General features: G+C 65.6%; 49 protein-coding genes and 1 tRNA gene (2 of these 50 running past the window's edge). 37 read left to right on the forward strand and 13 right to left on the reverse strand.

What is annotated here, in order from left to right; all coding sequences use genetic code 11:
• The 4 genes in view from IPM49_13020 to nadD are tightly spaced (at most 32 nt apart) and all read left to right on the forward strand, a layout consistent with a single transcriptional unit that may run on beyond the window.
• On the forward strand, nt 1–712 hold the 3' portion of the coding sequence (locus IPM49_13020) for a DMT family transporter (GenBank protein MBK9275441.1). Its footprint begins 206 nt before the window's first position; the window shows 712 of its 918 coding nt (coding positions 207–918); its start codon lies off the left edge, out of view; its stop codon occupies nt 710–712.
• Nucleotides 713–744: 32 nt separating this feature from the next.
• Nucleotides 745–1,614 carry a YicC family protein gene (locus IPM49_13025; GenBank protein ID MBK9275442.1) on the forward strand — a complete coding sequence of 290 codons (870 nt, stop codon included), beginning with the start codon at nt 745–747 and terminating at the stop codon, nt 1,612–1,614.
• The gene (gmk, locus tag IPM49_13030) at nt 1,611–2,183 is read left to right on the forward strand and encodes a guanylate kinase (GenBank protein MBK9275443.1); all 573 of its coding nucleotides are present in this window, start codon (nt 1,611–1,613) and stop codon (nt 2,181–2,183) included. The genes IPM49_13025 and gmk overlap by 4 nt, the downstream gene beginning before the upstream one ends.
• Complete coding sequence (nadD, locus tag IPM49_13035; protein MBK9275444.1) at nt 2,180–2,767, forward strand: nicotinate (nicotinamide) nucleotide adenylyltransferase; 588 nt, start codon at nt 2,180–2,182, stop codon at nt 2,765–2,767. The genes gmk and nadD overlap by 4 nt, the downstream gene beginning before the upstream one ends.
• On the opposite strand, the gene IPM49_13040 is transcribed toward nadD, so the two are convergent.
• Nucleotides 2,755–3,405: a uridine kinase gene (locus tag IPM49_13040; GenBank protein ID MBK9275445.1), complete on the reverse strand. Its 651-nt coding sequence runs from the start codon at nt 3,403–3,405 to the stop codon at nt 2,755–2,757. The two genes, nadD and IPM49_13040, sit on opposite strands and share 13 nt — an antisense overlap.
• Before the next feature lie 134 nt (nt 3,406–3,539).
• On the opposite strand from IPM49_13040, the gene IPM49_13045 reads away from it, so the two are divergent.
• The 13 genes from IPM49_13045 to IPM49_13105 all read left to right on the forward strand — a co-directional run bounded on the left by IPM49_13045 (nt 3,540) and on the right by IPM49_13105 (nt 19,728).
• Complete coding sequence (locus IPM49_13045; protein ID MBK9275446.1) at nt 3,540–3,683, forward strand: hypothetical protein; 144 nt, start codon at nt 3,540–3,542, stop codon at nt 3,681–3,683.
• A 158-nt stretch (nt 3,684–3,841) separates the two neighbouring features.
• Nucleotides 3,842–4,018, forward strand: coding sequence for a hypothetical protein (locus IPM49_13050; protein MBK9275447.1), 177 nt, complete (start codon nt 3,842–3,844; stop codon nt 4,016–4,018).
• A 174-nt stretch (nt 4,019–4,192) separates the two neighbouring features.
• Nucleotides 4,193–6,244: an Omp28-related outer membrane protein gene (locus tag IPM49_13055; protein ID MBK9275448.1), complete on the forward strand. Its 2,052-nt coding sequence runs from the start codon at nt 4,193–4,195 to the stop codon at nt 6,242–6,244.
• Nucleotides 6,245–6,336: 92 nt separating this feature from the next.
• Nucleotides 6,337–8,106 carry a single-stranded-DNA-specific exonuclease RecJ gene (gene recJ, locus IPM49_13060; protein MBK9275449.1) on the forward strand — a complete coding sequence of 590 codons (1,770 nt, stop codon included), beginning with the start codon at nt 6,337–6,339 and terminating at the stop codon, nt 8,104–8,106.
• 35 nt (nt 8,107–8,141) lie between these two features.
• Nucleotides 8,142–9,713: a hypothetical protein gene (locus IPM49_13065; protein ID MBK9275450.1), complete on the forward strand. Its 1,572-nt coding sequence runs from the start codon at nt 8,142–8,144 to the stop codon at nt 9,711–9,713.
• Complete coding sequence (locus IPM49_13070) at nt 9,710–10,159, forward strand: nucleoside deaminase (protein ID MBK9275451.1); 450 nt, start codon at nt 9,710–9,712, stop codon at nt 10,157–10,159. Before IPM49_13065 ends, IPM49_13070 begins: the two co-directional genes overlap by 4 nt.
• 753 nt (nt 10,160–10,912) lie before the next feature.
• Complete coding sequence (locus IPM49_13075; protein ID MBK9275452.1) at nt 10,913–11,938, forward strand: hypothetical protein; 1,026 nt, start codon at nt 10,913–10,915, stop codon at nt 11,936–11,938.
• Nucleotides 11,939–11,950: 12 nt separating this feature from the next.
• On the forward strand, nt 11,951–12,421 hold the full coding sequence (locus tag IPM49_13080) for a hypothetical protein (GenBank protein ID MBK9275453.1): 471 nt from the start codon (nt 11,951–11,953) through the stop codon (nt 12,419–12,421).
• Between the two features lie 287 nt (nt 12,422–12,708).
• A complete protein-coding gene (locus IPM49_13085; protein MBK9275454.1) occupies nt 12,709–13,683 on the forward strand; it encodes a hypothetical protein in 975 nt (324 codons plus the stop codon).
• A 67-nt stretch (nt 13,684–13,750) separates the two neighbouring features.
• The gene (locus IPM49_13090; protein MBK9275455.1) at nt 13,751–14,620 is read left to right on the forward strand and encodes a hypothetical protein; all 870 of its coding nucleotides are present in this window, start codon (nt 13,751–13,753) and stop codon (nt 14,618–14,620) included.
• Nucleotides 14,621–15,275: 655 nt separating this feature from the next.
• On the forward strand, nt 15,276–16,301 hold the full coding sequence (locus IPM49_13095; GenBank protein MBK9275456.1) for a T9SS type A sorting domain-containing protein: 1,026 nt from the start codon (nt 15,276–15,278) through the stop codon (nt 16,299–16,301).
• Nucleotides 16,302–16,481: 180 nt separating this feature from the next.
• Nucleotides 16,482–17,456 (forward strand): hypothetical protein, encoded by a 975-nt coding sequence (locus IPM49_13100; protein MBK9275457.1) that lies wholly within the window; start codon nt 16,482–16,484, stop codon nt 17,454–17,456.
• 235 nt (nt 17,457–17,691) lie between these two features.
• Entirely contained in the window at nt 17,692–19,728 is a 2,037-nt protein-coding gene (locus IPM49_13105) for a tail fiber domain-containing protein (protein MBK9275458.1), read from the forward strand.
• A gap of 109 nt (nt 19,729–19,837) precedes the next feature.
• Here IPM49_13105 and IPM49_13110 read toward each other — a convergent pair whose 3' ends face one another.
• Nucleotides 19,838–20,269, reverse strand: coding sequence for a DUF1801 domain-containing protein (locus tag IPM49_13110; protein ID MBK9275459.1), 432 nt, complete (start codon nt 20,267–20,269; stop codon nt 19,838–19,840).
• An 87-nt stretch (nt 20,270–20,356) separates the two neighbouring features.
• Between IPM49_13110 and IPM49_13115 the strand changes: the two genes are divergently transcribed.
• Entirely contained in the window at nt 20,357–20,767 is a 411-nt protein-coding gene (locus IPM49_13115; protein ID MBK9275460.1) for a BrxA/BrxB family bacilliredoxin, read from the forward strand.
• A 13-nt stretch (nt 20,768–20,780) separates the two neighbouring features.
• Here IPM49_13115 and IPM49_13120 read toward each other — a convergent pair whose 3' ends face one another.
• The 3 genes from IPM49_13120 to dprA all read right to left on the reverse strand — a co-directional run bounded on the left by IPM49_13120 (nt 20,781) and on the right by dprA (nt 27,442).
• The gene (locus IPM49_13120; GenBank protein ID MBK9275461.1) at nt 20,781–24,722 is read right to left on the reverse strand and encodes a PKD domain-containing protein; all 3,942 of its coding nucleotides are present in this window, start codon (nt 24,720–24,722) and stop codon (nt 20,781–20,783) included.
• A 145-nt stretch (nt 24,723–24,867) separates the two neighbouring features.
• Nucleotides 24,868–26,223: an NADP-specific glutamate dehydrogenase gene (gdhA, locus tag IPM49_13125; protein MBK9275462.1), complete on the reverse strand. Its 1,356-nt coding sequence runs from the start codon at nt 26,221–26,223 to the stop codon at nt 24,868–24,870.
• A gap of 79 nt (nt 26,224–26,302) precedes the next feature.
• Nucleotides 26,303–27,442: a DNA-protecting protein DprA gene (gene dprA / locus IPM49_13130; GenBank protein ID MBK9275463.1), complete on the reverse strand. Its 1,140-nt coding sequence runs from the start codon at nt 27,440–27,442 to the stop codon at nt 26,303–26,305.
• 105 nt (nt 27,443–27,547) lie between these two features.
• On the opposite strand from dprA, the gene IPM49_13135 reads away from it, so the two are divergent.
• From IPM49_13135 to IPM49_13165, 7 genes are all read left to right on the forward strand, one after another.
• On the forward strand, nt 27,548–29,947 hold the full coding sequence (locus IPM49_13135; protein MBK9275464.1) for a TonB-dependent receptor: 2,400 nt from the start codon (nt 27,548–27,550) through the stop codon (nt 29,945–29,947).
• Between the two features lie 3 nt (nt 29,948–29,950).
• Nucleotides 29,951–30,700, forward strand: coding sequence for a 3-deoxy-manno-octulosonate cytidylyltransferase (gene kdsB, locus IPM49_13140; GenBank protein ID MBK9275465.1), 750 nt, complete (start codon nt 29,951–29,953; stop codon nt 30,698–30,700).
• A gap of 14 nt (nt 30,701–30,714) precedes the next feature.
• Nucleotides 30,715–31,755 carry an SPOR domain-containing protein gene (locus tag IPM49_13145; protein ID MBK9275466.1) on the forward strand — a complete coding sequence of 347 codons (1,041 nt, stop codon included), beginning with the start codon at nt 30,715–30,717 and terminating at the stop codon, nt 31,753–31,755.
• Nucleotides 31,756–31,810: 55 nt separating this feature from the next.
• Nucleotides 31,811–32,206: a hypothetical protein gene (locus IPM49_13150; GenBank protein MBK9275467.1), complete on the forward strand. Its 396-nt coding sequence runs from the start codon at nt 31,811–31,813 to the stop codon at nt 32,204–32,206.
• Entirely contained in the window at nt 32,206–32,844 is a 639-nt protein-coding gene (locus tag IPM49_13155) for a hypothetical protein (GenBank protein MBK9275468.1), read from the forward strand. Before IPM49_13150 ends, IPM49_13155 begins: the two co-directional genes overlap by 1 nt.
• Nucleotides 32,841–33,359 (forward strand): acyl-CoA thioesterase, encoded by a 519-nt coding sequence (locus IPM49_13160; protein ID MBK9275469.1) that lies wholly within the window; start codon nt 32,841–32,843, stop codon nt 33,357–33,359. Before IPM49_13155 ends, IPM49_13160 begins: the two co-directional genes overlap by 4 nt.
• 98 nt (nt 33,360–33,457) lie before the next feature.
• Entirely contained in the window at nt 33,458–34,063 is a 606-nt protein-coding gene (locus IPM49_13165; protein ID MBK9275470.1) for a c-type cytochrome, read from the forward strand.
• A gap of 77 nt (nt 34,064–34,140) precedes the next feature.
• On the opposite strand, the gene IPM49_13170 is transcribed toward IPM49_13165, so the two are convergent.
• Together IPM49_13170 and IPM49_13175 are read right to left on the reverse strand one after the other, a co-directional pair.
• Complete coding sequence (locus tag IPM49_13170; GenBank protein MBK9275471.1) at nt 34,141–34,503, reverse strand: hypothetical protein; 363 nt, start codon at nt 34,501–34,503, stop codon at nt 34,141–34,143.
• On the reverse strand, nt 34,500–35,477 hold the full coding sequence (locus tag IPM49_13175) for a glycosyltransferase family 9 protein (GenBank protein ID MBK9275472.1): 978 nt from the start codon (nt 35,475–35,477) through the stop codon (nt 34,500–34,502). The genes IPM49_13170 and IPM49_13175 overlap by 4 nt, the downstream gene beginning before the upstream one ends.
• A 133-nt stretch (nt 35,478–35,610) precedes the next feature.
• Between IPM49_13175 and IPM49_13180 the strand changes: the two genes are divergently transcribed.
• Nucleotides 35,611–36,384, forward strand: a complete 774-nt coding sequence (locus IPM49_13180; GenBank protein MBK9275473.1) for a TatD family hydrolase — start codon at nt 35,611–35,613, stop codon at nt 36,382–36,384.
• A gap of 124 nt (nt 36,385–36,508) precedes the next feature.
• Nucleotides 36,509–37,537 (forward strand): type I asparaginase, encoded by a 1,029-nt coding sequence (locus IPM49_13185; GenBank protein ID MBK9275474.1) that lies wholly within the window; start codon nt 36,509–36,511, stop codon nt 37,535–37,537.
• A gap of 544 nt (nt 37,538–38,081) precedes the next feature.
• Here the strand turns inward: IPM49_13185 and IPM49_13190 are convergent.
• Nucleotides 38,082–38,172, reverse strand: a tRNA-Ser gene (locus IPM49_13190).
• A 70-nt stretch (nt 38,173–38,242) separates the two neighbouring features.
• On the opposite strand from IPM49_13190, the gene dusB reads away from it, so the two are divergent.
• A complete protein-coding gene (gene dusB / locus IPM49_13195; protein ID MBK9275475.1) occupies nt 38,243–39,235 on the forward strand; it encodes a tRNA dihydrouridine synthase DusB in 993 nt (330 codons plus the stop codon).
• On the opposite strand, the gene IPM49_13200 is transcribed toward dusB, so the two are convergent.
• Nucleotides 39,211–40,455, reverse strand: a complete 1,245-nt coding sequence (locus tag IPM49_13200) for an ABC transporter permease (protein MBK9275476.1) — start codon at nt 40,453–40,455, stop codon at nt 39,211–39,213. The two genes, dusB and IPM49_13200, sit on opposite strands and share 25 nt — an antisense overlap.
• Nucleotides 40,456–40,507: 52 nt before the next feature.
• Here IPM49_13200 and IPM49_13205 point away from each other — a divergent pair, with 52 nt between their 5' ends.
• Nucleotides 40,508–41,203: a PorT family protein gene (locus IPM49_13205; protein ID MBK9275477.1), complete on the forward strand. Its 696-nt coding sequence runs from the start codon at nt 40,508–40,510 to the stop codon at nt 41,201–41,203.
• Nucleotides 41,204–41,212: 9 nt separating this feature from the next.
• On the opposite strand, the gene IPM49_13210 is transcribed toward IPM49_13205, so the two are convergent.
• Nucleotides 41,213–42,022 (reverse strand): class I SAM-dependent methyltransferase, encoded by an 810-nt coding sequence (locus tag IPM49_13210; GenBank protein ID MBK9275478.1) that lies wholly within the window; start codon nt 42,020–42,022, stop codon nt 41,213–41,215.
• 112 nt (nt 42,023–42,134) lie between these two features.
• On the reverse strand, nt 42,135–42,473 hold the full coding sequence (gene rbfA / locus IPM49_13215) for a 30S ribosome-binding factor RbfA (protein MBK9275479.1): 339 nt from the start codon (nt 42,471–42,473) through the stop codon (nt 42,135–42,137).
• Nucleotides 42,474–42,529: 56 nt separating this feature from the next.
• On the opposite strand from rbfA, the gene IPM49_13220 reads away from it, so the two are divergent.
• The 4 genes from IPM49_13220 (at nt 42,530) to infB (ending at nt 48,902) form a co-directional block, all read left to right on the forward strand.
• A complete protein-coding gene (locus IPM49_13220; GenBank protein MBK9275480.1) occupies nt 42,530–44,380 on the forward strand; it encodes an ABC transporter ATP-binding protein in 1,851 nt (616 codons plus the stop codon).
• Nucleotides 44,381–44,501: 121 nt separating this feature from the next.
• Nucleotides 44,502–44,948, forward strand: a complete 447-nt coding sequence (locus tag IPM49_13225) for a ribosome assembly cofactor RimP (protein ID MBK9275481.1) — start codon at nt 44,502–44,504, stop codon at nt 44,946–44,948.
• A gap of 7 nt (nt 44,949–44,955) precedes the next feature.
• A complete protein-coding gene (gene nusA / locus IPM49_13230; protein MBK9275482.1) occupies nt 44,956–46,194 on the forward strand; it encodes a transcription termination/antitermination protein NusA in 1,239 nt (412 codons plus the stop codon).
• Nucleotides 46,195–46,232: 38 nt separating this feature from the next.
• The gene (infB, locus tag IPM49_13235; GenBank protein ID MBK9275483.1) at nt 46,233–48,902 is read left to right on the forward strand and encodes a translation initiation factor IF-2; all 2,670 of its coding nucleotides are present in this window, start codon (nt 46,233–46,235) and stop codon (nt 48,900–48,902) included.
• A 713-nt stretch (nt 48,903–49,615) separates the two neighbouring features.
• On the opposite strand, the gene IPM49_13240 is transcribed toward infB, so the two are convergent.
• Both IPM49_13240 and IPM49_13245 read right to left on the reverse strand, forming a co-directional pair.
• Nucleotides 49,616–50,590 carry a hypothetical protein gene (locus IPM49_13240; GenBank protein ID MBK9275484.1) on the reverse strand — a complete coding sequence of 325 codons (975 nt, stop codon included), beginning with the start codon at nt 50,588–50,590 and terminating at the stop codon, nt 49,616–49,618.
• Between the two features lie 123 nt (nt 50,591–50,713).
• Nucleotides 50,714–51,133, reverse strand: a complete 420-nt coding sequence (locus IPM49_13245; protein ID MBK9275485.1) for an SPOR domain-containing protein — start codon at nt 51,131–51,133, stop codon at nt 50,714–50,716.
• Nucleotides 51,134–51,389: 256 nt separating this feature from the next.
• Here IPM49_13245 and IPM49_13250 point away from each other — a divergent pair, with 256 nt between their 5' ends.
• The 4 genes in view from IPM49_13250 to IPM49_13265 are tightly spaced (at most 19 nt apart) and all read left to right on the forward strand, a layout consistent with a single transcriptional unit that may run on beyond the window.
• Entirely contained in the window at nt 51,390–52,625 is a 1,236-nt protein-coding gene (locus IPM49_13250; GenBank protein ID MBK9275486.1) for a c-type cytochrome, read from the forward strand.
• A 17-nt stretch (nt 52,626–52,642) separates the two neighbouring features.
• Nucleotides 52,643–55,927 (forward strand): TAT-variant-translocated molybdopterin oxidoreductase, encoded by a 3,285-nt coding sequence (locus IPM49_13255; protein ID MBK9275487.1) that lies wholly within the window; start codon nt 52,643–52,645, stop codon nt 55,925–55,927.
• A gap of 19 nt (nt 55,928–55,946) precedes the next feature.
• A complete protein-coding gene (nrfD, locus tag IPM49_13260; protein ID MBK9275488.1) occupies nt 55,947–57,332 on the forward strand; it encodes a polysulfide reductase NrfD in 1,386 nt (461 codons plus the stop codon).
• A 4-nt stretch (nt 57,333–57,336) separates the two neighbouring features.
• Nucleotides 57,337–57,671, forward strand: partial view of a DUF3341 domain-containing protein gene (locus IPM49_13265; protein MBK9275489.1) — the 5' portion only. Its footprint extends 196 nt past the window's final position; only the first 335 of its 531 coding nucleotides appear in the window; the start codon lies at nt 57,337–57,339; its stop codon lies off the right edge, out of view.

Below are 57,671 nucleotides of genomic sequence, written 5' to 3' on the forward strand. Positions count from 1 at the left end.
GGTGCTGTGCGCGGTCTTCGGTGTGGCGCTCAATCAGCTCTGCTTCTTCCATGGCCTGATGCGCACAAGCCCGCTGCACGCCAGCCTCATCATGGTGGCCGCGCCCATCCTGGTGCTGGTGTTCGCCGCGGTGCTCATCGGCGAACGGGTCACCTGGGGCAAGGCCGTGGGCATCGCCCTGGGCGCCACTGGGGCCACCGTGCTGCTGGTGCTGGGGGCCGGGGGCGCCGATGTGGGGGCCACGCTGGCGGGCGACGGCTTCATCCTGGTGAACGCGGCCTCCTTCGCGCTGTACCTCGTGCTGGTGAAGCCGCTGATGCGCACCTACACCGCCGTCACGGTCATGGCCTGGAGCTTCGCCATCGGCACGGTGCTGGTGCTGCCCTTCGGCGTGGCAGATGTGGCCACCGTGCTCTGGACGACGTTGGGTGCCGGCATCTGGTGGGCCATCGCTTTCGTGGTGGTGGGCGTCACCTTCGTGGCCTACCTGCTGAACACCTGGGCCCTGCGCGTGGTGGACCCCGGCGTGGTGGGCACCTACATCTACCTGCAGCCCGTGATGGCGGTGGCCTTCGCGTGGGTGTACGCGGTGGGCGGCATCGCTCCGGCGGGTGCGCTCGCGCCACCGGAGATCCGGCCCGTGCACGGGCTCTGCGCGGCGCTCATCTTCCTGGGCGTGCACCTGGTGAACCGCGCGGACCGTCGCGCGTGAGGGCGGCCGATACCTTTGGCGAAAACCAGGGGATGCTGCGATCGATGACCGGCTTCGGCCGGGCGGAAGGCCCGGTGGGCGAACGCAAGGCGAGCGTGGAGCTGCGGTCGCTCAACAGCAAGCAGCTGGACCTGCTGATGAAGCTGCCCGCCGCGCACCGCGAACGGGAGGCCGAGCTGCGCGCGTGGCTCGCCGAGCGGGTGGTGCGGGGCAAGGTGGAGCTCTTCGTGAACATCGACGCCGTGCGCGCGGTCGACCGGTCGGCGCTGGACGCCCCGACGATCAAGGCGCAATACGAACAGCTGAAGGCCCTGGCCGATGCGGTGGCCCCGGGGCACACGACCGACCTCCTGGGCATCGTGCTCCGGCAGGCCGAACAGCAGAAGCCCACGGAAGAGCCCACGGACCCGGCCGAGTGGGAGGCCCTGCTGGCCCTGGTCCAGCAGGCCACGGCGGCCTTCACCACCTACCGCACCGAGGAAGGCGCCCGCCTGATGGACGACCTGCGGTCCACCGTGGCGCGCGTGGAAGCGCTGCTGGCCGAGGTGGAGGCCTTGGACGCGGGACGAACCGACCGCGTGCGCGACCGGTTGCGGAGCAAGGTGGAGGAGCTGGGCACCACGGTGGACCGGAACCGCTTCGAGCAGGAGCTGGTCTACTACCTGGAGAAGTTCGACATCAACGAGGAGAAGGTGCGCCTGAAGGCCCACTGCGCCTACTTCCTGGAGACCCTTGCCGCCCCGGACCAGCAGGGGCGCAAGCTGGGCTTCATCGCCCAGGAGATGGGCCGCGAGATGAACACCATCGGCTCCAAGGCCAACGATGCGGCCATGCAGAAGCTGGTGGTGCGCATGAAGGACGACCTGGAGAAGATCAAGGAGCAACTCCTGAACGTGCTGTGAAGGCGGAAGGCAAATGCGTGATCTGCTCGGCGCCCTCTGGCGCTGGCAAGACCACCCTGGTGCGTCATCTGCTGGATCGGGTGCCCACGCTGGCCTTCTCCATCTCGGCCACGAGCCGACCGCGCCGCGCCAACGAGGTGGACGGGGTGGACTACCACTTCCTGAGCCCGGAGGCCTTCCGTGAGCGCATCGCGCAGGACGCCTTCGTGGAGTGGGAGGAGGTGTATCCGGGCCGGTACTACGGCACGTTGCGCAGCGAGGTGGAACGGCTGTGGGCGGAAGGACGGCACATCGTCTTCGACGTGGACGTGGTGGGCGGGCTGAACCTCAAGGCGCGGTTCGGCGAACGCGCGCTGGCCCTCTTCATCCAGCCGCCATCGCTTGAGGTGCTCGCGGAGCGCCTGGCCCGGCGTGGCACGGAGACGGCGGAGACCTTGAAGGTGCGGGTGGACAAGGCCGCCGAAGAGCTCAAGGCCGCTCCGCGGTTCGATGCCGTGGTGGTGAACGACGACCTGGACCGGGCCTGCAGGGAGGCGGTGGACCGGGTCCGCAGCTTTCTGGAGCGATGACCATCGCCTGCCTCTTCGGCACCTTCGATCCGCCGCACCGGGGCCACGTGCACATCGCCCGGCGCGTGCTGCAGGTGCCGGGGATCGATCGCGTGTGGCTGGTGGTGACCCCGCGCAACCCCTTCAAACTGGACCGCGTCATCAGTGCCGATGCGGACCGCATGGCCATGGTGCGCCTGGCGGTTCAGGGGCTGCGCGGCGTGGAGGCCAGCGATGCCGAGCTGGGGCTGCCCCCGCCCAACTACACCGCGGATACGCTGCAGGTGTTCCGAACCCGCTGGCCGGAACATCGGTTCGCGCTGGTGATCGGCAGCGACAACCTCGCGCAGTTGCATCGGTGGAAGGCCCCGGAGACCATTCTGGCGAACCACCCTGTGCTGGTGTACCCGCGGCCCGGTGTCGAGCTTCAACAGGGGCTGTCGGGCCTGGCCGATCACGCTCGCATCACGCTGCTGGAGGGGCCGGTGATGGAGGTGAGCAGCACGCGCATCCGAACGGCCATCCGGGAAGGCCGCGATCCGGGACCTGACCTGGACCCGGCGGTGTACGCTCACATCGCCGAACGGAAGCTCTACAGGGACTGAAGCGTCAGCGGGGCCACGCGCTCGGCGGCCTTGTGCAGGTGGTCGCCCAGGACCTCCAAGGAGCGGGTCAACGCTTGTTCGTTCACCACGTGCAGGTCGCAGTGGTGGCGGTAGGGCTCCAGGTAGTTGCGGTAGGCGGGCAGCACATGGTGCTCCCATTGGTAGAGCACCTCCTCGGCGCCATAGCCACGTTCCACGCGGTCGCGCTCCAAACGCCGTCGCAGCTGGGTGTCCAGGCGGGCCTCCACGAACACGCGCAGGTCGAACAGCTCACGGAGCGGTTCATGGTGGAGCACGAAAAGGCCTTCCACCACGATCACCGGGGCCGGAGCGATCTCGATGCGTCGGGGTTCGCGGCCCTCCTGGTTGAAGGTGTACTCCGTCCGGACCAGGGTGTCGCCGGCCACCAGCAGTTGGACATCGCGCACCAGCGCATCCAGGTCGATGGCGGTGGGCAGGTCGAAGTTCACCCGGCCGTTGGCATCCAGGGCCTGTTCGTGCTTGGGCCTGTAGTAGTCGTCCTGGGAGATGAGGCACAGGCTGCCATTGGGGAGCCGGTCGCGCAGGGCGCGCACCAGGCTGGTCTTGCCCGAGCCACTGCCGCCCGCGATGCCCACCAGGTAGGCGCCCCTGTGCATGCGGGCAAAGGTAGCCGATCCGCTTTGCGGATGTGAGCGACTGATGATCAAGGCGTTGGGCTGTTCCGTTCGGGCCGCGAATTCGTTTGGCACGATGCTTGGAAATGAGGAGGCCAGCAACAACCCCAACGACCATGAAGACCCGCACGAACCGCGTGGAGCGCTTGAAGAAGCAGGCCCGGCGCCTGATGCTGGCCGGGGATGTATCACGCTACATGAGCAAGCTCAGGGAACTTTACGAGACGCGTTCCAGCGGGAACGGGCTCGCGATCGGATAGGCGCCTGGTCCGGGGGACCGGACCGGGGACCTGGTTTTGGTGAAAGAAGGACGGGGCCTGTGGTGGGCCCCGTTCCTTTTTCCAGGCCCCGCAAGGGTTGTGGCGTGATCCGACGGGCGTGGTGGATCCTTTTGCCCGCACCCCCGTACAAGGTGCCCATGACGAAGAAGGACAAGATAGCCTTCATCAAGAGCAGCAAGCGCAAATCGCACGTGTACCACGATCTGCAGCGCTACTCGGACCAGCAGCTCAACGACCTCATCCGTGAGATCGTGCAGGGCCTGGTGCGGGAGAGCGAGATCATCGCCAACGCCTACATCAACGGCTATCGGTGAACACGAGCAGGATGCGCGCGCCGGCTTGAGCGAAGGCTGGGAGCGACAGGTAACCGGGCCCGGACGAACGTTCGGGCCTTGTTACTTCCGGCCTCAGCCTTCCGAGCATCCACCCCAACGACGCTGGGACGAACGGGTCGGAACGGTACCTTCACCGATACCAAACCCCCGGACATGAGAACACTGTACACCTTGCTGGCGGCCGCCCCCTTGTCGGCCTTCGGCCAATCGCTGGTCTCCACCCAGCCGGAGCTGCGCACCGCCCTGCTGGAGGATTTCACCGGCATCCATTGCCAGTACTGCCCCGAAGGGCATACCGTGGCGGCGGCCATCGAGGCTTCGGCACCTGACCGCGTCGTCATCGTGGGCGTGCACGCCGGCCCCTACGCCACGCCGGGCACCGGGGAGCCGGATTTCCGCACCCAGGCAGGCACCGACATCGACGCCCATTTCACCATCGCGGGCTACCCGGCGGGTGTCATCAACCGCCACCTCTTCAACGGCGCGGATGACCTGGGTCGCGGCCAGTGGGAAGGCGCCGTGAACGAGATCCTCGGTCTCAGCTCTCCGGTGAACCTGGGCGTGGAGAGCAGCTTCGACGCCGTTTCGCGCGACCTCACGGTGAACGTGGTGGCCTACTACACGGACAACAGCCCGGCAGGCAACGACTTCATCAGCGTGCTGTTGAAGGAGAGCGACATCATCGGCCCGCAGACCAGCACGGGTGGCAACATCCCCAACTACAACCACGAGCATGTGCTGCGCGCCTACATCACGCCCACGTGGGGCGATGAGGTGACCACCACCACGGCGGGCACCACCGTGACGCGCACGTACACCTACAACGTTCCGGTCGACTTCGACATCGCGCACTGCGAGGTGGTGGCGTTCATCAGCGAGGACCAGAGCGAGGTGTATCAGGTGCGCGAGGTGATGGCCGATGGCGGCACCACCTTGCTGATCGGCGGCCTGGACGGACCGACCACGCCCTATGCCGCAGGGACCAGCGGCTCATCCACCGCCTTCGGCGCCACGTTCACGAACGCCCTGGGCGCGGATGGACCGTTCACCGTCACGCTCGCCAGCACCGATGCCCCGGCCGATTGGTCCGCGGGCTTCACCGTGATGGGCAACGCATACACCGGCAGCGCCACGGTGACCTTCGCCAACGGAACGCCCGAGGCCATCGCCGTCGACATCCAACCCGGCGCCAGCGCGGGTGTGGCCACCTACACCCTCACGGTGGCCTCGGTGGATGAACCCAACGCGCCGGTCCTGTTCGAGCTGATGCACGTGATCAGCGGCGTCACCGACCTGGTGATCACCAACCCGCAGGCCGAGCCGCACGATCCCCTGTACATGGCCGGACTGGCCGCCGCCAACCAGGCCGGCCGCGCCAAGACCAGCCGCGCGCTGTTCGGGGGCTTCGCCGGTGCCGGTGCGCTGGGAGACGTGAACAACCTCTATTACAACGTCAGCTGGACCTTCCCCAGTCTCACGGACGATGTGGTGGCCCAGCTCGAAGCCTTCCTGGATGGCGGTGGCAACCTGATGATCGCCGGCCAGGACATCGGCTGGGACCAGAGCGGTGACCCCAACGCGTACGGCACGGCCATCACCCAGGCCTTTTACGAGGACTACATGTACGCGGACTATGTGGCGGATGGCAGCACGGCGAACAGTTCGGTGAACTTCGAGGACAACGATGTGGTGTTCGGCGGGGTGCCCAACTCGAACATCAACAACGTGTTCCAGGGCAACAGCTATCCGGAGGAGATCACGCCCATCGCTCCGGCCGTGCCCATCCTGCGCTACAACAACCCCAGCAAGATCGGCGGACTGCGGGTGCAGACCGCTACCTACAAGCTGGTGTACTTCGGCGTGGGCCCCGAGCAGATGACCACCGCCAGCGTGGGCGAGCAGATGGTGAAGCTGAGCCACGACTGGTTCTATGGCCTGGTGAACGTGGAGGACCTGGATGCCGCCTTCGGCGGATCCCTCTGGCCGGTGCCGGCGGATGGCGAACTGAACGTGGCGCTCGAGCAGCCCGTCACCGCCTGGCAGGTGATCGACGCCGCGGGTCGTTCGGTGCTGAGCCCGCGCACGGTGACCGCCACCGACCGCTTGGTGGTGAACGTTTCGGGACTGGCGAACGGGGCGTATTCGCTGGTGGTGACCGCGGCCGACGGACGGCGCGCAGCGCGCAGCTTCACGGTGGCGCACTGACGCGACCCCCGCAGGCAGGCAGGGCCGGTGGCGATCGCCACCGGCCCTGCCCGTTCCGGACCCATCCTGGCCTGGATCATTAGCTTTAGGCCATGAGCCGACCTGCGAACATCCGTTGGCGCCTGAAGCCCGATCCCGACCCCGCGGCGGTGGCCGCATTGACCAACGACCGCTGCCCGGCACCGCTGGCCCGGGTGCTCGCGCAACGTGGCATCACCGGTCCCTCGGAGGCTTCCGCGTTCTTCCGCCCCGACCGGCGCGGGCTGCACGATCCCTTCCTGATGGCCGACATGCAGCGGGCCGTGGAACGCATCGAGCGGGCCCTGGGCGATGGCGAGCGCATCATGGTCTATGGCGATTACGATGTGGACGGTACCACGGCCGTGGCCCTGGTCACCAGTTTCCTCCATCGCTTCACCGGCCAGCTGTCCTTCTACATCCCCGATCGCTACGCTGAAGGCTATGGCATCTCCACCCAGGGCATCGACCATGCCGCGCGCGAAGGCGTGGGCCTGATCATCGCGCTGGACTGCGGCATCAAGGCGGTGGACAAGGTGGCCTATGCGGCGGAGAAGGGCATCGACATGATCATCTGCGACCACCACCGGCCCGGCGAGGTGCTTCCGGCGGCCGTGGCGGTGCTCGACCCCAAGCGCGACGACTGTCCCTATCCCTACAAGGAGCTCAGCGGCTGCGGCATCGGCTTCAAGCTCATGCAGGGCCTGGCCACGCGCAACGGCATCCCGTTCAGTGAACTGGAGGCCCTGCTCGACCTGGTGGCGGTGAGCACCGCCTGCGACATCGTGCCGGTGACCGGGGAGAACCGGATCCTGTGCGCTGCCGGCCTGGACCGGTTGAACAAGGATCCCCGTCCCGGGATCAAGGCCATGCTGGAAATGGCCAACGTGAAACGCGCCCTCACGGTCACCGACCTGGTCTTTGTCCTCGGTCCCCGGATCAACGCGGCGGGCCGCATCGAGCACGGGCGGCAGGCGGTGGAACTGCTGCTGGCGCACGATGCCGCGCAGGCCGAGCAGATGAGCGCCCGCATCGACCGCAACAACGTGGAGCGCCAGGGCCTGGACAAGGAGACCACCCGGCAGGCGTTGGAGCGCATCGCCACCGATGAGTTCCTGCAGGCCTCCTGGAGCACCGTGGTCTTCGATCCCGGCTGGCACAAGGGCGTCATCGGCATCGTGGCCTCGCGCTTGATCGACGTGCATTACCGGCCCACCATCGTCCTCACCGAGAGCAACGGCAAGGTGGCGGGCTCGGCGCGCAGCGTGAAGGGCTTCGATGTCTACGAGGCCATCAGCGCCTGCAGCGACCTGCTGGAGCAGTTCGGCGGCCACACCTATGCGGCCGGGCTCACGCTCGATCCGGCGAACCTGGAGGCCTTCCGCAGGCGCTTCGAGGAGGTGGTGCGCGGCACCCTGCGCGAGGAGCAGCGCACGCCCGAGGAGGAGGTGGATGCCGAGATCACCTTGCGCGACATCAACGACCGCTTCGTGCGTGTGCTGCACCACATGGCCCCCTACGGCCCCGGCAACATGCGTCCGGTCTTCCTCACCCGCGGGGTGGTGGACAAGGGGCGGGCGCGCATCGTGGGCGAGAACCACCTGAAGATGAACCTGGCCGACCCCAACGACCCACGCCGGGAGCTGGACGCCATCGCCTTCCGCCAGGGCCATCACATGGACCTGGTGCGCTCCGGCGCGCCGTTCAGCGTCATCTACACCCTGGAGGAGAACACGTGGAACGGCCGCACCACCGTGCAGATGAACATCAAGGACATCAAGCCCGGCACCGCCGACCTGCTCGTGAACGAACCGTTGGCCAGCGCCGTGGGCGAACCCGCCTGATCGAACCCTCAAGAACCCCCTGCGTCCAACAGCCCATGCGCCACCTGCTCACTACTGTGCTCGTGCTGCCGCTTGCTGCGACCGCGCAGATCACCACGCCCACCTGGAGCGCGGACATCGCGTGCATCGTGTTCTCGCACTGCGCACCCTGCCACCGCGAGGGTGGGGCGGGCCACTTCCCGCTCACCAGCTACCTGGATGCGTACCCCTACCGCAACGACATCCGCGATGCCACGCAGCTGCGCCTGATGCCGCCCTGGCCGCCCGACGAGGACTACCGCAGCCTGGCGCACGAGCGCCTGTTGACCCCGGACGAGGTGGACCTCATCGCGGCCTGGGTGAACGGGGGTGCTCCGGAAGGGGACCCGAACCTGGCCCCGCCGCCACCCGTCTTCGCCAGCGACTGGGTGATCGCGCAGCCGGACATCACCGCGCGGATGGAGGAATACGTGGTGCCGCCCTCCACCAACGACAACTACCGCTGCTTCGTGCTGCCCATCAACAACCCCACGGACCGCTTCATCACGGGCTTCGAGGTGGTGCCGGGCAATACATCGGTGGTGCATCACGTGCTCGTGTTCACCGATGAGACCGGCCAGGCGGCCCAGCTCGATGCGGGCGATCCCGAGCCGGGCTATGCGAGCTTCGGCGGCATCGGGGTGTCCGGCGCCAAGCTGGTGGGCGAATGGGTGCCGGGGGCCGATCCCTACTTCACACCACCCGGCATGGGGCTGCCGCTGCCGGCCAACGCCGACCTGGTGATCCAGGTGCACTATCCGGCGGGCAGCAGCTTCGCGCTGGACAGCACCCGCGTGAACCTGCAGCTGTCGCCGGGCGGCTTCGTGCGTGAGATGGCCTTGGACCCCATCCTGGAACATGGGGCCACGCTGATCGACGGTCCCCTGGTGATCCCGCCCAACGTGGTGAAGACGTTCCACAACCAGTACACGGTTCCCATCCCGGCCACCATCACGGCCATCGGCCCGCACGCTCACCTGCTGTGCATGCGCATGAAGGCCTACGCCGTGCTGCCGGGCAACGACACCGTGCCGCTGATCGACATTCCCGAGTGGAATTTCCGCTGGCAGGGGCTCTACGCGTTCCGCAAGCCGATCTTCCTGCCCACGGGCACGGTGCTGCATGGCGAGGCCACTTACGACAACACCACCGCGAACCCGGACAACCCCAACGATCCACCGCAATGGGTGACGCTGGGCGAGGCCACCACCGACGAGATGATGCTCTTCTACTTCGGGTGGACCTTCGGCCTGGCCTCCGATACGCTGATCGTGGTGGACACCGCCGCGCATGCCGTGCATCACCTGGATTGCGAACCTTCCACGCCGGTGGGCCTGCCGGACCCGGCGGAGGTGGCCGATCCGCGTGTGCATCCCGTGCCCGCCGACGACCAGGTGTTCCTCTCCGGGCTGGCCGGCCCCGGCACGCTCGAGCTGCGCGATGCCGCAGGACGGCTCTGCGGACGCTGGAGCGTGCGCGGCCATGCGCACGCGCTCGATCTGCAGAACGTGAAGAGCGGGGCCTATGTCGCGCTGCTGCGCGACGAACGCGGCCAGGTGGTCCAACGCGTGCGGGTGCTGAAGCGATGATCCAGGTGGGCGGCGACGAGCATTGGATGCGCCAGGCCCTGCGCGAGGCCGAGCGCGCCTTCAGCCTGGACGAGGTGCCCGTGGGCGCTGTGGTGGTGTGCCAGGACCGCATCATCGCCAAGGCGCACAACCTTACCGAGCGGCTCAACGACGTCACCGCCCATGCCGAAATGCAGTGCATCACCGCGGCGGCCACGCACCTGGGCGGCAAGTACCTCGCGGACTGCACGCTGTACGTCACGCTTGAGCCCTGTGTGATGTGCGCCGGGGCTCTGCGCTGGTCGCAGCTGGGGCGGCTGGTCTTTGGTGCGTTCGATGAGAAGGCCGGCTACCGGCGCATCGGGGCGAGCCTGATGCATCCCAAGACCCAGGTGACCGGCGGCGTGCTGGAGCCCGAGTGCGCGGACCTGATGAAGGCCTTCTTCCGGAGGAAGCGGGCGTTGTGAGCTCAGGGAGCTGGGTGTGCCACACGCAGAGGCGCAGTGGGCGCAGGGCAAGTTCATTGTCGATGACGGGTTGAGAATGATCGGTCCAGATCACGATCACCTCCGCACCGTCACGGCGAGGCGCATGCGTGGTGGGTGGTGCGCAGGGCGCCGTGGCAGTCTCCCCTGAGCGGTGGGGAACGCAATTGCCCTACGGCGTGAAGCCCACATGAATTTTTCAACCAGCACCACCACCTGGCTCGTCGTCGACTATTTTCGACCTGCCATGCCTGCCGTGAAGCATACCCCCAGTGAACGCGGACCACACGGATCGCCACTGGTGGCGTGCGCTGCAAGTGGACGGCTTGTGGCCGGAAGCTGGCAGCCTGCGGCTGGAAGCTTGAAGCTGGAAGCCGACAAGCCGACAAGCCGACAAGCCGACAAGCCGACAAGCCGACAAGCCGACAAGCCGACAAGCCGGCCGAACGGGAATCTACCAAGGTAGACACAGGACAGCCAGCCCGAATGAAAGAAGCCCCCGGCGCTTGCAACACCAGGGGCCTCGGTTACTCATGTTCCACCTAACCCTCGCTAAAAGGTGAACGAAACAGAGCAGCGCGAAGATATGGAGCCTCCCCGGCAGCGCCGGGCAGCGCCCCCGCCACCCAAGCGGTCTTTTGGGCGGGCACGCAGAAGGCGCCATGGCCGCGGACAACCCGAAGAACCAGGAGGCGGGCCGGATCGATGCTCCCGGCCGATACGAACTTGACGATGATGAACTCCGCCAACACACTGTTCCCCGCGGGTAGCAAAGTGCTCGCCATGGCCGTGGCAATGGTGCTGTGCTCCATCACCTCAACCGCGCAGGCCCAGAACCTCGTGCCCAACGGATCGTTCGAGGAGTATTTGACGTGTCCAGAGTTCTTTGGTCAGTGGGCCTTAGTAGAGGGCTGGACCAGTCCGTACACCCTGAGCAGCGATTATTTCAATGCCTGTTCGGCAGGGGTGATCTCGGGCGTACCCCTTAACCAATTCGGGTATCAGCTACCCTACGATGGTGACGGGTACATGGGTTTGGCTACCTATGCTCAAGGCGATCCGGACTACCGAGAGATCATTGCTACGGAACTTCTGCAGCCACTGCAGGTAGGGGTTCCTGTCTGTGTCTCCATGAAAGTGGCTTGCGGAGGCTTCGTCGCGGCTTCGGCGAATTCCGCAGCTTGGAAGGCACGAGGACCTGGGCTACGGTTTTTCGTGAACCTCCCCACGGATTGGGGTGCGCTGCTCTACCCGAACGATGCGGCGATCCACATGGATACGGTGCTGGCAGATACGGCCAATTGGGTCGACGTGAGCGGGTACTACGTGCCGGACTCCGCCTATCGCTTCTTGGCGATCACCAATTTTTTCGCCGACTCTCTGAGCTGGCCTGAAGTGCAGGATATCGGCGGAGGGCTTCCAGGCGCATACGCATTCGTGGACGACGTGCGGGTGTCTGAAGACCTAGCCTACTGTGGATCGAACGTGGGCGTGGTTGAGCACGGTGCCATGGGTGCTCAGGTGACCTGGGACGCGTTCGGAAGCGTTGTAACAATACGCTCCGGCGAGCCGGTGTTGCCAGGCGCTTGGATCGACCTGCATAATGGGCAAGGCCAGTTGGTGCGCCAGGTGCAGTGGCCCAGGGGTGCGTCGCAGGTCGTGCTCTCAATGGCGGACCTGACGACTGGGTTTTATGTGCTGATTTACGGCGGTAGTCGAGGCGCCGCCCGATCCATACGCCTCGTTCACTCCACACCTTAACTCGTCGATGCCATGAACAACTTCCTTCCGCGAACAGTGCCGCTCGCCTTGGTGCTCGCACTAAGCACACCGTCGTTCGGCCAGGGCAACAACATGTTCCAAACGACCGGCCTCGGCGATCAGTACCTGGCTCCCTCGCCGCCGCTGTTCCCGTTCGCACCGCGCAGTGTGAACATCGGTACCTTGCCGGTAGGCTTGGCAGCCACCCTCCGCGTCCGCGGCGACCAACTGCCAGTGAACGATTTCTTCGACCCCACCTACCGATGCACCTTTCGAACGGATGTCGGCAGTGGGATCAACCAGAACTGGAGCATGGTGCGGGGCGCGGAGGAGATCGGGCGTCTGTGGCATACCAATCCACCACCGGGTACCAACCTCTCCGCGTTCAATGTTCAAGCACGGCATCCATCCGGCAACCTATGGCTTCGGAATGCGGATGGGGACGGGGTGGTCGTTCATTTCAATGGCACGGCGGGACAATAGAAGGACGGCATGTCCTTCGGGTCTGCCATTGGGCACGGGGCAGCTATACCTTGCGTATGGAGACAAGTAGAGGAGTCGAGTTCCAAAAGTTCGTTTTGGGCGAATAGGGTGTATCGTTCCGGTCTTTTCAGTGAACAACAAACACGAAAGGACATGAGGGCAATGCACATGGTGCAGCTTAGGTATTTGCTTGGCACCGTGCGGGTCGGAGCAACGCGATCGGTTGAAAACTATTTCCGCCGATCTATGGACGGTTTCAGCAGCGATCCGCGTAGCTTGTGAGACACATGGAACGGACATTGATCGCAATTGTGGGGGGATGCGCATCCCTGTCCGGTATCGGCCAGAACCTCGTGCCGAACCCCAGCTTTGAACTACCTGAGGACAGTTGTAGCTGGCAATGCTGCTTTAACATCGGCTCCCGGCCATTGCATTGGTATAGCTGGACGAACAGCCCGGATCATTTCAGCATTTGCGCTGGTGATGCGGGAGGGAACGACAGCTTGGTGTCGGTGCCTCAGAACGGATGGAGCTATCAACAGCCTTCGACCGGAGGGTCCTACATAGGCGCCTACGCCTACGACGGATATGCGGCGGAGTACCGGGAATATGTTGGCGCTCAGTTACTGGAACCCCTTGTGCCGGGTTGCGCCTACCAACTTCGATTCAGGACCAATCCCGCTCATGGTGGGAACTACTGGATGTATGAAGGAGGCGTATGTGACAATGTGGGCATGCTGTTGACCACCACGTCCAATGCCTGGACCGGGACCAGCGGTCCGCCTTTCGGGTTCAGGAACTTCGCCCACCTGCGCACCCTGACCCCCGTGGAGGACACCCTGGGTTGGACATTGGTCGAAGGGACCATCGTTGCGGATAGTGCCTACATGTATGTCGTATTGGGCAACTTCTTCACCGATGCGTTGACCTCCGGTTACCCACTAGGGAGCACATCGACGGATATCGCATACTACCTGTACGACGAGGTGGAAGTTCTGCCCGTGGATGCCGATTGCCATGGTTTGGGGTTGGGTGAGATGTACACAACTGAGCCGGTCATTGAATTACTGCCTTCAAGCTTCCGAGTGACCGCGAGGGAGCGGTTGAAAGCAACACTGCACGACGGTACAGGACGGACCTGTTCCCAAATTGAAGATCTCGACGGGGTCGTGGAGATGGAATTCCCTAGTAGTCCAGGTTTGTATGTGTTGTTGGTGGAGGCCAGGGACAGGACGTTCATACGCAAGTTCGTACTACCGTAGACCAACTGCCTCGCGCACAAACCCAACGACCATGTTCCGAAGTACACATGTTTTCCTGTGCCTGCTCATGTTCATCGCACAGAGGACCAACGGACAGGAATGGAACCGGGTACCTGGAGGAAACATCATCAGCGCTACGGAATGGCTTGGCGCCGATGTGGGGAGCACAGTGCCCCTCCGGATCGAAACGCGGGTTGACCAGCCGATCGAATTCTTCACCGAGACCGATGAACGAATGAGGATCTCCCCCGTTCGTACCGGTCAAACCATCAACACCTACCCGAACCTGGACCTGACCGGATTTGTGGGGGTGGGGGACTTCGGCAGCACGCCATCGGTCTTTCGGCACCCAGCGGCGCGCGTCCACGCAGAGAACGGAGCCTCCACGGAGGAGGGCTACCGCTCCATGCTCGGGGAAGGATTCCTGGCAACGCGCGGTGAGTCCATGTTCTATGGTGGCTTGCTCAACGGACTGGAAGGTGGGATCGCCTGGGCGCGGAAGCGGGCGCCAGGTTTCCCTACCGCCCCTTTACGGTTCATCTACACCGGTACGGATGGAACCACCACTACCGCGGCCGGGATCGACGGCCTTGAGATCGCCCGGCTGCAACCCGCCCTCTCCTTGAACGAAGGCTACTTTGGCGTGGGAGATTGGACCACCATTGCCCCGCTCCTTCCCGACGAACGCCTTGACCTGGCCGACCAGACCATCCGGCTGCGCAACTTCATGGACCCGCTGCCCAACTACCTGACCACCTCCTACGAGAATGCGGCACTGACCCGCGCGGTGATGGTTGACCCGGACGATGGCCGGCTTTATTGGAAGGACATCTCGGGTCTGGTGGGCGACTGCGAATGGCAGATGAACACCACCGCGCCGAACCATGTGTACACAGCGGTGGGTGCAGTGGGCGCAGGGCAAGTTCATTGTCGATGACGGGTTGAGAATGATCGGTCCAGATCACGATCACCTCCGCACCGTCACTGCGAGGCGCATGCGTGGTGGGTGGTGCGCAGGGCGCCGTGGCAGTCTCCCCTGAGCGGTGGGGAACGCAATTGCCCTACGGCGTGAAGCCCACATGAATTTTTCAACCAGCAGCACCACCTGGCTCGTCGTCGACTATTTTCGACCTGCCATGCCTGCCGTGAAGCATACCCCCAGTGAACGCGGACCACACGGATCGCCACTGGTGGCGTGCGCTGCAAGTGGACGGCTTGTGGCCGGAAGCTGGCAGCCTGCGGCTGGAAGCTTGAAGCTGGAAGCCGACAAGCCGACAAGCCGACAAGCCGACAAGCCGGCCGAACGGGAATCTACCAAGGTAGACACAGGACAGCCAGCCCGAATGAAAGAAGCCCCCGGCGCTTGCAACACCAGGGGCCTCGGTTACTCATGTTCCACCTAACCCTCGCTAAAAGGTAAACGAAACAGAGCAGCGCGAAGATATGGAGCCTCCCCGGCAGCGCCGGGCAGCGCCCCCGCCGCCCAGGCGGTCTTATGGGCGGGCACGCGGAAGGCGCCATGGCCGCGGACAACCCGAAGAACCAGGAGGCGGGCCGGAGCGATGCTCCCGGCCGATACGAACTTGACGATGATGAACTCCGCCAACACACTGTTCCCCGCGGGTAGCAAGGTGCCGACCATGGCCGTGGCAATGGTGCTGTGCTCCATCACCTCCACCGCGCAGGCCCAGAACCTGGTGCCCAACTCGGGGTTCGAAGTGGCGGACTCCTGCTCGGAAGCTGGCTTTGGAGTGGATGGCCCGCTCCATTGGCATAGCGCCAATGGAACCCCTGATCATTTGCAGGGCTGCTTGCCGTATGGTAGTGCCTTCGGCTTGCCCATGAATTTCATCACCTTCCAGTACCCTTTCGAGGGCTCCTCGTGCGCAGGCATGCTCACCTACCATCAGAATGGTTCATCCGAGTATCGCGAATGGATCATGGCTCCTTTGCTGGAACCCTTGGTGGTGGGGCAGACCTACTACTGCAGCTTCCGGGCAAATGCGGCCTTCGGCGGCAATGCCCAGTATCCGCAGATCTGGTTGGCCAACGACAAGGTGGGCATGCTCTTTAGCATGCAGGACCGCCCGTGGGTTTGGGGTGATCCCTACCCGGTGCCGCCCGACCATGCGCACGTTCTGTATCCGCAGATCCTCGCGGATACGGTGGGTTGGACCTTGGTGAGCGGCAGCTTCGTGGCCGACAGTGCCTACCAGTACGTGATGATCGGGCAGTTCTTCAGCAATGCCTTGACGGATACGCTGCAGTTTTCTCCAGAGGGCATTCCTTGGTACTGGTTGCCCCGGGCATACACTCTGGTGGATGCAGTCTGTGTCTCAGCCAGCCCGGATGGTTGCGATCTAGGACAAGGGGTGGGTGAGGCGCAGGCCGCAGGCCCGGCATTGTTCCCTAATCCTGCGCAAGACCACCTGGTCGTGGGCCAACGGGCGGGGGCTGAAGCACAGGTGTTGGATTTTGTGGGTCGGTTGCTTTGGCAGGGCCGGGTCACCAGCGATCGCTGGGTGCTGGAGGTGGGGTCTTGGGCGCGAGGTACCTACGTGCTGCGCATGGCGCATCGCAGCCGGGTGGAAACGCACAAGTTCGTATTGGCCGAATAGCGAGCATCGTTCTTGTCCATTCGATGAATCGAAAACACGAAAGGACATGAGGGCAATGCACATGGTGCAGCTTAGGTATTTGCTTGGCACCGTGCGGGTCGGAGCAACGCGATCGGTTGAAAACTATTTCCGCCGATCTAAGGACGGTTTCAGCAGCGATGCGCGTAGCTTGTGAGACACATGGAACGGACATTGATCGCAATTGTGGGGGGATGCGCATCCCTGTCCGGTATCGGCCAGAACCTCGTGCCGAACCCCAGCTTTGAACTACCTGAGGACAGTTGTAGCTGGCAATGCTGCTTTAACATCGGCTCCCGGCCATTGCATTGGTATAGCTGGACGAACAGCCCTGAGCATTTCAGCATTTGCGCTGGTGATGCGGGAGGGAACGACAGCTTGGTGTCGGTGCCTCAGAACGGATGGAGCTATCAACAGCCTTCGACCGGAGGGTCCTACATAGGGGCCTACGCCTATGACGGATATGCAGCGGAGTACCGGGAATATGTTGGCGCTCAGTTGCTGGAACCGCTTGTACCGGGTTGCGCCTACCAACTTCGATTCAGGACCAATCCCGCCCATGGTGGGAACTACTGGATGTATGAAGGAGGCGTATGTGACAATGTGGGCATACTGTTGACCACCACGTCCAATGCCTGGACCGGGACCAGCGGTCCGCTCTTCGGGTTCAGGAACTTCGCCCACCTGCGCACCCTGACCCCCGTGGAGGACACCCTGGGTTGGACATTGGTCGAAGGGACCATCGTTGCGGATAGTGCCTACATGTATGTCGTATTGGGCAACTTCTTTACCGATGCGTTGACCTCCGGTTACCCACTAGGGAGCACATCGACGGATATCGCATACTACCTGTACGACGAGGTGGAAGTTCTGCCCGTGGATGCCGATTGCCATGGTTTGGGGTTGGGTGAGATGTACACAACTGAGCCGGTCATTGAATTACTGCCTTCAAGCTTCCGAGTGACCGCGAGGGAGCGGTTGAAAGCAACACTGCACGACGGTACAGGACGGACCTGTTCCCAAATTGAAGATCTCGACGGGGTCGTGGAGATGGAATTCCCTAGTAGTCCAGGTTTGTATGTGTTGTTGGTGGAGGCCAGGGACAGGACGTTCATACGCAAGTTCGTACTACCGTAGACCAACTGCCTCGCGCACAAACCCAACTAACATGAAACGAAGAACTCATGTTTTCCTGTGCTTGCTCATGTTCATCGCACAGAGGACCAACGCACAGGATTGGAACAGGATACCTGGTGGAAACGTTATTAACGCCACGGAGTGGCTGGGCGCCGATGTGGGGAGCACAGTGCCCCTCCGGATCGAGACGAGAGTTAACCAGCCGATCGAGTTCTATACGACGGCGGTTCTCAGGATGCTTCTCTCGCAGGATGTGACCCTTCAGACGATCAACGGATATCCCAACTTGGACCTGACCGGGTTCCTGGGGGTCGGCGACTTCGCCAACAGCCCCGGAGTTTACCGCTTCCCAGCCGCTCGTGTGCATGCCGAGAACAACTCCACCCTGGAGCTTGGCTATCGGCCCATGATCGGCGAGGGCTTTCTGGCCACGCGCGGTGAGTCTTTGTTCTACGGCGGCCTGCTCGATGGCCTGAACAGTGGGATCATCTGGTCGCGCGCCACGGGCTCCCTTGGTCCGACGGCTCCTTTCCGATTCATCTACACCGGAGATAATGGCGCCAGCACGATCGCCAACAGTGACATCGGCCTTGAGATCGCCCGGTTGCAACCCGCCCTGTCCTTGAACGAGGGCTACTTCGGAGCAGGGGATTGGACCACCATCGCCCTGCTGCCGGATGAACGGGTGGACCTGGCCGATCGCACCATTCGGTTGCGCAACTTCATGGACCCGCTGCCCAACTACCTGACCACCTCCTACGAGAATGCGGCACTGACCCGCGCGGTGATGGTTGACCCGGACGATGGCCGGCTTTACTGGAAGGACATCTCGGGTCTGGTGGGCGACTGCGAATGGCAGATGAACACCACCGCGCCGAACCATGTGTACACAGCGGTGGGTGCAGTGGATCCGGACTGTCCCGATCGGTTCGAGAGCGTCGGCGTCGGCGTGGATCTTTCCACCAGCACCGCACAGGCCAAGCTGGAGGTATACACGCAGGACATCGGCATCGGCGCTCACATCGAGAACGAGGCTGCGGACAATGATGTGCGTGGCGTGCAGGTGGAGGTGGCCAATGGAACCAGCTCCAACCGTGGGTTGAGCGTGGAAGTGACAGCTGACGGGAACGCCATCAACTACGGCATCCGCGCCGATGTCGCAGGCCCGACCGTGCGCTCACGGGGCGTGAGCGCGCAGACCAACGGAGCGAGCTACACGGCCTATGCAGGTGAGTTCCTCGCGGATGATGAAGCAGAGTTCACCACAGGGGTGATCGGGTGGGCTCGCGGTGGTGGTTTACGGATCGGCTCTGATGGACGGGCGCTGGGGAGCAAGGCCACCTACCAGATCGGTGTGCAAGGTCTGGCACTTCCCGAGCTGGGCTGTGAGGTCATGGCGCCCTTGCTGAACGCCGAGTATATCGGTGTAAGCGGCATTGCATGCAGGGAGGATGACGATCCCACAATTGTTGGGGTTTATGGCCGTACCATGGACGATGGGGGTGGCACTTGGGCCGGGTATTTCGACGGACATGTGAACATCACCGGCCTGGCCTTCTGCACGTTGATGCAGTGGGGCTCTGATGCCGACCTGAAGACCGATGTGCAGGACATCACCGGTGCGATGGGCTTGATCGATCAACTGCGTCCGACCACCTATCTGTTCGACACAGTGGCCCATCCTGCGTTGGATCTTCCGGGTGGGCTTCAAAGGGGGTTCATCGCCCAGGAGGTGGAGCAAGTGCTGCCCGATCTGGTGCGAGAGACCACCTATCTGGGCCGATCGGACTCGCTCGGGAACACTGTCGTGGCTGATGAGTCCGTGAAGACGGTGAACTACATCGGGTTCATTCCGCTGCTCGTGGCCGCCATGCAGGAGCAGCAGGCCACCATCAGCACCTTGCAGGACCAGCTAGCTACAGTTCAACAGGACCTCGCCACCTGCTGTGCGGCCCACGGAAGCACGGATCAGCGCTCCATGAGCCCCGGAGCAGGTGCGGGAGAGGCCCTGCGCACCGACCTGTTCATCGTACCCAACCCGGTGGCGGACCACACGCAGCTGCGGTACACGGTGGCCACGCCGGGCCGCACGCGGCTGGAGGTGAGCGATGCCGGCGGCAAGCGGCTGGAGGTGCTGGAGGAGGCCGTGCGGGAGGCCGGTGCCTACACCCACGACTGGACCACCACGGATCTCGCGCCCGGCACCTACCACGTCACGCTGTACCTCAACGACAGCTTCGTGGTGAAGAAGGCGGTGAAGGTGGCTCGATAGGCTTGTGCACAAGATGGGTCAGGGGCCGCTTCGCGTTACGCGGGGCGGCCCTTGGTGCATGTGCCCATCCCGCTGAGGCGGGACAGGTCGTGCCCATCCTGCTCCGCCCTCAGCGCCCGCCCCGGCTGCGCCGCTTCCGGCGGGCCTTGCCCAGCTTCTCGTGCACCAAGCGCTCGTTGAGGTCGACGGCCTGCTGGATCAGGCGGCGCAGGGCGCCCTCGGGCAGCGGGGCCGGGGCGGGCGGCGGCAGGTAATGCCTGATCTGCGCGTGGTCCGTGGGGGCGAAGAGGCCCTCGGGGTCGCCCAGATGCACACCCTCCACGAAGCCGAGCACGAGGCCTTTTTTCTGCAGGCTCAGGTAGCACATCCAGCGCCGGTGTTCATAGAAGGGGATGCCGTACTTCCAGGTCTCCGCCATCTGGGGAGAGGCCTCCAGCAGCAGGTCGCGCAGGCGCAGGGCCTGTTCGCGCCACGGAGCGGGCAGCCCCTCGAACCAACCCTGGATGCGGGCTGTGGATGGCACGGGGTGGGAGGTGGGCATGGGCCCCTTGACGGACCCGTTACTTTTGTACCGCCGTCGGGGACCGCAAATGTGGCTCCCCCGGCGGCACGCCCAACCCGAACGACCATGTACCCTCCCGAACTCGTCGCCCCCATGAAGACCGACCTCACGAGCGTCGGCTTCGAGGAGCTCAAGACCCCCGATCAAGTGGACAAGGCGCTGGCCCAGCCCGGCACCGTGCTCTGCGTGGTGAACAGCGTGTGCGGCTGTGCCGCCGGTGCCGCACGCCCCGGCGTGAAGATGAGCCTGCGTGGCGCCAAGCGGCCCGGGAAGCTCGTCACCGTGTTCGCCGGTGTGGATACCGATGCCACCATGCAGGCGCGCAAGCACTTCCTGCCCTATCCGCCCAGCAGCCCCAGCATGGCGCTGTTCAAGGACGGCAAGCTGGTGCACTTTCTGGAGCGCCACCACATCGAGGGCCGCACCGCGGAGATGATCGCGGACAACCTGCAGATGGCCTACGAGGAGTTCTGCTGAGCAGGGCTTTTCGTTACGGCAGTTGTTGCGCCCGCGTGGCCGTGGGCACCGCACCGCCGATGTTCACCAGCACCATGTCGCGGTCGTTGGCGCTGCCGGCGTACCTCACCACCCCGTCCAGGTTGGTGTCTTCGATTCGGTAGCCGGCCAGCGTGGCGGTGGGCACCGTGCCACCCACGGCCACCAGGATGGGGTCGCGGTCGTTGTTCGCGCCGGCGTAGCGGAGGGTCGCGTCAGGCTTCACGTTGCCGGTCCACAGCACCTGCACTCCGTTCACGGACTTGCGCGCGTCGGTGCCCCAGGTGGGTGTGCCGGAGGTGGTGAGGTCGATGGCCGTGATGGTGCCACCGAGGGGAAGGGCCGTGGCCGTCATGGCGCCCAAGTGGTTGCGGTGTCGCACGGCCACCTGGTAGCTGCCGGGCGCGGCGAGCAGGGCCACCGGTGACACGCCGTCCTCGGCGACGACGTCCCCATCGCGCTGCACCAGGGCCGCCCGGGTGGCCACGATGGTCGCCGGGTTCACGGCGTTGCGCAGTTCCACCAGCACCCAGTCCACCACCGCGTTGTCCCCGCTGGTGCTCGTGACCCCGGGCTGCAGGGCCTCTCCGCCACCATCGGCGGCCTGGGTGAAGCCCAGTGCCGTGTACGGTTCCGTGGCCGGGATGAGGCCGTTGGTGCGCAGCAGGTCGCGCATGCGGCCCGTGTTCGCATCGTAGGGGCCCTCGAGCATGAGCTTCACGGCCAGGCGCAGGCCGCCGTTGAGGATGGCGATGTTGTCCAGGTAGAGGCGGTCGCCGTAGTCGTTGATCCCCGTGAAGCGCAGCACCACCTGCTGGCCGTCGTAAGCGCTGAGGTCGATGTCGTGCGATTCCCATTGGTTGGCCGCCGTGGGTGCCCAGGGGCTGCTGCCCGTGGTGGTGGTGCCCAACGCCAGGGCTTCCTCGAAGTACAGCGTGGTCCAGCTTTGTCCACAGTTCGTGCTCACTTCCACGCGAAGCCCGTCGGTGTAGCTGGCCCCGTAAGGCTTGTAGGCGTGGTGGAACTGCAGCCGGGTGCCCGCACTGCCGGCCAGCGAAAGCACGGGGCTCACCAGCCGGTCCTGCTGGCCGGGGGCGTTGTAGTAGTAGTAGTCGATGCGCCAGGCCCGTGTAGCGTTGCCGTCGGCCCCTACGGCGAGCGCCTGGTTGGTCCAGGTATCAACCCCGTCGGGGTTCTCCAAGGTCCATCCGGCGGGCGTCACCAGCTGGTCCTCGGCATTGGCCGTGACCGGTGTCGGTGCACCACCGGTGGGTACGGTGATGAAGCCGGGGATGGTGCGGGTGCTGCTTCCGTTCCCGTCCATCACGGTAAGGGTGACGTCGTAGCTGCCCGGGTTGGTGTAGGACACGATGGGAGCGCGCGCCGTGCTGGTGGCGGGCGATCCGCCGGGGAAGCTCCAGCTCCAGGTGGCGTTGGTGCCATGGAGGGCGCTGTTGTCCCAGAACTGCACGGCGGGGGCCAGGCAGGTCACCGTGCGTTTGTTGGCGCTGAAGTTGGCAAGCGGCGGGGCCGGCGTTTCCAGTGCGCTCTCCCACACGCTGCGGTCGGTGCCGTTGCGCACCTTGCCTTCGCGGTAGTGGATGAGCAGACGCGTGCTGAAGGTCCTGGCCGGAAGCCCCGCGTTCCACAGGGCCCAGGCCGGCGCTGCATCGCTGCGGATGTACACGGCCCGGCGTGTTCCCAGGTAGAGGCCGCCATTGCTCCCCAGCTGGTGCGCGATGTTCGTGGGCCACTCCCCGTTCAGGTTCGCGTCCGTGATGTTCGTCCACGCCGTGCCGCCGTTCGTGGAGCGGTACACCACGTGGCCGTTCAGGTCGGGATAGTTGCCGTACTGCGATGTGCGCACCAGCCAGAGGGTCTGGGGGTCGGTGCCGCTCACGGCGATGTCGTACGGGACCCAGGTGTTGCCGTTCAACTGGGCGCTCGAAGGCGTGATGTCCGTCCAGTTCGATCCGCCATCGGTGCTGCGCCATACCTTTTTCACGTCCCACCAACCCGCGTAGGTGCACACGTAGATCGTGTTGGGGTCGCTGAAGGCCACCTCGATGCTGGTCACCTTCGCACCGAAGTCGTGCACCTGCGTGAACGAACTGCCGTTATCGTCCGTGCGCCACAGGCTGTTGCCCTCGCCCACGAAGGCGGTGTTCACCAGGTTGGGATGCCACGCCACTTCGCTGCTCTCACCCACGATGTAGCTGGCGTTGGGTTCACGCGTCCAAGGCCCGTTGCTGTTGTTCACAGTGCGGTCGCCGCTGAGCACCTTGTAGCCATAATCGCTCAGGGCGCGGCGGTCGTACTGCGGATGCACGAAGCCCCGGTAGTTGTCCCCGCCATCGGTGCTCACCCAGCCGCCCAGGTATACCGCGTTGTCCTTCAGCAGGGTGCCGTTGTGGTAGGTGCCGCCGAGCATCACCTGCGCGCCGGTCCAGCCGCCCTGGCCGAAGCCCCAGAAGTCGGTGCCGGCGATGCCGTTCATGCGGCGGGTGAAGGTGGCGCCGCCATCGGTGCTGTGGAAGATGCCGCCATCGCAGGCCACCCACAGGTCGGTGCCGTAGAAGCGGACGTCGTGGATGTCGGCGTGCACGTAGTCCACCTTGTCGCTGTGGCTCCACTTGGCCGGGCAGGTGAAGGTGATCCCTCCATCGGTGCTCACCCAGCGGTTGACGGCGCCCACCTGCAGCTTGTTGGCATTGGCCGGGTCCACATCGAGGGCGAGGTCGTAGTAGTACTGGCCGCCGTCGTCCTGTCCGGCGTCGTCCCAGCCCATGAGGTTGAGGTTGGTGGGGGAGGGCACACCGCCCGGGCCTGAGCCACAGCACTGAAAGGTCCATGTGCTGCCGCTATCCGTGCTTTTGTAGATGCCATAGAGCCCGCTGCCGCCGTCGGCCACGCCGGTGCAGAGGGCGTAGACGGTGTTCGGTGCGGCGGCGCTGACAGCGATCTCCGTACGCCCCTGTTCATCGGGCGCTGCGGGCAGGGGCCAGTTGGTGCCCACCTGGGTGAAGCTTACCCCGTTGTTCGTGCTGCGCCAGAACTCGGTGCGGTCGCCGGTCCGTTTGATGGCGTACACCGTGTTCGGGTCGCCGGGCTTGAACTCCAGCTCCTGCCAGATGCCGGTCTGCACCTGGGTGAAGCTGGTGCCGCCGTTGGTGCTTCGATAGAGCCCGGCGCTGCTGCATACGAAGAGCACCTGGGCGTTCGTGGGGTGCAGCACGATGTCGCGGATCTCGTGGTCCGCGGCCTGGAAGGTGGCGTCGCCGATGGAGGTCCAGTTGGCACCGCCATCGGTGGTCTTCCACAGGTCGCCCTCGGCACCGAAGTAGGCGGTGTTCTGCGTGGTGTGGTCCAGCTCCACGCTGAGCACCGTGCCGATCATGAGGCTTTTGGTGACGTTGGTCCAGCTGAGGCCCTTGTCGGTGGTCTTCCACACGCCGGCGTTGGCCGTGCCCGCATAGAGCAGGTTGCCGTTGGCGAGGCTCTGCTCCACGGTGTACACGTGTGCCGCCCCGCAGGCGTAGCTCTTGGCGGCAGCGCCGTGGTCCCAGTCAAAGGGCCCGATGCAGCTCCAGTTCGCGGCACGGCCGGCGCGCAACGCGTCCGAAGCATCCAGGTAGCGGCGCAGGTCCTGGGTGTAGGTGGCGCGTTGTGCGGGATCGATGGGGACCAGCGCGTGCCCGAGCTCCCGTTTCCACCGCTTGTAGAACTGGGTGTGCGTGTTCTTTTCGAAGGGGTGCGTGGCGTAATAAGCCTCGTAGGCCGCCTGCACCGCGCCGGGGTCGGGATCGGGCGCGTACATCAGCTGTGCCCACTGGGGCAGGGCAGCGCTCAACTGCGGATTCGCCGATGGACCCTGGGCGCAGAGGATGGGCGCCAGGAGCAGTGCGGTGATGGCCGTGTGAAGGCGTGTGCGGGTCATGGAGCGAAGGTGCGTCGATCGGTCCGCAGCGGACATGACCGAAGTCGGGGAGGATGGGGATCCCGCGCCGCAGGCGGCCGTGTGGCGGCCGAATGAAGAAGCCCCGACCAATGGCCGGGGCTTCCTGTTGGTGTGCGGTCGCTACTTACACCACGCCCTGGTCCAGCATCGCATCGGCCACTTTCACGAAGCCGGCGATGTTGGCGCCCTTCACGTAGTTAATGCCCTTGCCCTCCTTGCCGTGCTTCACGCAGGCGGCGTGGATGTTCTTCATGATGCTGTGCAGGCGCTGGTCCACCTCCTCGCGGGTCCAGCTCAGGCGCAGGCTGTTCTGGCTCATTTCCAGGCCGCTGGTGGCCACGCCACCGGCGTTGCTGGCCTTGCCGGGGGCGAAGGCCACACCCGCGGCATGGAACACCTCGATGCCTTCCGGGGTGGTGGGCATGTTGGCGCCTTCGGCCACATATTTCACGCCCTTCTTCACCAGGTCTTTCGCGTTCTTGCCGTCGAGCTCGTTCTGCGTGGCGCAGGGCAGGGCCACGTCGCACTTGGCCACCACGTCCCACACGCGCGCGCCCTTCTTGTAGGTGACGCCCTTGAACTTCTTGGCGTACTCCTCGATGCGGCCGCGCTTCACGTTCTTCAGCTCCATGAGGAAGGCGAGCTTCTCGGCGTTGATGCCGGCGGGATCGTAGATGCTGCCGTCGCTGTCGCTGGCGGTCACCACCTTGGCGCCCAGCTGGGTGGCCTTCTGGATGGCGTACTGGGCCACGTTGCCGCTGCCGCTCACCGCCACGGTCTTGCCCTTGAAGCCGGTCTTGTTGTGCTTCATCATCTCCTCGGCGAAGTACACGCAGCCGTAGCCGGTGGCCTCGGGACGGATCAGCGAACCGCCCCAGGTGATGCCCTTGCCGGTGAACACGCCGGTGAACTCGTTGCGCAGGCGCTTGTCCTGGCCGTACATGAAGCCGATCTCACGGCCGCCCACGCCGATGTCGCCGGCAGGCACGTCGGTGAACTGGCCGATGTGGCGCCATAGCTCGGTCATGAAGCTCTGGCAGAAGCGCATCACCTCGCCGTCGCTCTTGCCCTTGGGGTCGAAGTCGCTGCCGCCCTTGCCACCGCCCATGGGCAGGGTGGTGAGGCTGTTCTTGAAGGTCTGCTCGAAGCCCAGGAACTTCAGGATGCTGAGGTTGACGCTGGGGTGGAAGCGCAGGCCGCCCTTGTAGGGGCCGATGGCGCTGTTGAACTCGATGCGGTAGCCGCGGTTCACCTGGGTCTGGCCCTTGTCGTCCACCCAGGGTACCCGGAACATGATCACGCGCTCGGGCTCCACCATGCGCTCCAGGAGCATCTTGCCCTTGTACTTGGGGTTGGCCTCGATGAAGGGGATCACCATTTCGGCCACCTCATGCACCGCCTGGAGGAACTCCGGCTCGTTGCCGTTGCGCTTCTTCACCTCGGCCATGAAGGCGTCCACCGCCTTGTTCGACTTTGCCATCTGGGGATGTTTGGTTGTGCTTCCGGTTGGGAAAAGCGCGGCAAAGGTAGATGGGGGGCACGCACCCGCAACAGCGGTCCTAGTGCAGCTCGTAGAGCTTGCCCGGCAGGCTTCGCACCACGCCGCTGAACTCCAGGTTCAGGAGCAGGGTGGCCGCCTTGCCGGGGTGGAGCCGACTGCGCAGGCACAGGTCATCGATGCCCACCCGGCCACCGGCGCGAAGCAGCTCCACGAGCTGTTGCTCCTCGGGGCCCAGGACCGCGAAGAGGGCTTGCTGGGCGGGCGCCTTCCGCTTGGGCGCCTTCGCGTTCCAGTCCATCCGGGTGAGCAGGTCGGCCGCGCTGGTGATCAGGGCGGCCTTGTGCTGCTGGATGAGCCGGTTGCATCCCTCGCTGCGGGCATCGCCGGGCCTCCCGGGCACCGCCATCACCTCGCGGTCGTAGCTGTCGGCGATGTCGGCGGTGATGAGGCTGCCGCCCTTGGGGCCGCTCTCCACCACCACGGTGCAATCACTGAGCCCGGCGATGATGCGGTTGCGGGCGGGGAAGTTGCCGGGCGCGAAGGGCGAGCCGCTGGGCAGCTCGCTGACCACGGCCCCGTGGGCGGCAAGCTCACGGGCGGTGGCGGCATGCTCGGCGGGATAAAGCTTGTCCAGGCCATGCGCCACACAGGCCACGGTGGGCAGGCCCTGCTTGAGGGCGGTCCGGTGGGCCACGATGTCGATCCCGTAGGCCAGGCCGCTGACGATGGTGGCGTTCACCGCGCGAAGGCCTTCGACCAGCTCGGCGCAGAAGCGCTTGCCGTGTTCGGTAGGGGTGCGGGTGCCCACGATGCTCACCATGCGCGTGGCGTCCAGGTCGGCGGGACCGCGCACGTACAGCAGCACCGGGGCGTCCTCGGCCTGTGACAGCCTTTTGGGGAAATCGGCATCGAGGTAAAAGAGCGGCCGCAACCCGTGCTTTCTCACATAGGCCAGTTCCCGTTCCGCAGCGGGGAGCACTGCGCGGTCGGTGACGCTGGCGGCCAGCTTGGGCCCGATGCCCGGGACCTTCTCCAGGGAGCGGCGCACCTTGGGGTCGGTGAACAGGGCATCCACCCCGCCGCAGTAGGCCACCAGGTTGCGGGCGTTCACCGGGCCGATGCCCTTCAACAGGCCCAGGGCGATGCGGTGCACCCAGGTGCGGTCGTCCACGGCCGGGGCTGACGGGCTTGACGTCATGGTGGTCCCGCCCAAGATAACCGCACACCCGATCGTGGAGGAGCGGCGATGTGCCCGCGGGGGCGGGCCGGTGGGTTTGGCTACTTTCGACCCGCCACCAGACCCATGAGGAACCCCTTCGCCTGCCTTGCCCTGCTGCTCGGGGCCGGCATGCAGGCCCAAGAGCAGGCCGTCCTGCAGGGCCGCATCACCGACACCGCTTCGGGCATCGGCCTGATCGGTGTGAACGTGCTCGCCGGGCCCGGAAAGGGCACCGCCACCGACGCCAACGGCGATTACCGCCTGTCCCTGGACGCCGGGGAGCGGTCCATCACCTTCACCCTGCTCGGCTATGCCAATGAGACCCGCAGCGTGGTCCTTGTGGGAGGGCAGGAGACCCGTCTGGACGTGGCCATGCGCGCCTCGGCCACGCAATTGGACATGGTGGTGGTGACCGCGGGCAAGTTCGAACAGCGCGTGGGGGAGGTGAGCCAGAGCCTCAGCGTGCTGCGCCCCGAGGTGATCCAGAACAAGAACATCACCAACGTGAACGAGGTGCTGGGGCAGGTCCCCGGCGTGGTGATCATCGACGAGGACCCGCAGATCCGCGCCGGCAGCGGCTTCAGCTACGGGGCCGGCAGCCGGGTGATGGTGCTGGTGGACGACCTGCCCGTGCTGAGCGGCGACATCGGCCGCACCTCCTGGAGCATCGTGCCCACCGAGAACGTGGAGCAGATCGAGGTGATCAAGGGCGCCAGCAGCGTGCTCTACGGCAGTGCCGCGCTCAGCGGGGTCATCAACGTGCGCACCGCGTATCCCCGCGAAGAGCCCATGACCCGGGTGAACGCGTTCGCCGGCGTGTATGACACCCCGCGGAACAAGGAGGCGCGGCCGCGCACCGACCGCCCGGCGTTCCTCGGAGGCACCAACTTCTTCCACAGCCAGCGGTTCGGCCAATGGGATGTGGTGCTCGGCGGCAACCTGGTGTGGGACGAAGGGTTCCTGGGCCCCGAATCGGTGGGCAAGGACACGCTGAACCGCGACGACCCCAAGTACAGCACGCCCGCAGGCTACGACCACCGCGTGCGGGTGAACGGCGGGGTGCGCTACCGGCACAAGAAGGTCAAAGGCCTCAACTACGGCGTCAACGCCAACGCCATCCGGGCGGATAACACCAGCGTGTTCATTTGGGATGATGCGGGCGACAACATCTACCGCGCGGAGAACGGCACGGTGACCAACACGCAGGGGATGCAGTACTACGTGGACCCCTACGTGAACTACCTGAGCGACAAGCAGACGCGCCACAGCCTGCGCGGCCGCTACTTCAACCAGAAGTTCGACAACAGCGGGAACCAGAGCAACGCCAGCCACTTCCTCTACGGGGAGTATCAGGCCCAGCAGCGCGTGGACATCTGGGGCGAGACGGTGCTCACCGGCGGCATCGTGGCGCAGCGCACCCGCTCGGTGGCCCTGTTGTACAGCGGAAACCCCGATGGCGATGATGAGAACACCGCCACCAACACCGCCGCCTACCTCCAGGTGGACAAGAAGCTGATCAAGGAACGGCTGGCGTTGAGCGCAGGTGTGCGCTACGAGAGCTTCTCGGTGAACGAGGACCAGCAGGCCGTGCCTGTGTTCCGTGCGGGGGGCACCTACCGGGTGCTGAAGGGCACCTTCGTGCGGGCCAGCTATGGGCAGGGCTTCCGCTTCCCCACCATCGGCGAGCGCTTCATCCGCACCAACGTGGGCCAGCTCAACATCTACCCCAATCCCGACCTGGAGCCGGAGGAGAGCTGGAACGCCGAGGCCGGCATCAAGCAGGGCTTCCGCATCGGCGGCTTCACAGGCTATTTCGACGCGGTGTACTTCCAGCAGGAGTACAGCCGCTACATCGAGTTCACCTTCGGGCAGTGGGCCGTGCCCACCTTCACCAACTTCGCCGGACTGGGCTTCAAGTCGGTGAACACCGGCAACGCGCGGGTGAGCGGGGTGGAGCTGGAGCTGGCCGGCAAGGGCAAGGTCGGTGCCGTGGACCTCATGGTGCTGGCCGGCTACACCTGGTCGAAGCCCATCACCACCACTCCGGACGAGGTGTACGCGCAGCCCGTGATCCAGGGCTACCCGCCCTCCACCTACCGCAACACCAGCTATGATGCCAGCGACGACCTGCTGAAGTTCCGCGTGGAGCATCTGTTGCGCGTCGATGTGCAGGCCGAATGGCGGCGGCTCAACGCCGGCTTCAGCGTGCGCTACAACAGCCATGTGCGCAACATCGACAAGGTGTTCGTGGACCTGGACGAGAGCGCCGTGGAGCTCACCGCGCTGCGGACCGGCGTGGGCGAATGGATGGCCACGCGCCGCAGCGGCGACACGGTCCTGGACGCGCGGGTGGGGGTCCGGGTGGGTGCGAACAACCGGGTCTCCATGGTGGTGAACAACCTCACCAACCTCACCTACGCCATCCGTCCCTTGAGCGTGGAGGCACCGCGCAGCTTCCAGCTGCAGTTCAGCCGCAGCATCTAGGCCGTGCGCATCCTGGGCGTCATCCCTGCGCGCTACGGAAGCAGCCGCCTGCCGGGCAAGGTGCTTCTGGACATCGGCGGGCGCAGCATGGTGGCGCGTGTGATCGAACAGGCCCGCCGCTCCACCGGGCTGGCCGCCGTGGTGGTGGCCACCGATGACGAACGGGTGGCCGGGCATGTGCGCGGTCTGAACACCGAGGTCGTGATGACCTCGGCGGACCATCCCAGCGGGACGGACCGGTGTTATGAGGCCTTGGCGAAGGTGGGTCGCGACCGGTACGATGCGGTGGTGAACATCCAGGGCGACGAGCCCTTTCTGGACCCGGCCCAGCTGGACCTGGTGTGCGCCACGCTCGAGCGCCCCGGCGTCCAGGTGGCCACTCTGGCCAAAGCGGTGACCGATGACCGGGAGCTGGACGATCCCGGCGAGGCCCACTTGGTGGTGGACCAGGACCTGAACGCCTTGTACTTCAGCCGGGCGGCCATCCCTTTTCTGCGCGATGAGGTCTCCGGTCCACGGCATCGGGCCTTCCCCTTCCTGAAGCACGTGGGGGTGTACGGATACCGGAGCGAGGTGCTGGAGCGATTGGTGGCGCTGCCGCCGAGCCCCTTGGAACGGGCCGAGCGACTGGAGCAGTTGCGCTGGTTGGAGAACGGGTTCCGCATCACCGTGGCCCTGACGGACCACGACAGCTTCTGCGTGGACACGGAGACCGATCTGGCGGAGGCCAGGCGACGCGCCGCCGCATCGTAATTTGGCCGGCCGCCATGGCCATCGAGCGCGACATCCACGACCTGCTGCATCATCACGACTGCGTGATCGTGCCGCGCTTCGGCGGCTTCCTGGCCCATTACCGCCCAGCCCGGTTGGACGAAGCGCACCGCCTGGTGCATCCACCCGCACGGGAGCTCAGCTTCAACCGGCACCTGGTGCGCAACGACGGGCTGCTGGCCGATCAGCTGGCGCGCCGCACCGGAGCGGGTTTCGATGCGGCCTCGGGCCGGATCGGGGAGGAGGTCGATGGCTGGCGGGAGCGGATCGCCCGTGACCGCCGGCTCGAACTGCCGCGCATCGGCACCTTCTTCACCGACGCCGAGGGCAACCTGCAGTTCGATCCCGACCGACGGGTGAACTACCTGCGCGACGCCTACGGTCTGCGGCCGGTGGCGGCCGTTCCCGTGCCGCGCAAGCAGGCCGCACCCGCCAGCGCCGTGGTGCGTCCGATGACCCGTACGGAGGTGGTGCCCGAGGATGGCCGCCACCCGATGATCTGGGCCGCCGCCGCCGTGGCGGGCCTCGTGTTCCTGCTGGGTGCGGGCTACCTGGTGCGCCACACCTGGGATGCGCCGCAGTTGAGCGCCGTGCTGCCCTGGGGCGGTGAACCGGCGCGCTACGTGAAGCGCGCCATCGAGCGGCCTATGGACACCGAGGTCGACACGGCCTTCCACGTCCCGGTGCCCGATGGCGTTGGTGTGGTGCCCCTTCCTCTTCTGGGGGAAGGCCATGGCCTGGTTCCCGTGCGGCTCGGCGAGGCTCCGGTGGCCGCGATCGACTCCACGCACGTGGCCGTGCCCCTGGTGCCGGAAGCGCGCTACCACGTGATCGGCGGCTGCTTCAGCATCGAGGACAATGCGGGCCGCTTCATCGCCGACATGGCGCAACGCGGATTCCAAGCCCGTGTCATCGACGTGCATGGCGGACTGTACCGCGTGGCCGTGGCCAGCTACACCGACCGGGCGGCGGCGGTGGAGGCTGTGGCGGAACTGAAACAAGGGGTGGTGGAGGGCGCCTGGCTGCTCGTGCACTGACCGGTGTCGGGGCCACTGGGCACCGCACTACATTTGCCGCCCCCGTCCCCGGACCATGGCCCGCCTGGAGCTCGAAGCCTGCACCATCGACCTGCTCGACGGGGACATCGCGCATGTGCATTTCCGCGATGGGCGGACCGTGCAGGTGGAGGAGGTGCGCCACATGTTCGAGGCCCTGGAGGGTGAGCGGAAGGGCCGGAAGGTGCTGCTGCTGGTGAGCGTGGGCGAGGGCACCACGATGTCCAACGAAGCACGGGCCTACGCGAGCAGTCCGGAGAGCAACGTCTATGTGGCCGCGGATGCCATCATCGTGCGCGACTTCAGCCACCAGCTGGCGGCCAATGTGTTCGTGCGGCACCACAAGCCCACGCGGCCCATCCAGATGTTCCCCGACAAGGACAGCGCCCTGGACTGGCTGCGCCAGCATCATCACCTGATCGACCCCTCCTGATGCGCACCCTGTTGTTCCCCCTTCTGCTGGCCGCCGGCCTGCCCATGTCCGCCCAAGTGGTGAAGGAGCCCTCGGCCCGCACCATCAAGCTGGCCAAGTGCGAAGTGACCTGCCTGGCCTTGGCGCCCAAAGGCGATCGCATCCTCGTGGGCACGGACAAGGGCGCCGAGCTGTGGGACATCGAGAGCGGCAAGCGGGTGCAGTCCTTTCCCTATGCGGAGGACGGCAGCACCACGGTGTATCACGCCTCGTTCAACGCCAACGGTGAATTCGTGGTGCTCATCGGGCACAGCGGCAAACGCGAGGTGTGGGATGTGAAGAGCGGCAAGGTCGACAAGACCCTCCAGGGCCATACCTGGATCCCGGACCCACGTGCGGTGAAGGCCATGGGGCTGGACATGAAGAACAGCACCTTCGACCGGTTCTACCAGCAACTGGAGGCGCGTTCCGGTGACATCGTCGCCAAGGCGGTGGAGAAGGGCGCGGTCGAGTTCCGCGATGCGTCGGGCACCGTGGTGCAGAAGCTGTCGTTCCCCGAGAACAAGGACCAGCACCATCGGGCGCCCTGCCTGTTCACCGATGCGCAGTTCGTCACCGGCACGGACGACGGTCGTGTCCTCTTCTTCGACCGCCCATGAACCCGCTCGGCAGCAAGCCGGTGGACGAGAGCCTGGCCGAGACCACGCACTTCGTCCTGCCCAATGACACGAACACCCTGGGCAACCTCTTTGGCGGGCGCCTGCTGCAATGGCTGGACATCGCCTGCGCCATCAGCGCCCACCGGCATTGCAAGCGCGTGGTGGTCACGGTGGCGGTCAACCATGTGAGCTTCGACCGGCCGATCAAGCTGGGCGACCTGGTGACCATCCGCGCCAATGTGAGCCGGGCCTTCGGCACCAGCATGGAGGTGTGGGCCGATGTGTGGGTGGAGGACCAGATGAACGGATCGAGGATCAAGTGCAACAGCGCCATCTACACCTTCGTGGCGGTGGACCAGGCCGGCCAGCCCACGGCGGTGCCCGAGGCGGTGCCCGGCAACGAGGAGCAGCAGAAGCGGTATGATGGAGCGCTTCGGCGGAGGCAGTTGCGGCTCATCCTCAGTGGCAAGATGAAGCCGGGTGACGCCACCGAGCTGAAGGCGCTCTTCGAGTAACATCCGGGTGGGGCTGTGCGTCCCATGCGCAGCGGTGCGGAGGAACGAATGGCTCCCCCATTCCGCGCATTCATCGTTCACCAACACCCACCGGACAAATGGAGAATTCCCGTTCATGGCTGACCGCCGCGACGTTCGTGGCCCTCGTCGCCCTCGTCGCCGCCTGTTCCAACCCCGCACCTGCCCCTGAGCCGGCGCCCGCAGCACCCACAGAGCCCCCGGAGGCCGAGTTGGTCGAGCGAGGCAAGTACCTGGTGGAGATCATGGGTTGCCACGACTGCCATAGCCCGAAGCTCATGGGTCCGCAGGGTCCCTACCCCGACCCCGACCGCCTGCTGAGCGGCCATCCGGCCGGCACGCAGCTGCCCCCGCTGCCGAAGGACAACGCCGGCTGGGCGCTGCTGTCGATGGACCTCACGGCCGCTGTGGGCCCGTGGGGCACCAGCTTCGCCGCCAACCTCACCAGTGACGACAGCGGCATCGGCACCTGGACGGAGGAGCAGTTCAAGCGCGCCATCACCAAGGGCCTGTACAAGGGGCTTGAAGGCTCGCGCCCCCTGCTGCCCCCCATGCCGTGGCAGAACCTGCAGAACCTGAAGGAGGAGGACATCCACGCGATCTTCAGCTACCTGAAGAGCACCAAGCCCGTGGCCAACGTGGTGCCGCCGCCCGTTCCGCCTTCCGCGCCGCCCGCGGGCGCCTGAAGCAGCCGACCTCACGTGCGAAGGACCTCCGATGGCCGGAGGTCCTTCGTGCCTTTTCGGGAGCTGCGCAGCGGCCGTTAGAGCCCGTCCTCGAGCGTGGCCGCGTCGAACAGGTCGCCCGTGGCGGTGTCCATCGCGCGCAGCCCCAGCTCGCGCAGCAGGGCCGCCACGCCGGCGGCGCTGTGCTCGCCCCCGTGCACGTGCACCAGGATGTATCGCACCTGCATCGCGTTCTCCATGTGCAGCTGAAGGCTGAGGTCCAAGCCCGGGGCCTTCACGAAGAACCAGTCGTTGTCCTGCGGATCGGCCATGGGGAAGACCGTGCGGATCCGAAGGGCGAGCTCCTCGCGCGCGCCGATCGGACGCGGCCTGAAATCCTCCGGGATCTCGTTCGCTGTGCGCACGGGAGGAAGGTCCTGGATGTAGATGTCCCAGCTCACGAGGCGGCCAGTTGGGCGATGCGCTGCACGTCCTGCTTCTCCATGCAGTGGAAGTGGCCCTTGGGGCAGTGGCCGAAACCAAGTTTGCTGCAGGGCCGGCAACCGAGCCCCGCGACCTCCACCACATGGGCCTGCTGCGGATGCACAGGCTGGTAGGGTCCCATGCCGAAGGCGGGCACGGTGCTGCCCCACACGCTCACCACCGGCCTGCCGAGCGCGCAGGCGATGTGCATGGCCCCGCTGTCGTGCGCGATCACGGTGCGCGCCCTGCGGATCAGCGAAGCGCTGCCCAGCAGGTCGTAGCGGCCCGTGGCATCGTAAACCCGGGCACCGATGGCGTCACCGATGGCCCGGGCCACCGGGTTGTCCTGCGCGGAACCGATGAGCACGATGGGCCCTTCGATGGCCTTGGCCAGCGCGATGAGCTTGTGGGGGGGCAGTCGTTTGGTGGCATGTGCCGCGCCGATGGCCAGCGCCGTATAGCCGGCGCGATGCGTCTCGGGCAGGGCCTCTGGGGGCACCTCACGATCCGGGGGGATGATCAGCTCAAGCCCGCGGCCATCGTTCGTCACGCCCAGGTCGGCCACCGTGTCCAGGTAGCGGTCCACGATGTGCGCGCGGGGCATGCGGTCGATGCGCAGGTTCACCAGCAGCCACTTCTCCACGTTCAGCTTGTTGAAGCTGCGGGCCGGCGCGCCCAGGGCCCGCTTGATCCGTGCGGTGCGCAGGTTGTGGTGCAGGTCGATCACCCGGTCGAAGCGTTCGGCCTTCAGCTGACGGATCAGTGCGCCGAGGTCGTCCCCCAGTTCGTGCACCTGGTCCACATGCGGGTTGAAGCGCAGCAGATCGGCGAAGGCGCTCTTGGTGGCCACGTGCACCTCCGCATCCGGTGCCTGCTGCTTCAGGCAGCGCAGCACCGGGCTGGTGAGCACGATATCGCCGATGGAGGAGAAGCGGAGGACGAGGATCTTCATGCGCCCGCAGAGCGGCCCGAAAGGTAGGCTCCTGTGCTGCGTGCGCTGTGCCTGCCGACCGTTTGGGACCTGATGTGGGTCGCACCGGCCCACGACCTGTCCCGCCAAGGCGGGATGCCCTTACTTCGCCCCGATGTTCGTCGACACCCACGCCCACCTTTACCACAAGCAGTTCGACGGTGATCGTGAGGCCATGCTCGCGCGCGCCATCGCCGCCGGTGTGGACAGGTTCTTCCTGCCCAACATCGATCGGGAGAGCATCGATGGCATGAACGCCCTGGCGGCGGCGCATCCCGACCACTGCTTCCCGATGATGGGCCTGCACCCCTGTTCCGTGGGTGAGCACAACGCGGAGGTGATGGCCGTGATGGAGCGCGAGCTGCGCACGGGCCGGTACTGCGCAGTAGGCGAGATCGGCATCGACCTCTACTGGGACAAGACCTGGCTTGTGGAGCAGCGGGAGGTGTTCCGCCAGCACATCCGGTGGGCGAAGGAGCTGCACCTGCCCATCGTGATCCACTGCCGCAACAGCTTCGCCGAGACCATCGCCATCGTGGAGGAGGAGAAGGATGAGCACCTGCGCGGCGTGTTCCACTGCTTCGGGGGCACGGTGGAGGAGGGGCGCAGGATCCTCGCACTGGACGGGTTCCTCTTGGGCATCGGCGGGGTGATCACCTACCCGAAGAGCGGCCTCGCCCAGGTGATGGCCGAGCTGGGTCCGGACCGCTGTGTCCTCGAGACCGACGCGCCCTACCTCGCGCCCGTGCCGCACCGCGGCAAGCGCAACGAGAGCAGCTACATCCCGCTGGTGGCCGCCGAGCTGGCGAAGGCCACGGGCCGCACCGTGGAGGAGATCGCACGCATCACCACGGCCAATGCGGAGGCCTTGTTCGGGTTGAACCACTGATGGACACGGATGCACACTGATATGCTCGAAAGCAGTTCGAGAGCGGCCGGTCCCTCCGGCAGTGCGCGACCAAGCGTTCATCTGTGTCCATCTGTGTTATTCTGTGGTTGAATTCACCGTGCCCATGACCCAGCGTTCCGTCCTGATCATCTACACCGGAGGCACCATCGGCATGTGGGCCGACCCGCGCACGGGCGCTCTGCGCCCCATGGACCTGGAGCACCTGGAGGAGCAGGTGCCCGAGCTGGAGCGCGTGGGCGTGAAGCTCGGTTCCGTGGCCTTCGAGAAGCCCATCGACAGCAGCGACATGCGCCCGGCCGACTGGGTGCGTGTGGCGACGATCATCGGTACGCACTACGACAGCTACGACGGCTTCGTGGTGCTGCACGGCAGCGACACCATGGCCTACACGGCCAGTGCGCTCAGCTTCCTGCTCGAAGGCCTGGCCAAGCCGGTGGTGCTCACCGGCTCGCAGCTGCCCATCGGCACCATCCGCACCGATGCGAAGGAGAACCTGATCACCGCCATCGAGATCGCCGCGGCCACCGGGAACGACCGGCCCATCGTGCCCGAAGTGGCGGTGTACTTCGAATACAGCCTGTACCGCGGCAACCGCACCGTGAAGGTGCATGCCGAGCGGTTCGAGGCCTTCCGCAGCCCCAACTACCCACGCCTGGCCGAGGCGGGCGTGCACATCCGCTACGATCGCAACGCCGTGCTGCCCCTGCGGACCGGTCCGCTGAAGGTGCACACCACGGTGGACGATCGCGTGGGCGTGCTGCGGCTCTTCCCCGGCATCCGTCCGGACTGGGTGCGCCATGCCCTCGCCACGCCTGACCTGCGCGCCGTGGTGCTCACCACCTTCGGCAGCGGCAACGGCCCCACCGACGAGGCCTTCCTCGATGCCCTGCGCGATGCCACGGAGCGGGGTGTGCTGCTGGTGAACGCCACCCAATGCGTGGGCGGCCGGGTGGAGCAGGGCCGCTACCAGACCAGCCGGGCCTTTGTGGACATGGGCATGCTCAGCGCCCATGACATGACGGTGGAGGCGGCCGTCACCAAGCTCATGTTCCTGCTGGGCCAGGGCCTCAGCGACGACCTGGTGCGCGAACGGTTCCAGCGCCCGCTGTGCGGGGAGGTGAGCGTGGGGTAGGAACGGTGTGCTTGCACCGATGTAGTGCTATGACTGAAGTCAGTTGAGCGTTCGATCGATGGGAGCTCTGTACATCATATTGCTCGCGCTCTTCGGTGTCGCGATGGTTTACATCGGAACGACTTTCCTTGGTCGCGTTTCACGGTGTCTCTTGCGCTGGTACCGCAGAGGTGACAAGCGGGAATTGGAGGAAGGAGAACCGTGGCCGCCTGAACAATAGGACTTTGCCTCTCGGAGTGAGGGATTGCGCGAGACGCGCTTTCCCGGAGGGGGGAGGGCTTCGATCAGCCCGGCTCCGCTTCGCGGCCCGGCTTGTTGTTCCCGGTCGCGTTCGCGAACGAGCTCGCACGCACCCAGGAACAACAGGCCCCGCTTTCGCGAGGCTGATCGGCGGAGAGAGAGGGATTGCGCGAGACGCGCCTTCCCGGAGGGGGAGGCTACAAGCCATGCCCGCTGCGCGGGCAGGTGTTCATTCCGGTCCGCTTTGGTGAGCAAGCTCACCACGCTTCCCGGAACGAACACGCCCCGCTTTCGCGGGGCGGCTTGGCGGAGAGAGAGGGATTCGAACCCCCGATACCCTGTTAAGGTATACGCACTTTCCAGGCGCGCGCCTTCAACCACTCGGCCATCTCTCCGGATGGGGGCGCAAAAGTAGTGAACCGGGCGTGGGCGTGGCCATCCCGTACCTTTGCCGGCCTTTCGCTCATGCCCCGCATCGGCTCCATCGAGCTGCCGGAGTTCCCGTTGTTGCTGGCCCCCATGGAGGACGTCAGCGACCCGCCCTTCCGTGCGCTGTGCAAGCAGCACGGGGCCGACCTGATGTACACCGAGTTCATCAGCAGCGAGGGCCTCATCCGCAAAGCCGCCAAGGGGCTGAAGAAGCTCGACATCTTCGAGGCCGAGCGCCCCATCGGCATCCAGCTGTTCGGGGGCAGCGAGGACGCCATGGAGGAGGCCGCGCGCATTGCCGAGGCCGCCGGTCCCGACCTGATCGACATCAACTATGGCTGCCCCGTGCACAAGGTGGTGAGCAAGGGCGCCGGCGCCTGCCTGCTGCTCGATGTGGATAAAATGGTGCGCCTCACCGAGAAGGTGGTGAAGGCCGTGAAGCTGCCCGTGACCGTGAAGACGCGCCTGGGCTGGGACGACAAGAGCAGGAACATCCTCGAGGTGGCCGAACGCCTGCAGGATGTGGGCATCGCCGCGCTCAGCATCCACGGCCGCACGCGCGCCCAGCTGTACAAGGGCCCGGCCGACTGGACGCTCATCGGTGAAGTGAAGAACAACCCGCGCATGCACATCCCCATCTTCGGCAACGGCGATGTGGACACACCGGAGAAGGCCGTGGAGAACCGCGCCCGCTACGGTGTGGACGGTGTGATGATCGGCCGCGCGAGCATCGGCCACCCGTGGATCTTCAACGAGATCAAGCACTACATGGCCACAGGCACGCACCGCACCCCGCCCACCGTGGCCGACCGTGTGGAGGCCGCACGCCAGCACCTGCGCAGTTCACTGGCCTGGAAGGGCCCATGGGAGGGCGTGGTGGAGATGCGGCGCCACTATGGCAACTACCTGAAGGGTCTGCCCAACGTGAAGGAGGTGCGCCTGCGCCTGTGCACCGAGCGCGATCCCGCCATCATCGAGGCCATCCTGGACGAGGTGAAGGCGACCTACGCTCTGGCGGCGGTGGCGTAGAGGAAGCGGCGGCTCAGCGCGCGCAGCGGCAGCCAGGTGGTCAACAGTCCGATCACGGACACGGCACCGATCACGAGCAGCAGGTCCCCTGGCAGCACCTGCACCGGATAGCTGTCCACCACCGAGCCGCTGAGGGTGAGCAGCCCGAACCGTTGCTGGGCCCAGCAGAGCCCCAACCCCAGTGCAAGTCCCGCCACGGCGCCGACGCCCACGATCAGCAGGCCTTCGATCAGGAACACGCGCCGCACCAGCCGGTCATCCGCGCCCAGGGCCATCAGGGTCCGCATGTCGCCCTGCTTGTCGATCATCATCATCGTCAGCGAGGCGATGATGTTGAACGCGCCGATGAGGCCGATGAAGCTCAGCACCACGAAGGTGAACCACTTCTCGCTGGCGTTGGTGCTGTACATCAGCGCGTTCTTCTGGTTCCGGGTGCGCACCACATACCGGTCGCCCAGCGCGTGGCGCAGCGCGTCGGCCGCACGATCGGTGTCCGCCCCATCGGGCAGTTGCAGTTCCATCGCGCTGGCCTCCCGTTCGTAGTGGAGCAGGGTGGCGCCGAGGTCAAGGGGCAGCAGCACGTAGCGCGTGTCGAACTCCATGTTGATGCTGAAGGTGCCGCTCACGGCCACATCGGCCTGTTCGAAGGCGCGCCGCTGGTAGGTGCTGAGCTTGCGACCGCGCACCGGGGCGCTGATGCGCAGCGGTGTCAGGATGCCGTCGTCCAGGGGCACACCGAGGTCCATCTTCAGGCCGAGCCCCAGCAGCGCCGAAGGTCCCTGCACCCCTTCCAGCACGGGTTCGCCGCTGAACAGGTGGCGTTCCATGCCGCTCATGGCCAGGTACTGCGGTTCCACGGCCTTCAGGGTGGCCACCGCCTGCTGGCCGTTGCACTGCAGCAGCACGTTCTCCTCGATCACCCAGCTGGCCCGTTCGGCCCCTGCGGCCGTGCGCAGCGCCTCCACGTCCAGGCTGTCGCGCCACAGCGTCTTCCCACGGGCCGGCGTGATGGTGAGGTCCTGGTCGAAGGGGCTGTAGATGGAGTCCACGAGCTGGTTGATGCCGTTCAGTGTGCTGAGCACCACCACCATGGCCCCGGTGACCACCGCCACCACCACGATGCTGATCCAGGTGATCAGATTGATCGCGTTGGTGCGCCGCCCGGCCGCCTTGCGGGAGGCCAGCAGATACCGACGGGCGAAAAGGAGGGGCAGGTTCACGGCGTGAAGATCGTTCGCCGCATAACTTCGAAGGGCGCAGCTCCCCAAGGTCATGAAACCCATCCTCATATGCCTGACCCTGCTCCCGGCGGCGGTGCTTGGTCAGTGGCAGCTTTCCGTGTTCGGCGGGGCGGGTCTTGGTCGACTGCCCACCGATCTCATGCCGGCTACCGGTCGCGGCGAGTCTCAGAAGATCTTCTTCGGCACTAGTTGGTCGGCCGGTCTCCAGGTTCGCCACGTCCTAAGTGGGCCGCTGCATTTCGCGACGGGCATCCATTGGACCTGCATCAGCGGTCGGGATGAGTATTGGATCGGCGAGTTCATGCCCAATTCGGCGGAGCGTAGGTTGGGCTATGTGTCGCTGCCCATGCTGGTGGAGGTTGATGCATGGCGCCTACAGCTTGGCGCGGGCTTTCAATGCGGTTATCTGGCCGCGCAGAAGGGCCGCTTCATCCGCGACCTCATGTTCGTGCCTGGCTCCACCACGGTGACAGAGACGCGGGAACTCGGCTTGCGCGCCTTCGACATCGGGCTCGCGGCCAAGCTCACGACAACGATCGCTGAACGATGGAACGTCGGCATTCGCTTTTACCGAGGGCTTGCCGACATCAAGGACCATACGGACGGACAGCTCTCACCACTGTGGACGCAGCAACTGATCGCGGTGGTGGCCTATCGCATCCTGCCGAAGGGGAGGAGGTCCAAGCAGGGGGCGACTTCCATTCCGGAACCTGATCCGGCGGACTGAACGCCTACTTCACCTCCAAGCCCTTACGATCAACCCCGTGCCCGTGGCGTGCTTCATGGACACATCAAGCCAGTTGAGCACGTAGGCGACCGGGTAGGTGATGAGGTAGTACGCGGGCAGGATGAGGAAGAAGAGCTTGCTGGTGTTGAGCAGCAGCAGCGGCCACTTCATGCTGAGGCGCCAGCTGATCTTGCCCGGGGTGCCGTAGCTGTAGCGCGCCTCCACCCTGCTGAAGCCGTTGCGCAGGCACTTCGCCTTCAGGTCGTCGATGTTGTAGCCGTCGCGCACGTGCTCCTCGATGAAGGAGCCCTCGCCCTCGTCGTGCACATCGCTGCCGCCCTGGTCGCTCGGCGTGCTGATGACGAGCATGCCGCCGGGTTTCAGCGAGCTGCTGTAGCAGCGCAGTGCCGCCTCATCCTCCAGGATGTGCTCCATCACGTCCACGCACACCACCAGGTCGAAGGCCCCGGGCTGCTGGAAGCGCGTCACGTCGCCCACCTGGAACGTCACCTGCGGGCGGCCGATGGCCTGGAAGAAGCCTTTGCAGTCCGCCACCTGTTCCTCCTTGACATCGATGGCGGTGATGCGCGCTTGGGGCAGCCGCCCGCTGATCCAGTAGCTGTACTGGCCGTAGCCCGCGCCGGCATCGTAGATGTGGAGGGCCTTGTCGCGCTTGTCCCGGGCCCAGGCCTTGAGCTCCTTGTGCACATGCCAGGCGCGCAGCAGCAGCAGGTCCAGCAGGCCGTAGAACAGCTTGCGCAGGAAGGGCGAGCGGTTGAAGACGGAGCCGAGCTGGCGCTTGACGGGGTCGTATTGCATGGTCAATTCTCAAGGCTCAAGCTCAACCGCCCAAGCCCAAAGCGCACCGCACAAGTACCCTGTGAACGGTTGTGACCGGCTTTGGGCTTGACGCTTGAGACCTGAAGCTTCGTCATTTCTTCAGCAGCTTGTCGATCGCCTCCGCCCGGTCGAGGGAGTCGTCGATGTAGAAGAGCAGTTCGGGCACCACGCGCATCTGCTTGCCGATGCGGCGGCCCAGGAGCCCCCGTAGGTGGTGGGCCTCGTCGCGGATGCGGTCGAGCGCGGCCTGCTTGTCCTTCACGGGGAACAGGCTGAGGTAGGCCTTGGCCACGCCCAGGTCGGGGCTCACGCGCACGGCGCTCACAGTGATGAGGCTGCCGGGCAGGAGGCGCTGTCCCTCGGTCTGGAACACCCCGGCGAGCTCCTCCTGCAGCAGGCTGTTCACCTTGTTCTGTCGGATGCTGTCCATCGGCGGCGAAGATACCGGGCCGCCGCGGCGTGGGCGGCTACCTTTGGCCCCGCCCTGTGGAAGCGGGGATGCACGGCATGCGCAACTTCTTCCGCGTCCTGCGCTACGCGCGGCCCTACCGGGGTTACGCGGTGCTCAACGTGGTGTTCAACCTGGCGAGCACCGTGTTCCACCTGGGCTCGCTGCTGGTCTTCATCCCCTTCCTCAACCTGCTCTTCGGCCAGGCGCCGCCGCCCACCGCCCGGCCCGTGGTGGACCTCAGCCTGGAGGGCCTCAAGCGCCTGCCTGAGCTCTTCAACTGGCGGATGGCGGCCTACATCCTGGAGCACGGCCAGATGGGCGGGCTGGTCTTCATCTGCGTGGTGGTGGCCCTGTGCTTCCTGCTGAAGAACCTCTTCCGGTATTTCGCGCTCTGGGCCATCGGCATCCTGCGCAACCGGGCGGTGCGTGACCTGCGCAACGAGGTGTACGACAAGATCCTGGACCTGCCCATGCGCTTCCATACCGGTGAACGCAAGGGGAACACCATCGCGCGCATCACCAACGATGTGCAGGAGGTGGAGTTCAGCATCATGAACTACATCGAGATGGTGTTCCGCGAGCCGATCACCATCACGCTGTCCCTGGCGCTGATGATCGGCATTTCGTGGAAGCTCACGCTCATCGCCCTGCTGCTGCTGCCACTGAGCGGGCTGTTGATCGGCCGCATCGGCAAGAGCCTGCGCAAGGAAGGCCTCCGGGCGCAGCAGAAGGCCGCCGACCTGTTGAGCACCGTGGAGGAGACCCTCACCGGCATGCGGGTGGTGAAGGCCTTCAACGGCGAGGAGCAGATGCGGCGGCGGTTCCGGCGCGAGAACGAGATGCTCAACAAACTGAACGTGTTCACGCTGCGGCGGCGCGACATGGCCTCGCCGTTGAGCGAGTTCCTGGGGGCCTTGGTGATGGTGACGCTGGTGTATCTGGGCGGCAGCCTGGTCATCGGGCAGGACCCCAGCCTGAGCGGGGGCGCCTTCATCGGCTACATCATCCTCTTCAGCCAGCTGCTGGCGCCCGCCAAGAGCTTCACCACGGGCTACTACTGGATCCGCAAGGGGGGGGCCAGTGCCGAGCGCATCTTCGAACTGCTGGCCGTGGAGAACAGCGTGAAGGAGCGCCCCGATGCCAGGCCCATCGCCGCCTTCACCGACCGCGTGGTGTTCGAGGGCGTGCAGTTCGCCTACGACGAGCGGCCCGTGCTGCGCACCGTGGACCTGGTGCTGCCCAAGGGCCGCAGCGTGGCGCTGGTGGGCACCAGCGGAGGAGGCAAGAGCACGCTCGCCGGTCTGCTGCCGCGGTTCTACGACGTCACCGGTGGTCGTGTGCTGATCGACGGCCACGATGTGCGGGACCTGAAGCTCAAGGACCTGCGGGCCCTGATGGGCATCGTGACCCAGGACAGCATCCTGTTCAACGACACGGTGGCCAACAACATCGCCTTCGGGCAGCCCGGGGTGGCCACGGCCGAGATCGAGCGCGCGGCCCGGATCGCGAACGCGCACGACTTCATCCTGCGCTTGGAGAACGGGTATCAGACCGGCATCGGCGACATGGGCAATCGCCTGAGCGGCGGGCAGAAACAGCGCCTGGCCATCGCCCGGGCCGTGCTGAAGAACCCGCCGATCCTGATCCTGGACGAGGCCACCAGCGCGCTGGACACCGAGAGCGAACGGCTGGTGCAGGACGCGCTCTTCCGGATGATGGAGGGGCGCACCAGCCTGGTGATCGCGCATCGGTTGAGCACCATCCAGCACTGCGACGAGATCTGCGTGGTGGTGGACGGCGCCATCGTGGAGCGGGGCACGCACGCCGTGCTGCATGCCTCCGGGGGGCACTATCGCCGGTTGTGCGACATGCAGGCCTTCGACTGATCCGCTTGGCCGTTCGGCGCTGTTGCGTACATTTGCACCGTCAGTCGGTTGAGCGAGGAAGAGGGGACCGCCCCTCTTTTTTGTTCCCCGGCGGTCAGGCACAATGATCACCGAAGGCCACATGCGGGAATTGGTGGAGCGCCATCTGGCGGGCACCGGTCATTTCCTGGTGGACGTGGAGGTGCGCCCCGGCGACAAGGTGGTGGTGGAGGTGGACGACCCCCAGGCCATCACCCTGGAGCAGCTGGTGGCGCTGAACCGCGCCCTGCGCGACGACCTGGACGCCCAGGGGCACGACCTGGAGCTTCAGGTGGGCAGCCCCGGCATGGGCCGCCCCTTCAAGGTGCCCGCCCAGTACGCCAAGCACACCGGCCGCCTGGTGGTGGTGAAGCTCGCCGACGGCCGTGCCCTCGAGGGGCGGCTGGAGGCGGTGGAGGCCACCCGCCTGCACCTGCGGCCGCTGCTCCCGAGCAAGGTGAAGGGCCGGCCCGACAAGCTGGACGACGATGTGCTTGCACTGCCTTTCGCCGACATCCGATCCACACAAGCCAGCCTAAAGTTCAAATGACCGTGCCATGAGCACCGTGAACCTCATCGAATCCTTCGGGGAATTCAAGGACATCAAGAACATCGACCGGGTGACCATGATGGGCATCCTGGAGGATGTGTTCAGGGGTGTGGTGAAGAAACGTTTCGGCGAGGAGGCCAACGTGGACATCATCATCAACCCCGACAAGGGCGACCTGGAGATCTGGCTCAACCGCGTGATCGTGGAGGACGGCATGAGCGAGGACGACAACCTGGAGATCGAGCTCAGCGAGGCCCGCAAGATCGAGCCCGACTTCGAGGTGGGCGAGGAGGTGAGCCAGGAGGTGAAGATCGCCGACTTCGGCCGCCGCAACATCCTCAGCCTGAAGCAGAACCTGCAGAGCCGCATCCTGGAGCTCGAGAAGGACCACCTGTACAACAAGTACAAGGAGCGGGTGGGCGAGATCATGACCGGCGAGGTGTACCAGGTGTGGAAGCGCGAGACGCTCATCTTGGACGATGAGGGCAACGAGCTCATCCTGCCCAAGGACCAGCAGATCAAGAGCGACTTCTTCAAGAAGGGCGACAGCGTGCGGGCGGTAGTGTGGAAGGTGGAGATGCGCAACAACACGCCGGTGGTGATCCTGAGCCGCACGGCGCCGGAATTCCTGGCCAAGCTGTTCGAGCAGGAGGTGCCCGAGGTGGCCGACGGCCTCATCACCATCAAGCGCATCGTGCGCGAGCCGGGTGAACGGGCCAAGGTGGCCGTGGAGAGCTACGACGACCGCATCGATCCGGTGGGCGCCTGCGTGGGCATGAAGGGAAGCCGCATCCACGGCATCGTGCGCGAGCTGCGCAACGAGAACATCGACGTGATCAACTTCACCAGCAACGAGCAGCTGTTGATCCAGCGGGCGCTGAGCCCGGCCAAGATCGGCAACATCAAGCTCGACGTGGAGCACAAGCGCGCCGAGGTGTACATGAAGCCCGATCAGGTGGCCCTCGCCATCGGCAAGGGCGGCCACAACATCAAGCTCGCCAGCCGCCTCACCGGTTACGAGATCGATGTGTACCGCGAGACCGATGAGGTGACCGACGATGTGGACCTGGAGGAGTTCGCCGACGAGATCGAGCACTGGATCATCGACGAACTGAAGACCATCGGTTGCGACACGGCGCGCAGTGTGCTGGACATCCCGGTGGATGAGCTGGTGAAGCGCACCGACCTGGAGGAGGAAACGATCAATGAAGTGGTGCGGATCCTGAAGGCCGAGCTGGAGAGCTGAGCCGGGGGACCGCACGGAGAACGGACAACGCGAACTGAATGAGCGAAGCAGCTGACAAAGGTGTGCGGTTGAGCAAGGTGGCCCGCGAGTTCAACCTCGGGCTCCACACCGTGGTGGAGTTCCTGGAGAAGAAGGGCCACAAGGTGGAGAGCAACCCCAACACCAAGATCGCCGGGGACCTCTACGACCTGCTGTTGGCCGAGTTCGGTACGGACAAGGCCATCAAGGAGCAGAGCAAGGCCACCGTGCAACTGCGTCAGGAGCGGGAGACGATCAGTCTCGCGCCCGAGAAGCCGGCCGCCCGACCGGTGGCGGAGGAGCCCGCGCCGGCCCCGACGCCCGCGGCTGCTGAGCCCGCCGCCGCACCGGAGGTGAAGCCCGCCGCCGAGACCATCAAGGCCCGGGTGGAGAAGCCTTCGGTGAAGGTGCTGGACAAGATCGACCTGACCGCGCGCAAGAAGACGCCCGCCTCGCGCAGCACCGCTGAAGCGGCCCCGGCACCCGAGCCGCCCCCTGCCGCGCCTCCCGCCGCGCCGCCCGCACCGGTGGCCCCGCCGACGCCGGCCGCCCCCGCCGAACCGGAGCTCATCCGTGCGCGGGCCGAGAAGCTCACCGGCCCCAAGACCGTGGGCAAGATCGAGCTGCCGGTGGAGAAGGAACGCAAGCCGGCCGACCGCGGCGACCAGGGTGGCGAACGCGGGCGCCGCAAGCGCATCGTGAAGCCCGGTCCGGTGAACGTGGACAGGGCCGTGCAGCAGGAGCAGCGCGATGCCGCCAGCCGCCCCGGCGGCCGTCCCGGCGAGCTCGACGAGAACGCCGTGAAGAAGAAGGTGAGCGAGACCCTCGCGCGCCTCACCGGCGGCAAGAGCAAGGGCGCGAAGATCCGCCGCGACAAGCGCGCCGAGCGCTTCCAGCGCTTCGAGGAAGAGCAGGCCGCCCGCGAGCTGGCCGGCAAGACCCTCAAGGTCACCGAGTTCGTCACCGCCAGCGAACTGGCCTCCATGATGGGCGTGCCCGTCACCGACATCATCAAGGCCTGCTTCAGCCTGGGCCTCATGGTGAGCATCAACCAGCGCCTCGACGCGGAGACGCTGTCCGTGATCGCCGACGAGTACGGCTTCAAGGTGGAGTTCGTGGGCGCCGAGGTGCAGGAGAACATCCCCATGGAGGCCGACGATGAGCGCCGCATGGTGCCACGTCCGCCCATCGTCACCGTGATGGGCCACGTGGACCACGGCAAGACCTCCCTGCTGGACTACGTGCGCAATGCCAACGTGGTGGCCGGTGAGGCCGGGGGCATCACCCAGCACATCGGGGCCTACAGTGTGCAGCTCAAGAACGGCAAGCACATCACCTTCCTGGACACCCCGGGCCACGAGGCCTTCACGGCCATGCGCGCCCGCGGCGCCCAGGTGACGGACATCGCCATCATCGTGATCTCGGCGGACGACAGCGTGATGCCGCAGACGCGGGAGGCCATCAACCACGCGCAGGCCGCCGGCGTGCCGATGGTCTTCGCCCTCAACAAGATCGACAAGGAGGGGGCCAACCCCGACAAGATCCGCGAGGAGCTCAGCCAGATGAACATCCTGGTGGAGGAGTGGGGCGGCAAGTTCCAGAGCCAGGAGATCAGCGCCAAGAAGGGCATCGGCATCGAGAACCTCCTGGACAAGGTCCTGCTGGAGGCCGAGATGCTGGACCTGAAGGCCGACCCCGCCAAACGCGCCATGGGCGTGGTGATCGAGAGCACCCTGGAGCAGGGCCGCGGCTATGTCACCACCATCCTGGTGGAAGGCGGCACCCTGCGGAAAGGCGACGTGCTGCTGGCCGGTCAGTTCAGTGGGCGCGTGCGCAACATGTTCAACGAACGCGGGCAGGCCGTCAACGATGCGGGCCCCTCCACCCCGGTCTCCATCCTGGGCCTGGACGGCGCGCCCAATGCGGGCGATCATTTCTATGTGCTGGAGGATGAGCGCGAGGCCCGCCAGATCGCCACGCGGCGGCAGCAGCTGCAGCGTGAACAAGGCATCCGCACGCACAAGCACATCACCCTGGACGAGATCGGCCGCCGCCTCGCCATCGGCGACTTCAAGGAGCTCAACATCATCGTGAAGGGCGATGTGGACGGCTCGGTGGAGGCGCTCACCGACTCGCTGCTCAAGCTCAGCACCGAGAAGATCAAGGTGAACGTGATCCACAAGGCCGTGGGCCCCATCGCCGAGAGCGATGTGCTGCTGGCCACCGCCTCGGACGCCATCATCATCGGCTTCCAGGTGCGGCCCACCCCCGGCGCACGCAAGCTGGCCGAGACCGAGGAGATCGACATCCGCATGTACTCCATCATCTACGACGCCATCGAGGAGATCAAGCAGGCCATGGAGGGCATGCTCGCGCCCAAGGAGGTGGAGAAGGTGGTGGGCACCGCCGAGGTCCGCGAGACCTTCAAGATCAGCAAGGTGGGTACGGTGGCCGGCTGCTTCGTGCTCGACGGCAAGCTCAAGCGCACCAACAAGGTGCGCGTGATCCGCGACGGCATCGTGGTGTACACCGGCGACCTCGGCAGCCTCAAGCGGTTCAAGGACGACGTGAAGGAGGTGACCCACGGCTACGAGTGCGGCCTCAACGTGGAGAAGTTCAACGACATCAAGGTGGGCGACCACATCGAAGCCTTCGAGCTCGTGGAGGTGAAGCAGACGCTGAACGACTGACCGGTGCACCGCACCGATGGCCGCGGGGCCGCCCATTGGGCGGCCCCGTCGCGTTCAGGCGGTGACGCGATCAGGGGCGATGGTGGTCATCGACCGCCGGGGCCTCCGCGACGCTTGGGTTCGGGAAGTATGTATGGCCATGCATACTTCGGCCGTGGGCCTATATCGACCAAGGTCACTCTATTCCCTTGTATCTGAGGGTGTTATTATTTCCTGCCGACCGCTCTTGGTCAATGTGATGGCTTGCTGGATGTGGCGGGGTCCAAGGCTGCCTGACCAGCGTCGTGCTCGACATTGCGCGCGGGTTGCTACGGACCGAGCACCCTCGCAGCGCCGGTACCGGAAGTATGTATGGCCATACATGTTTTCGGTCGCCGCCCGCAGGCTCCGACCGCCTCACCACAGTGACTGTTCCAGACGTCCGCGAGAACGGCTTTCGTCGCTGAACCCTCTACCTACCGAGAACCGGGTCTTCGATCCGGTACAACGATGATCGACCGCCGCCGCGATGTGCCGACCTTGTTCAAGGTTGTTGGAGGTGCGATCGCGGCGCAGCCTCAGTATCCGATGGGTTACCAGTATCCCATGGAAAGCTCGTGAGCGGGATCCATGCGGTGGCTTCGATGTTCGAGGTGCCGCGCGGAACACGGCGTTCGCCTTGGAGCTGGACGGCAGGGAAGTGCTCGGATCCGGCCTGTCGGGCCGGACCGGGCTCAGAACACGATCTTCTGGCGGCGCAGGCGCGTGCGGTACTTCTTGCTGCGCGTCTTGTACTTGTACAGCTTGTAGTGCACCTGCGCGCGCAGGAAGAGGTAGGCGTCCAGGTCGTCGGGATCGCCGCGCTGCTCGCCTTCGCTGTAGCGGAGCGCTTCGGGCTGCGGATCGGCCAGGAAGGCGGCCAGTTCGCCCGATTCCGAGCCGATGCCACCGTTGGCCTCGGCGATGAGGTCATTGTCGTAGTAGTTGCCGCTGACGTCGTCGATGTAGTCCGTGAACGTCTTGGTGTACTGCGCCTCCAGGCCCACGCTGAGCACCTTGCTGAGCTGCTTGCGGATGCCGATGCCCATGGGGATGCACAGGCTGAAGTTGCTGTACTCGTCGGGGCCGCCCTCCATCCCCTGGCCCTCGGTGCGCAGCGGCTTCAGGTCCACCCACGCATTGTTGAACTTGGCCCTGGGATTGAAGTAGAAGCCACCCACACCGCCGAACAGGTAGAGGCCGATGCGGGAGGACTTCTGCCCCTTCACGCCCCGGATGTCGTACAGGTGGCCCAGTTCCTCCAGAAAGGGGTGCACCTCCAGCATCAGGGCCAGTTCGTAAAGGTCCGATCGGAACGATAGGTTGCGCCGTTTCCGCGCGGGTTCCTCGGTAAGGTTGTCGTTGCCGGCCATCACGCCGTAGGCCAGTTGGGTGCGCAGGCTGAGGCGTTCACGCAGGTAGTACCGCCAGCCCAGGCTGAAGGCGGGCCGCGTCTGGCTCACCTCCAGGTCCCAGATGAAGGAACTGCCGATCTGGTCGCGGCCGCCCAGTTCACCCAGGAAGTTGGACGCGCCCAGGCCGATCGTGATCTCGTTGCGGTGTGTCTTCCAATAATCCGTGGTGCGGAAGTACTGGGCGGAGGTGGGAACGCATATCCCGACGGCCAGGGCCGGGAGGACGTTCCTGAAGGCGATCGTTGCGTTCCGCATACGGTCCGGTCCGATCGGGAAGGGCGCAAGGTGCTTCGTCCCGCGCAGCACACGCGAGGTCAGCAACACCGCGAACGGTCCCGAAAGGGGTGCCCAAGGTAGTGATCTGATGTGAACTGCGGCCTACGGTGCGGAAGGCACGCCGGCCTTGGTGAGCGCTGGTGGCTCGATCTGGTCCTGCACCACATAGCAACCCGGGAACTCCGGACGAAGTTCCTGTCGCAACCGCTCCGCCTCGACCCTGTCGCGCAGGTCGCCCACCCGGATGCGGAAGTTGGGCGCCAGGTAGCTCAGGTAGGCCGGCACGTCGGGGTGGCGCTGCAGGAACGCCTGCCGCACCTTCACCGCATCGGTCTTGCTGCCCAGGTGGATCTGCACCCGATACCCTTCGATCACGCGGTCCAGGGTGGGATAGGCCGCCATGAACTCCAGCGCGCGCGCGTCACCAAGCCAGCGCACCGCACTGCTGTCCGCGTCCGATTGACCGCGGAGAGCGGCGGCGTGGAGCAGCACCAGGAGGGGAAGGAGGTGGTGTACGCGCATGGCGCTGCGAAGGTAGTCGGCGCCCGACGCGGCGTTCCCGTGTTTAGAACGATCCTAAATAGCATACCGGTGTTCGCATCCCCATCACGCTCCTGTCCCACGTACGCTTCGCCGTTTATTTTTGCGCCGGTCCAAAAAGGGGGTCCCCCTTCCTAAAACGTCCGGAATGCCGCGTCCATCCAGGTTCTCCCTCCGATCGCCCGGGCTGTTCCACGCACTGTTCGTCCTTGCTCTCTCCCTTGCCGTTGCGCCTTTGATGGCCCAGCCGGCGGACGCTGCGTTGTACGCCACCGGTGAAAAGGTCTTCAAAGGCAATTGCGCCAGCTGCCATAAGCCGGACAAGGATATGACCGGCCCTGCGCTGAAGGATGCGCGCGCCCGGTGGGAAGGCAAGGGCGACATCTATGCGTGGGTGCGCAACAGCACCGACGTCATCAAGAGCGGCAACGCTTACGCCAACGAGCTCTTCACCAAGTGGAACAAGAGCGTCATGACCCCCATGGCGCTCTCCAACGAGGAGATCGATGCGGTGCTCTACTACGCGGACAACTACGCGCCGCCCGCGCCGCCTCCCGGCAAGGAGCCGGTTCCAGCGGGCGAACCGCAGGACGTCCCGTTCTGGCCGTGGATGCTGGTGATCGGCCTGCTGCTGCTGGTGGTCGCATTGAGCCTCGGCGGCGTGCGCAAGAGCCTCACCAATGCGGTGCGTGAGACCGAGGGCCAGGGGCCAGCACCGGACCGCACCGCTTGGCAGTCCTTCAAGGATTGGGCCTGGCACAACAAGACCTTCGCCTCGGTGCTCGGCCTGCTGCTGCTCACCTGGGGCATCGTGTCGGCCTGGGATTGGGCCCTCACCATCGGGGTGTATGGCGGCGACACCGTGGAGCACTACAAGCCCGAACAGCCCATCCGCTTCGACCACACGCTGCATGCCGGCAAGGCCGACAAGGGCAACCTGGCCATCAACTGTGTCTACTGCCACAACAGCGCCGAGAAGAGCAAGCATGCCGGCATCCCCACGGCCAACGTGTGCATGAACTGCCACCAGGCCGTCGGCGAATCGCAGCGCAATCCCTGGAGCACTGCGGAGATCAAGAAGATCCACGACGCCACGGGGTGGGATGGCAAGGCCTACACCGGCACGCCGAAGCCCATCGAATGGGTGAAGGTGCACAACCTGCCGGACCACGCGTACTTCAACCACGCGCAGCACGTGGCGGTGGGCAAGCTCGAATGCCAGGAGTGCCATGGCCCCATCGACGAGAAGATGGACGTGGCCGAACAGTGGGCCCCCCTGACGATGGGCTGGTGCATCCAGTGCCACAACGAGAAGGAGGTGAAGATGGCCGGCAACGGCTACTACGATGAGGTGATGGCCCGCCTGGAGAAGAACGAGAAGTTGGGCCACCGCGAGCTGAAGGAGTACCTGGAGGACGAGAAGATCACCGTGAAGGAGCTTGGCGGCTGGGAATGCGCCAAGTGCCACTACTAAGAACACCGCCGCGCCGCATGTCGAGCACCAAGCGTTACTGGCAGGACCTGGCCCAACTGGACCAGGCCTCCGAAGCGATCCAAGGCCGGGAGAACGAGTTCCAGGCTCCGCTGCCCATCGATGAGATGCTGGCGGACAAGGGACTGACGGGAGCCACCACGGGCCGCCGCGACTTCCTCAAGTTCCTGGGCTTCGGCCTGGGCGCCGCCAGCCTGGCGGCCTGCGAGACGCCGGTGATCAAGAGCATCCCCTACGTCAACAAGCCGGAGGAGATCGTGCCCGGCGTGCCCACCTGGTACGCCAGCACCTACTACGACGGCCAGGACTACGCCAGCATCCTGGTGAAGACGCGCGAAGGCCGCCCCATCCACATCATGGGCAACCCGCGCCACGGCATCAACCGCAACCCGAAGCTGGGCAAGGGCACGATCAACGCCCGCATCAACAGCTCGGTGCTGTCGCTGTACGACGGCGAGCGGCTGCAGGGCCCGCGTAGGAACGAATTGAGCGATAGTGCCCGTACTTGGGAAGACCTATCCTGGGCTGATGCCGACAAGGCCATCAGCGGCAAGCTGGCCGAGCTCAGCACCGGCGGAAAGCGCATCGTGGTGCTCACGCCCACGGTGATCAGCCCCAGCGCCAAGGCCGCCATCGCCCAGTTGCGCAGCCGCTACGGCGCCCAGCCCGCCGCCGAGGGCCAGCCCGCCACCGGCGGGGCCCAGGTGGACCACGTGCAGATGGACAGCATCAGCTACGCCGGCGTGACCGGCGCCAACCTGAAGAGCTTCGGCCTCCGGGTGATGCCGTCCTACGACCTCACCAAGGCCGATGTGCTGGTGTCCGTGGACTGCGACTTCCTGAGCAGCTGGGGCAGCACCACCGAGCACGCCTGGCAGTACGCCAGCCGCCGCCGTCCCGAGGACGGGTCCATGAGCAGGCACTGGCAGTTCGAGACGCGCATGAGCATCACGGGCGCCAATGCGGATGAGCGCGTGGCCATCAAGCCGAGCGAAGTGGCCGCCGCCGTGATCGCGCTGCACGATGCCGTGGCCCGCAAGGCCGGAGCCCCTGCCGCCGGAGGCGGGATGGAACATCCGCAGCTCGCTGCTGCGGCCGATGCCCTCTGGGCGGCCAAGGGCAAGGCCCTGCTGCTCTGTGGCAGCAACGACGAGGCCGTGCAGGTGGTGGTCAACCGCATCAACGACCTCCTGGGCGCCTATGGCAGCACCATCGACCTGGCCAACCACACCTGGTTCTTCCAGGGCGATGACGCTGCGGTGGCCCAGTTGGTGAAGGACATGAACGCCGGCCAGGTGGGCGCCCTGCTGATCGCCGGCACCAACCCGGCCTACAGCCTGCCCAATGCCGCCGAGTTCAAAACGGGCCTGGAGAAGGTGGCCCTGACGGTGTGCATGAGCACCCATGCGGACGAGACCGCGAGCCTGTGCCAGTGGGTGTGCCCGGACCACCACTACCTGGAGACCTGGGACGACCACATGCCCAAGGTGGGCCGCTACGCGCTGAGCCAACCGGTGATCAGCCCGCTGTTCGACACCCGGCAGTGGCAGGAGAGCCTGGTGCGCTGGTCCGGAGGCACGGGCAGCTACCACGACCTCATCAAGGCCACCTGGCAGGGCGCACTGGCCGCCCGGGCCGATGCGGCCACCGCATCGCCGTTCGCCACCGTGTGGCAGACGAGCCTGCACGACGGCGTGTACGAGGCGTACACGAACCCGAACGCCCCGGTGCCGTTCGCGGCCGACGCCGCCGCTGCGGCGGCCATGGCGAAGAAGAACGCCGGCGCCGGTGGAGAGTGGGAGCTCGTCCTCTACACCAAGGAAGGCATCGGCGACGGTCGCCACGCCAACAACCCGTGGCTGCAGGAGCTGCCCGACCCGCTCAGCAAGGTCACATGGGACAACTACGTGCTGATGGCCCCGAGCGACGTGAAGCGCCTGGGCCTGCAGACCTACCTGGGCCAGGAAAGCCCCGCGAGCGTGGTGACGGTGGCCGCCAACGGCGTGGAGCTTCAGCTTCCCGTGGTGCCCGCCCCGGGCCAGAAGGCCGGCACCATCGCCATCGCGGTGGGCTACGGCCGTGGTGCCAACGGCGAGAAGGTGGGCAAGGCCGCCTGTTTGCCCAACGATGACGGCGGCGCCACCCCGGTGGGCCGCAATGCCTGGCCGTTCGTGAGCCTGGTGAACGGCACCGCCAGCATGGCCGTGGGCAATGTGACGGTGACCCCGACGGGCACCACGCACCCGATCGCCATCACGCAGACGCACCTCACCCACATGGACCGCCATAGCGTGGTGAAGGAGACCACCCTGGCGACCTGGAGCAAGCACGACCCCAAGGGCACGTACAACCACCAGCACGAGCTGGCGGTGCATGAGGACGTGAACGAGGACGGCGCCATCGACGCGCGCGACCGCCTGCCGGTGAAGGAGTTCGACCTGTGGGAGGAGCACCCCGTGGAGGGCGTGGGCCACCGCTGGGGCCTGAGCATCGACCTGAACACCTGCACGGGTTGCGGGGCCTGCGTGACGGCCTGCACCAGCGAGAACAACGTGCCGGTGGTGGGCAAGGACGAGGTGCGCCGCAGCCGCGAGATGCACTGGCTGCGCATCGACCGCTACTTCAGCTCCGACATGACCAAGGAGCGCGCGAAGGAGGAGGGCCTGGGCAAGATCGACATGTACCTGGACATGGAGGTGCCCAGCGACAACCCGCGCGTGGTGTTCATGCCGATGATGTGCCAGCACTGCAACCACGCACCGTGCGAGACGGTGTGCCCGGTGGCGGCGACCACGCACAGCAACGAGGGCCTCAACCAGATGGCCTACAACCGCTGCATCGGCACGCGGTACTGCGCCAACAACTGCCCCTACAAGGTGCGCCGCTTCAACTGGTTCAACTACGTCACCGACAAGTTCGCCGATGTGAACCCCGCGTGGAGCGAGCTGGGCCGCATGGTGCTGAACCCGGACGTGGTGGTGCGCAGCCGCGGGGTGATCGAGAAGTGCAGCCTGTGCGTGCAGCGCATCCAGGCCGGCAAGCTGGAGGCGAAGAAGGCCGGGACCCCGGTGGCCGACGGCGCGGTGGAGACCGCCTGCAGCGCCGCCTGCGGCACGGGCGCCATCGTGTTCGGCGACCTCAACGACACCAAGAGCCGCGTGGCGAAGCTGCATGGCGAGGAGCGCGCGTACATGGCGCTGGAGGAGATCGGCGTGAAGCCGAACGTCAGCTACCTGGCCCGGGTGCGCAATACAGAGGAGACCGCCGAAGCCCATCACGCCTAAGGAAAACAGACCGGACCCCATGCATTCCGAATCCGCGATCCGTGAGCCGCTCATCCTGGGCCACAAGACCTATCACGATATCACCAACGATATCGTGGCGCCCATCGAGAACAAGGCCCCGCGCGCCTGGTACGTCCTCATCACCATCAGCAGCCTGATCGCCCTGTACGGCATCGGCTGCATCCTGTACCTCATCGGCACGGGCATCGGGGTGTGGGGTCTGAACAAGACGGTGGACTGGGCCTGGGACATCACCAACTTCGTGTGGTGGGTGGGCATCGGCCACGCCGGCACCCTCATCAGCGCCGTGCTGCTGCTGTTCCGCCAGCGCTGGCGCATGGCGGTGAACCGGTCGGCGGAGGCCATGACCATCTTCGCCGTGATCATGGCGGTCACCTTCCCGGTGATCCACATGGGCCGGGTGTGGATGGCCTACTGGGTGCTGCCGTTGCCCAACACCTTCGGATCCCTCTGGGTGAACTTCAACAGCCCCCTGCTGTGGGACGTGTTCGCCATCAGCACCTACTTCACGGTGTCGCTCGTGTTCTGGTACATCGGCCTGATCCCCGACTTCGCCACCATCCGCGACAAGGTGAAGAGCCCGGGCATGAAGAAGGCCTACGGCATCCTGAGCTTCGGCTGGACCGGCAACGCCAAGGCGTGGACGCGCTTCGAGGAGGTGAGCCTGGTGCTGGCCGGCATCGCCACCCCGCTGGTGTTCTCGGTGCACTCGGTGGTGAGCTTCGACTTCGCCACCTCGGTGATCCCCGGCTGGCACACCACCATCTTCCCGCCCTACTTCGTGAGCGGCGCCGTGTTCAGCGGCTTCGCCATGGTGCAGACCCTGCTGCTGGTGATGCGCAAGGTGATGAAGCTCGAGAGCTACATCACCATCAAGCACATCGAGTACATGAACATCGTGATCATCGTCACGGGCTCCATCGTGGGCGTGGCGTACATCACCGAGCTGTTCATCAGCTGGTACAGCGGGGTGGAGTACGAGAGCTACGCCTTCATCAACCGCGCCACCGGCCCCTACTGGTGGAGCTACTGGGCCATGATGACCTGCAACGTGGTGAGCCCGCAGGTGTTCTGGTTCAAGAAGCTGCGCACCAACCTCACGTTCACCTTCTTCATGAGCATCGTGGTGAACATCGGCATGTGGTTCGAGCGCTTCGTGATCATCGTCACCAGCCTGCACCGCGACTACCTGCCCAGCGCCTGGAACATGTTCCACCCCACCTGGGTGGACGTGGGCATCTTCGTGGGCACGCTGGGCATCTTCTTCACCCTGTACCTGCTGTTCGCCCGCTTCTTCCCGGTGCTGGCCCTCAACGAGCTGAAGAGCATCCTGAAGCTCAGCGGCGAGAGCTACAAGCAGCAGGCCCAACATCACCATCACTGAGCCCATGGCCAACAAGGTCGTATACGCGGTCTACGATGACCCCGAGGTGCTGAAGGGCGCCGCGCGCACGCTGGTGAGCGCCGGCGTCAAGGTGCGCGACGTGTTCAGCCCCTTCCCCATCCACGGATTGGACCCGATCATCGGCGTGAAGCGGACCCGTCTGGGCATCGCCGCCTTCATGTACGGCATCACGGGCACGAGCCTGGCCATGCTGGGCTTCTGGTACTTCATGATCCACGACTGGCCCATGAACATCGGGGGCAAGCCGAGCTTCACCCTGTATCAGAACCTGCCGGCCTTCATCCCGGTGGCCTTCGAGTTCACCGTGTTCTGTGCCGC

The sequence above is a fragment of the Flavobacteriales bacterium genome (assembly GCA_016715895.1).
Classification (GTDB): Bacteria; Bacteroidota; Bacteroidia; order Flavobacteriales_F; family PHOS-HE28; genus PHOS-HE28.

Coding starts and splice junctions, on each gene's coding strand:
- nadD (MBK9275444.1), top strand. CDS start 2,180: ATGACCATCGCCTGCCTCTTCGGCACCTTCGATCCGCCGCACCGGGGC.
- IPM49_13210 (MBK9275478.1), bottom strand. CDS start 42,022: ATGCAATACGACCCCGTCAAGCGCCAGCTCGGCTCCGTCTTCAACCGC.
- IPM49_13025 (MBK9275442.1), top strand. CDS start 745: ATGCTGCGATCGATGACCGGCTTCGGCCGGGCGGAAGGCCCGGTGGGC.
- IPM49_13225 (MBK9275481.1), top strand. CDS start 44,502: ATGCGGGAATTGGTGGAGCGCCATCTGGCGGGCACCGGTCATTTCCTG.
- IPM49_13075 (MBK9275452.1), top strand. CDS start 10,913: ATGAACTCCGCCAACACACTGTTCCCCGCGGGTAGCAAAGTGCTCGCC.
- IPM49_13120 (MBK9275461.1), bottom strand. CDS start 24,722: ATGACCCGCACACGCCTTCACACGGCCATCACCGCACTGCTCCTGGCG.
- IPM49_13065 (MBK9275450.1), top strand. CDS start 8,142: ATGCGCCACCTGCTCACTACTGTGCTCGTGCTGCCGCTTGCTGCGACC.
- dusB (MBK9275475.1), top strand. CDS start 38,243: ATGCCCCGCATCGGCTCCATCGAGCTGCCGGAGTTCCCGTTGTTGCTG.
- recJ (MBK9275449.1), top strand. CDS start 6,337: ATGAGCCGACCTGCGAACATCCGTTGGCGCCTGAAGCCCGATCCCGAC.
- IPM49_13050 (MBK9275447.1), top strand. CDS start 3,842: ATGACGAAGAAGGACAAGATAGCCTTCATCAAGAGCAGCAAGCGCAAA.
- IPM49_13055 (MBK9275448.1), top strand. CDS start 4,193: ATGAGAACACTGTACACCTTGCTGGCGGCCGCCCCCTTGTCGGCCTTC.
- IPM49_13245 (MBK9275485.1), bottom strand. CDS start 51,133: ATGCGCGTACACCACCTCCTTCCCCTCCTGGTGCTGCTCCACGCCGCC.
- IPM49_13040 (MBK9275445.1), bottom strand. CDS start 3,405: ATGCACAGGGGCGCCTACCTGGTGGGCATCGCGGGCGGCAGTGGCTCG.
- IPM49_13255 (MBK9275487.1), top strand. CDS start 52,643: ATGTCGAGCACCAAGCGTTACTGGCAGGACCTGGCCCAACTGGACCAG.
- IPM49_13145 (MBK9275466.1), top strand. CDS start 30,715: ATGGCCATCGAGCGCGACATCCACGACCTGCTGCATCATCACGACTGC.
- IPM49_13045 (MBK9275446.1), top strand. CDS start 3,540: ATGAAGACCCGCACGAACCGCGTGGAGCGCTTGAAGAAGCAGGCCCGG.
- IPM49_13175 (MBK9275472.1), bottom strand. CDS start 35,477: ATGAAGATCCTCGTCCTCCGCTTCTCCTCCATCGGCGATATCGTGCTC.
- IPM49_13080 (MBK9275453.1), top strand. CDS start 11,951: ATGAACAACTTCCTTCCGCGAACAGTGCCGCTCGCCTTGGTGCTCGCA.
- IPM49_13095 (MBK9275456.1), top strand. CDS start 15,276: ATGAACTCCGCCAACACACTGTTCCCCGCGGGTAGCAAGGTGCCGACC.
- IPM49_13100 (MBK9275457.1), top strand. CDS start 16,482: ATGGAACGGACATTGATCGCAATTGTGGGGGGATGCGCATCCCTGTCC.
- IPM49_13240 (MBK9275484.1), bottom strand. CDS start 50,590: ATGCGGAACGCAACGATCGCCTTCAGGAACGTCCTCCCGGCCCTGGCC.
- IPM49_13250 (MBK9275486.1), top strand. CDS start 51,390: ATGGCCCAGCCGGCGGACGCTGCGTTGTACGCCACCGGTGAAAAGGTC.
- rbfA (MBK9275479.1), bottom strand. CDS start 42,473: ATGGACAGCATCCGACAGAACAAGGTGAACAGCCTGCTGCAGGAGGAG.
- gdhA (MBK9275462.1), bottom strand. CDS start 26,223: ATGGCAAAGTCGAACAAGGCGGTGGACGCCTTCATGGCCGAGGTGAAG.
- IPM49_13135 (MBK9275464.1), top strand. CDS start 27,548: ATGAGGAACCCCTTCGCCTGCCTTGCCCTGCTGCTCGGGGCCGGCATG.
- IPM49_13205 (MBK9275477.1), top strand. CDS start 40,508: ATGAAACCCATCCTCATATGCCTGACCCTGCTCCCGGCGGCGGTGCTT.
- infB (MBK9275483.1), top strand. CDS start 46,233: ATGAGCGAAGCAGCTGACAAAGGTGTGCGGTTGAGCAAGGTGGCCCGC.
- IPM49_13110 (MBK9275459.1), bottom strand. CDS start 20,269: ATGCCCACCTCCCACCCCGTGCCATCCACAGCCCGCATCCAGGGTTGG.
- IPM49_13090 (MBK9275455.1), top strand. CDS start 13,751: ATGTTCATCGCACAGAGGACCAACGGACAGGAATGGAACCGGGTACCT.
- IPM49_13155 (MBK9275468.1), top strand. CDS start 32,206: ATGCGCACCCTGTTGTTCCCCCTTCTGCTGGCCGCCGGCCTGCCCATG.
- nrfD (MBK9275488.1), top strand. CDS start 55,947: ATGCATTCCGAATCCGCGATCCGTGAGCCGCTCATCCTGGGCCACAAG.
- nusA (MBK9275482.1), top strand. CDS start 44,956: ATGAGCACCGTGAACCTCATCGAATCCTTCGGGGAATTCAAGGACATC.
- IPM49_13115 (MBK9275460.1), top strand. CDS start 20,357: ATGTACCCTCCCGAACTCGTCGCCCCCATGAAGACCGACCTCACGAGC.
- IPM49_13160 (MBK9275469.1), top strand. CDS start 32,841: ATGAACCCGCTCGGCAGCAAGCCGGTGGACGAGAGCCTGGCCGAGACC.
- IPM49_13105 (MBK9275458.1), top strand. CDS start 17,692: ATGCTTCTCTCGCAGGATGTGACCCTTCAGACGATCAACGGATATCCC.
- dprA (MBK9275463.1), bottom strand. CDS start 27,442: ATGACGTCAAGCCCGTCAGCCCCGGCCGTGGACGACCGCACCTGGGTG.
- IPM49_13070 (MBK9275451.1), top strand. CDS start 9,710: ATGATCCAGGTGGGCGGCGACGAGCATTGGATGCGCCAGGCCCTGCGC.
- IPM49_13180 (MBK9275473.1), top strand. CDS start 35,611: ATGTTCGTCGACACCCACGCCCACCTTTACCACAAGCAGTTCGACGGT.
- IPM49_13185 (MBK9275474.1), top strand. CDS start 36,509: ATGACCCAGCGTTCCGTCCTGATCATCTACACCGGAGGCACCATCGGC.
- IPM49_13165 (MBK9275470.1), top strand. CDS start 33,458: ATGGAGAATTCCCGTTCATGGCTGACCGCCGCGACGTTCGTGGCCCTC.
- IPM49_13085 (MBK9275454.1), top strand. CDS start 12,709: ATGGAACGGACATTGATCGCAATTGTGGGGGGATGCGCATCCCTGTCC.
- IPM49_13150 (MBK9275467.1), top strand. CDS start 31,811: ATGGCCCGCCTGGAGCTCGAAGCCTGCACCATCGACCTGCTCGACGGG.